Annotated in this window: 49 protein-coding genes and 2 pseudogenes (1 of these 51 running past the window's edge); 33 read left to right on the forward strand and 18 right to left on the reverse strand. The window is 64.9% G+C overall.

What is annotated here, in order from left to right; translation table 11 throughout:
* Window positions 1–747: 747 nt before the first annotated feature.
* The 4 genes from QX051_RS20340 to QX051_RS20355 are packed head-to-tail and all read right to left on the reverse strand — an operon-like array spanning window position 748 to window position 4,649.
* Window positions 748–1,698, reverse strand: coding sequence for an oligopeptide/dipeptide ABC transporter ATP-binding protein (locus QX051_RS20340; RefSeq protein ID WP_315777350.1), 951 nt, complete (start codon window positions 1,696–1,698; stop codon window positions 748–750).
* Window positions 1,676–2,677 (reverse strand): ABC transporter ATP-binding protein, encoded by a 1,002-nt coding sequence (locus QX051_RS20345; protein ID WP_315777351.1) that lies wholly within the window; start codon window positions 2,675–2,677, stop codon window positions 1,676–1,678. The genes QX051_RS20340 and QX051_RS20345 overlap by 23 nt, the downstream gene beginning before the upstream one ends.
* Before the next feature lie 2 nt (window positions 2,678–2,679).
* Window positions 2,680–3,663, reverse strand: a complete 984-nt coding sequence (locus QX051_RS20350; RefSeq protein WP_315777352.1) for an ABC transporter permease — start codon at window positions 3,661–3,663, stop codon at window positions 2,680–2,682.
* Entirely contained in the window at window positions 3,663–4,649 is a 987-nt protein-coding gene (locus tag QX051_RS20355) for an ABC transporter permease (protein ID WP_315777353.1), read from the reverse strand. Before QX051_RS20355 ends, QX051_RS20350 begins: the two co-directional genes overlap by 1 nt.
* Window positions 4,650–5,139: 490 nt before the next feature.
* Between QX051_RS20355 and QX051_RS20360 the strand changes: the two genes are divergently transcribed.
* Window positions 5,140–6,489: an LLM class flavin-dependent oxidoreductase gene (locus tag QX051_RS20360; RefSeq protein WP_315777354.1), complete on the forward strand. Its 1,350-nt coding sequence runs from the start codon at window positions 5,140–5,142 to the stop codon at window positions 6,487–6,489.
* Here the strand turns inward: QX051_RS20360 and QX051_RS20365 are convergent.
* Window positions 6,459–7,154 carry a glutathione S-transferase family protein gene (locus QX051_RS20365; protein ID WP_315777355.1) on the reverse strand — a complete coding sequence of 232 codons (696 nt, stop codon included), beginning with the start codon at window positions 7,152–7,154 and terminating at the stop codon, window positions 6,459–6,461. The genes QX051_RS20360 and QX051_RS20365 overlap by 31 nt on opposite strands.
* A gap of 335 nt (window positions 7,155–7,489) precedes the next feature.
* Between QX051_RS20365 and QX051_RS20370 the strand changes: the two genes are divergently transcribed.
* The 9 genes and pseudogenes from QX051_RS20370 to QX051_RS20405 all read left to right on the forward strand — a co-directional run.
* Entirely contained in the window at window positions 7,490–8,272 is a 783-nt protein-coding gene (locus tag QX051_RS20370; RefSeq protein WP_315777356.1) for a MetQ/NlpA family ABC transporter substrate-binding protein, read from the forward strand.
* Between the two features lie 55 nt (window positions 8,273–8,327).
* The gene (locus tag QX051_RS20375; protein WP_315777357.1) at window positions 8,328–9,686 is read left to right on the forward strand and encodes an LLM class flavin-dependent oxidoreductase; all 1,359 of its coding nucleotides are present in this window, start codon (window positions 8,328–8,330) and stop codon (window positions 9,684–9,686) included.
* 31 nt (window positions 9,687–9,717) lie between these two features.
* Window positions 9,718–11,346, forward strand: a complete 1,629-nt coding sequence (locus QX051_RS20380; RefSeq protein ID WP_315777358.1) for a rhodanese-like domain-containing protein — start codon at window positions 9,718–9,720, stop codon at window positions 11,344–11,346.
* A 17-nt stretch (window positions 11,347–11,363) separates the two neighbouring features.
* A complete protein-coding gene (locus QX051_RS20385) occupies window positions 11,364–12,233 on the forward strand; it encodes an ABC transporter permease (RefSeq protein ID WP_315777359.1) in 870 nt (289 codons plus the stop codon).
* Between the two features lie 82 nt (window positions 12,234–12,315).
* The gene (locus QX051_RS20390; protein WP_315777507.1) at window positions 12,316–13,017 is read left to right on the forward strand and encodes an ABC transporter ATP-binding protein; all 702 of its coding nucleotides are present in this window, start codon (window positions 12,316–12,318) and stop codon (window positions 13,015–13,017) included.
* A 20-nt stretch (window positions 13,018–13,037) separates the two neighbouring features.
* A complete protein-coding gene (locus QX051_RS20395) occupies window positions 13,038–14,054 on the forward strand; it encodes a hypothetical protein (protein WP_315777360.1) in 1,017 nt (338 codons plus the stop codon).
* A 21-nt stretch (window positions 14,055–14,075) separates the two neighbouring features.
* Window positions 14,076–15,419: an acyl-CoA dehydrogenase family protein gene (locus tag QX051_RS20400; RefSeq protein ID WP_315777361.1), complete on the forward strand. Its 1,344-nt coding sequence runs from the start codon at window positions 14,076–14,078 to the stop codon at window positions 15,417–15,419.
* 189 nt (window positions 15,420–15,608) lie between these two features.
* Window positions 15,609–15,707 (forward strand): annotated as a pseudogene (locus tag QX051_RS29495) (ABC transporter substrate-binding protein); the annotation flags it as partial.
* Window positions 15,688–15,894 (forward strand): annotated as a pseudogene (locus tag QX051_RS20405) (Lrp/AsnC ligand binding domain-containing protein); the annotation flags it as partial. The pseudogenes QX051_RS29495 and QX051_RS20405, both read left to right, overlap by 20 nt.
* Before the next feature lie 55 nt (window positions 15,895–15,949).
* Here QX051_RS20405 and QX051_RS20410 read toward each other — a convergent pair.
* Entirely contained in the window at window positions 15,950–17,365 is a 1,416-nt protein-coding gene (locus QX051_RS20410) for an LLM class flavin-dependent oxidoreductase (protein WP_315777362.1), read from the reverse strand.
* 426 nt (window positions 17,366–17,791) lie between these two features.
* Here QX051_RS20410 and QX051_RS20415 point away from each other — a divergent pair, with 426 nt between their 5' ends.
* The 6 genes from QX051_RS20415 to QX051_RS20440 all read left to right on the forward strand — a co-directional run bounded on the left by QX051_RS20415 (window position 17,792) and on the right by QX051_RS20440 (window position 23,456).
* Window positions 17,792–18,598: a MetQ/NlpA family ABC transporter substrate-binding protein gene (locus QX051_RS20415; RefSeq protein ID WP_315777363.1), complete on the forward strand. Its 807-nt coding sequence runs from the start codon at window positions 17,792–17,794 to the stop codon at window positions 18,596–18,598.
* Window positions 18,599–18,712: 114 nt separating this feature from the next.
* Window positions 18,713–19,795 carry an ABC transporter substrate-binding protein gene (locus QX051_RS20420; RefSeq protein ID WP_315777364.1) on the forward strand — a complete coding sequence of 361 codons (1,083 nt, stop codon included), beginning with the start codon at window positions 18,713–18,715 and terminating at the stop codon, window positions 19,793–19,795.
* Window positions 19,792–20,637: an ABC transporter ATP-binding protein gene (locus QX051_RS20425; RefSeq protein ID WP_315777365.1), complete on the forward strand. Its 846-nt coding sequence runs from the start codon at window positions 19,792–19,794 to the stop codon at window positions 20,635–20,637. Before QX051_RS20420 ends, QX051_RS20425 begins: the two co-directional genes overlap by 4 nt.
* Complete coding sequence (locus QX051_RS20430; protein ID WP_315777366.1) at window positions 20,634–21,506, forward strand: ABC transporter permease; 873 nt, start codon at window positions 20,634–20,636, stop codon at window positions 21,504–21,506. The genes QX051_RS20425 and QX051_RS20430 overlap by 4 nt, the downstream gene beginning before the upstream one ends.
* Complete coding sequence (locus tag QX051_RS20435; RefSeq protein ID WP_315777367.1) at window positions 21,496–22,278, forward strand: ABC transporter permease; 783 nt, start codon at window positions 21,496–21,498, stop codon at window positions 22,276–22,278. Before QX051_RS20430 ends, QX051_RS20435 begins: the two co-directional genes overlap by 11 nt.
* Window positions 22,279–22,505: 227 nt before the next feature.
* Window positions 22,506–23,456, forward strand: coding sequence for a TauD/TfdA family dioxygenase (locus QX051_RS20440; RefSeq protein WP_315777368.1), 951 nt, complete (start codon window positions 22,506–22,508; stop codon window positions 23,454–23,456).
* Window positions 23,457–23,720: 264 nt separating this feature from the next.
* On the opposite strand, the gene QX051_RS20445 is transcribed toward QX051_RS20440, so the two are convergent.
* The gene (locus QX051_RS20445) at window positions 23,721–24,536 is read right to left on the reverse strand and encodes a class I SAM-dependent methyltransferase (protein WP_315777369.1); all 816 of its coding nucleotides are present in this window, start codon (window positions 24,534–24,536) and stop codon (window positions 23,721–23,723) included.
* A gap of 384 nt (window positions 24,537–24,920) precedes the next feature.
* Here QX051_RS20445 and QX051_RS20450 point away from each other — a divergent pair, with 384 nt between their 5' ends.
* Window positions 24,921–25,265, forward strand: a complete 345-nt coding sequence (locus tag QX051_RS20450) for a DUF3088 domain-containing protein (protein WP_315777370.1) — start codon at window positions 24,921–24,923, stop codon at window positions 25,263–25,265.
* 22 nt (window positions 25,266–25,287) lie between these two features.
* Window positions 25,288–26,727: an NAD(P)/FAD-dependent oxidoreductase gene (locus QX051_RS20455; protein ID WP_315777371.1), complete on the forward strand. Its 1,440-nt coding sequence runs from the start codon at window positions 25,288–25,290 to the stop codon at window positions 26,725–26,727.
* Between the two features lie 61 nt (window positions 26,728–26,788).
* On the opposite strand, the gene QX051_RS20460 is transcribed toward QX051_RS20455, so the two are convergent.
* The 4 genes from QX051_RS20460 to QX051_RS20475 are packed head-to-tail and all read right to left on the reverse strand — an operon-like array spanning window position 26,789 to window position 32,017.
* On the reverse strand, window positions 26,789–28,504 hold the full coding sequence (locus tag QX051_RS20460) for an ABC transporter ATP-binding protein (RefSeq protein ID WP_315777372.1): 1,716 nt from the start codon (window positions 28,502–28,504) through the stop codon (window positions 26,789–26,791).
* On the reverse strand, window positions 28,483–29,325 hold the full coding sequence (locus tag QX051_RS20465; protein WP_315777373.1) for an ABC transporter permease: 843 nt from the start codon (window positions 29,323–29,325) through the stop codon (window positions 28,483–28,485). Before QX051_RS20465 ends, QX051_RS20460 begins: the two co-directional genes overlap by 22 nt.
* Window positions 29,322–30,332, reverse strand: a complete 1,011-nt coding sequence (locus QX051_RS20470; protein ID WP_315777374.1) for an ABC transporter permease — start codon at window positions 30,330–30,332, stop codon at window positions 29,322–29,324. The genes QX051_RS20465 and QX051_RS20470 overlap by 4 nt, the downstream gene beginning before the upstream one ends.
* 38 nt (window positions 30,333–30,370) lie before the next feature.
* The gene (locus QX051_RS20475; protein WP_315777375.1) at window positions 30,371–32,017 is read right to left on the reverse strand and encodes an ABC transporter substrate-binding protein; all 1,647 of its coding nucleotides are present in this window, start codon (window positions 32,015–32,017) and stop codon (window positions 30,371–30,373) included.
* Between the two features lie 387 nt (window positions 32,018–32,404).
* On the opposite strand from QX051_RS20475, the gene QX051_RS20480 reads away from it, so the two are divergent.
* The 3 genes from QX051_RS20480 (at window position 32,405) to QX051_RS20490 (ending at window position 35,740) form a co-directional block, all read left to right on the forward strand.
* Complete coding sequence (locus QX051_RS20480) at window positions 32,405–33,988, forward strand: ABC transporter substrate-binding protein (protein ID WP_315777376.1); 1,584 nt, start codon at window positions 32,405–32,407, stop codon at window positions 33,986–33,988.
* Window positions 33,989–34,054: 66 nt separating this feature from the next.
* A complete protein-coding gene (locus QX051_RS20485; RefSeq protein ID WP_315777377.1) occupies window positions 34,055–34,975 on the forward strand; it encodes an AEC family transporter in 921 nt (306 codons plus the stop codon).
* A gap of 255 nt (window positions 34,976–35,230) precedes the next feature.
* Entirely contained in the window at window positions 35,231–35,740 is a 510-nt protein-coding gene (locus QX051_RS20490; RefSeq protein ID WP_315777378.1) for a hypothetical protein, read from the forward strand.
* A 260-nt stretch (window positions 35,741–36,000) separates the two neighbouring features.
* Here QX051_RS20490 and QX051_RS20495 read toward each other — a convergent pair whose 3' ends face one another.
* Window positions 36,001–37,743 (reverse strand): hypothetical protein, encoded by a 1,743-nt coding sequence (locus tag QX051_RS20495; RefSeq protein WP_315777379.1) that lies wholly within the window; start codon window positions 37,741–37,743, stop codon window positions 36,001–36,003.
* A gap of 2 nt (window positions 37,744–37,745) precedes the next feature.
* Window positions 37,746–38,279 (reverse strand): hypothetical protein, encoded by a 534-nt coding sequence (locus QX051_RS20500; protein ID WP_315777380.1) that lies wholly within the window; start codon window positions 38,277–38,279, stop codon window positions 37,746–37,748.
* 417 nt (window positions 38,280–38,696) lie between these two features.
* On the opposite strand from QX051_RS20500, the gene QX051_RS20505 reads away from it, so the two are divergent.
* The 3 genes from QX051_RS20505 to QX051_RS20515 all read left to right on the forward strand — a co-directional run bounded on the left by QX051_RS20505 (window position 38,697) and on the right by QX051_RS20515 (window position 41,513).
* The gene (locus QX051_RS20505; protein ID WP_315777381.1) at window positions 38,697–39,098 is read left to right on the forward strand and encodes a transposase; all 402 of its coding nucleotides are present in this window, start codon (window positions 38,697–38,699) and stop codon (window positions 39,096–39,098) included.
* Window positions 39,099–40,336: 1,238 nt separating this feature from the next.
* Window positions 40,337–40,540, forward strand: coding sequence for a hypothetical protein (locus QX051_RS20510; protein WP_315777382.1), 204 nt, complete (start codon window positions 40,337–40,339; stop codon window positions 40,538–40,540).
* A gap of 34 nt (window positions 40,541–40,574) precedes the next feature.
* Entirely contained in the window at window positions 40,575–41,513 is a 939-nt protein-coding gene (locus QX051_RS20515) for a TauD/TfdA family dioxygenase (RefSeq protein ID WP_315777383.1), read from the forward strand.
* A gap of 53 nt (window positions 41,514–41,566) precedes the next feature.
* Here QX051_RS20515 and QX051_RS20520 read toward each other — a convergent pair whose 3' ends face one another.
* Window positions 41,567–41,848 carry a hypothetical protein gene (locus QX051_RS20520; protein ID WP_315777384.1) on the reverse strand — a complete coding sequence of 94 codons (282 nt, stop codon included), beginning with the start codon at window positions 41,846–41,848 and terminating at the stop codon, window positions 41,567–41,569.
* 388 nt (window positions 41,849–42,236) lie between these two features.
* On the opposite strand from QX051_RS20520, the gene QX051_RS20525 reads away from it, so the two are divergent.
* From QX051_RS20525 to QX051_RS20545, 5 genes are all read left to right on the forward strand, one after another.
* Window positions 42,237–43,082, forward strand: coding sequence for a CmcJ/NvfI family oxidoreductase (locus QX051_RS20525; protein ID WP_315777385.1), 846 nt, complete (start codon window positions 42,237–42,239; stop codon window positions 43,080–43,082).
* A 163-nt stretch (window positions 43,083–43,245) separates the two neighbouring features.
* On the forward strand, window positions 43,246–44,367 hold the full coding sequence (locus tag QX051_RS20530; protein WP_315777386.1) for a methionine ABC transporter ATP-binding protein: 1,122 nt from the start codon (window positions 43,246–43,248) through the stop codon (window positions 44,365–44,367).
* Window positions 44,357–45,022 (forward strand): methionine ABC transporter permease, encoded by a 666-nt coding sequence (locus QX051_RS20535; protein ID WP_315739241.1) that lies wholly within the window; start codon window positions 44,357–44,359, stop codon window positions 45,020–45,022. Before QX051_RS20530 ends, QX051_RS20535 begins: the two co-directional genes overlap by 11 nt.
* A gap of 184 nt (window positions 45,023–45,206) precedes the next feature.
* Complete coding sequence (locus QX051_RS20540) at window positions 45,207–45,989, forward strand: class II aldolase/adducin family protein (RefSeq protein WP_315739243.1); 783 nt, start codon at window positions 45,207–45,209, stop codon at window positions 45,987–45,989.
* Window positions 45,990–46,246: 257 nt separating this feature from the next.
* Entirely contained in the window at window positions 46,247–47,023 is a 777-nt protein-coding gene (locus QX051_RS20545) for a MetQ/NlpA family ABC transporter substrate-binding protein (RefSeq protein ID WP_315739244.1), read from the forward strand.
* Here the strand turns inward: QX051_RS20545 and QX051_RS20550 are convergent.
* Window positions 47,005–48,429 carry an FAD/NAD(P)-binding protein gene (locus QX051_RS20550; protein ID WP_315739245.1) on the reverse strand — a complete coding sequence of 475 codons (1,425 nt, stop codon included), beginning with the start codon at window positions 48,427–48,429 and terminating at the stop codon, window positions 47,005–47,007. The two genes, QX051_RS20545 and QX051_RS20550, sit on opposite strands and share 19 nt — an antisense overlap.
* 448 nt (window positions 48,430–48,877) lie before the next feature.
* Here QX051_RS20550 and QX051_RS20555 point away from each other — a divergent pair, with 448 nt between their 5' ends.
* The 4 genes from QX051_RS20555 to QX051_RS20570 all read left to right on the forward strand — a co-directional run bounded on the left by QX051_RS20555 (window position 48,878) and on the right by QX051_RS20570 (window position 53,060).
* Entirely contained in the window at window positions 48,878–50,473 is a 1,596-nt protein-coding gene (locus QX051_RS20555; RefSeq protein ID WP_315777387.1) for an FAD-binding protein, read from the forward strand.
* The gene (locus QX051_RS20560) at window positions 50,470–50,844 is read left to right on the forward strand and encodes a ferredoxin family protein (RefSeq protein WP_315777388.1); all 375 of its coding nucleotides are present in this window, start codon (window positions 50,470–50,472) and stop codon (window positions 50,842–50,844) included. Before QX051_RS20555 ends, QX051_RS20560 begins: the two co-directional genes overlap by 4 nt.
* Complete coding sequence (locus QX051_RS20565) at window positions 50,841–52,070, forward strand: LLM class flavin-dependent oxidoreductase (RefSeq protein ID WP_315777389.1); 1,230 nt, start codon at window positions 50,841–50,843, stop codon at window positions 52,068–52,070. The genes QX051_RS20560 and QX051_RS20565 overlap by 4 nt, the downstream gene beginning before the upstream one ends.
* Window positions 52,071–52,205: 135 nt before the next feature.
* On the forward strand, window positions 52,206–53,060 hold the full coding sequence (locus QX051_RS20570) for an NADPH-dependent oxidoreductase (RefSeq protein ID WP_315777390.1): 855 nt from the start codon (window positions 52,206–52,208) through the stop codon (window positions 53,058–53,060).
* Between the two features lie 58 nt (window positions 53,061–53,118).
* Here QX051_RS20570 and QX051_RS20575 read toward each other — a convergent pair whose 3' ends face one another.
* From QX051_RS20575 to epsC, 3 genes are all read right to left on the reverse strand, one after another.
* Complete coding sequence (locus tag QX051_RS20575; protein WP_315777391.1) at window positions 53,119–53,946, reverse strand: MetQ/NlpA family ABC transporter substrate-binding protein; 828 nt, start codon at window positions 53,944–53,946, stop codon at window positions 53,119–53,121.
* Window positions 53,947–54,022: 76 nt separating this feature from the next.
* The gene (locus QX051_RS20580) at window positions 54,023–55,366 is read right to left on the reverse strand and encodes an LLM class flavin-dependent oxidoreductase (RefSeq protein WP_315777392.1); all 1,344 of its coding nucleotides are present in this window, start codon (window positions 55,364–55,366) and stop codon (window positions 54,023–54,025) included.
* Between the two features lie 539 nt (window positions 55,367–55,905).
* Window positions 55,906–56,471: the 3' portion of a serine O-acetyltransferase EpsC gene (epsC, locus tag QX051_RS20585; protein ID WP_315739254.1), read on the reverse strand. The gene runs 394 nt beyond the window's last position; only the last 566 of its 960 coding nucleotides appear in the window; the start codon falls outside the window, past its right edge; its stop codon occupies window positions 55,906–55,908.

Here is a 56,471-nt window from a genome sequence, read left to right on the forward strand (position 1 = left end):
TGGCTCGAAATTGCACCGCGCCGAGCCCTCTCACCCCCCTAATTCGGATTCTTGCCCAGCCTCGTCGGGCAAATCACATCCACATTTCCGGCCATCCCGCCTCGATGAAGAGGGACGTTTCGCGATCGTCACGAGCGTCGAGTCGGGGAGGCGATGGGCGCGTTGCTCTGCAGCCGGGTGTAAAAGCCCGCGCCGACGAACAGAGTGATGCGACGGCGAAGTGGTGTGGTCCTGGCATCGCGGTGCTGATGCCAAGCCGGCGGTGATGATGATCCGCCGGCGACGGGGGCAAGACAGCCGATCCCCGGGGAGAGCGCCTATAACCCGTTCAAACCGTCGCGCAGGGAAGGCTGGATATTGGGCTGAACCTGTGGTTCTGCCGCGTGCTTTTTGTTGCACGCGGACCGCGGGTATCAGTCGATACCCGGTCTTCCCTGCGCCTCTTCTTCTCAAGGAGAGGTTCACTCAGACAAAACTTGGGCGGAGATCGCCGCGAGATCGCGAAGCCATGCCTGCTGTTTGAAGCGTGGAGAAAGGTTGCCGCACGATGTCGTTGCACAGGGCATCAGAACTTCGCCGATGTACTGGTCGATGTTCGCTTAGAAGGCCGTTCATTTCGCCCACTGTCATTCCGGGTTCAATCGCCAACGCGCCGCCGCTTCGCGGCTTTGCACTGGCGATTGCCCCGGAATGACGGCGAGGACCGCGGCGGATCTGCTCCTTGTGACGGAGTACGAGCAGAGTCAGTCAGGAGTGCAGTGCCGGCTCCGCATGATGGCAGGCGACGTGATGTCCGGCTGCGGCGGCGCGCAGCGCCGGGTCCTGCGTCCGGCAGATCTCGGTCGCGATCGGACAGCGCGGCTGGAAGCGGCAGCCGCCACCGACACTGCGCGGATCGGGCAGGTCGCCCGGCAGCGGCGCGGCGTAGCGGCGGCGCGTCGGGTCGGGCACCGCGTCGATCAGCGCCTTGGTGTAGGGATGCAGCGGCCGGTGCCAGATCTGCGCATGGCTGCCGCTCTCGACGATGCGGCCGAGATACATCACCAGCACGCGGTCGGAGAGATAGCGGACGACGGACAGGTCGTGCGAGATGAAGAGCAGCGACAGATTGAGGCTTTGCTTCAGCTCGGCGAGCAGATTGAGGATCTGCGCCTGCACCGAGAGATCGAGCGCCGACACCGGCTCGTCGCAGACGATGAGGTCCGGTCCCAGGATCAGCGCGCGGGCGATGCCGATGCGCTGGCGCTGGCCGCCGGAGAATTCGTGCGGATAGCGGCCGGCGCTGTCCGGCGGCAGGCCGACGCGCGCCAGGATGTCGTCGACGCGGCGCTGCCGCTCGGCGCGCGGTGTGATACCGTGGACTGCGAGCGGCGCACTCAGGATCTCGCCGATGGTCTGGCGCGGATTGAGCGAGGCGAACGGATCCTGGAACACCATCTGCAGCCGCTTGCGCCGGCTGCGCAGCGCCCGTTCCGGCAGCGATGTGAGGTCCTCGCCGTCGAACAGGATGCGGCCGCCCGACGGCTCGACCAGCCGCAGGATCGTCTTGCCCAAGGTGGACTTGCCGCAGCCGGATTCGCCGACCAGGCCGATGGTCTCGCCGCGCGCGATCTCGAGCGACACGCCGTCGACGGCATGCACGGCGCTGCGGCCGGACGTGTAGGTGGTGGTGAGGTCAGAGACGGACAGCAGCGTCATGAAGCGATGGTCCTGTTGCAATCGGCGGCGTCACGGCATGGCAGGCGACGCTGCGGCCGAAGCCGGCCAGTTGCTGATCCGGGAAGGCAGTGCGGCAGACGTCGCGGCGCGACGGGCAGCGCGGCACGAACGGGCAGCCTTTTTCCAGCACCGCGGAGCTGATGCTGCCGGGAATTTCCGACAGCCGGCTGTTGCGATAATGCAGGTCGTCGTGCAGGCGCGGCGAGGCTGCGAGCAGCCCTTGGGTGTAGGGATGCAAGGGATCGTTGAACAGCGGCTCGGGCCGTGCCTCCTCGACCTTGCGTCCCGCATACATCACGACGACGCGGTCTGCCCATTGGCCGACGACGCCGAGATCATGGGTGATCAGCAGCAGCGCCAGCGACAATTCGCGCCTGAGACGGTCGAGCAGCTCCAGCACCTGCGCCTGGATGGTGACGTCGAGCGCGGTGGTCGGCTCGTCCGCGATCAGGAGCTTTGGCCGGCAGGCCACTGCGATCGCGATCATCACGCGCTGGCGCATACCGCCGGAGAGCCGGTGCGGATAGTCGTCGAGGCAGCGGTCGGGAATGCGGACGAGATCGAGCAGGTCGCGCGCCTCGCGCCGCGCCTGGGCGCGCGTCAGCCCGCGATGCAGCCGCAGTACCTCGACGATCTGGCGCCCGATCGTGAGCACCGGATTGAGCGAGGTCATCGGTTCCTGGAAGATCATCGCGATGTCGCGGCCGCGGCGCTCGCGCATCGCGGGCTCCGGCACGGTGACGAGATCCTCGCCGGCGAAGCGGATCGATCCGTCAGTGATACGCGCCGTCTTCGGCAACAGCCGCATCAAGGCGAGCGCGGTCAGCGACTTGCCCGAGCCGGATTCGCCGACGATCGCGAGCGTCTCCGCCTCGGCGATCTGGAAGCTGAGGTCCTTGACCGGCGTCGCGTTGGGAAAGCGGATTGTCAGCCCTTCGGTGTCCAGCAGGGGCGCCATGGTCAGCGCTTCACGCTGGTGCGCGGATTGAGCACGTCGGTCAGGCCATCGCCGATCAGGTTCAGCGACAGCACGGTCAGGACGATCACCACGCCGGGCAGGGCGGTCAGATACCAGGCGGTGCGGATCAGCTCGCGCCCGGAGCCGATCATGCTGCCCCAGCTGACGACGTTGGGATCGCCGAGACCGAGGAACGACAGCGCGGCCTCCATCAGGATCGCGGTCGCGACCATGACGGACGCCGTGACGATGATCGCCGGCAGGGCGTTCGGCAGGATCTCGCGGATCACGATGCGGCCATGGCCGAAGCCGAGGCTGCGCGCGGCCATCACGAAATCCTTCTCGCGCAGCACGCGGAATTCGGCCCGCACGAGACGCGCGATGGTCGGCCAGGTGACGAGACCGATCGCCCAGGTCACGGTCAGGATCGACGGCTGCGCGATCGCGACCAGCACGACCAGCAGGATGAAGCTCGGCACGGTCTGGAACAGCTCGATCACGCGGACCAGCACATCGTCGGTCCAGCCGCCGCGATACCCTGCGGTGGCGCCGACCAGGATCCCGACGCTGACGCCGATCGAGGTGGCGACGACGCCGATCAGCAGTGACACCCGCGCGCCATGGAACAGGCCGGCGGCGACGTCGCGGCCGAGCGAGTCGGTGCCGAACGGAAACGCCGTGGTCTGGCCGGGCCACAGCAGCGGCCGCGCCACCATCGACAGGGGATCGCCGGGATACAGCCAGGGCGCCAGCGCTGCGGCAATGATGATCAGCGACAGCAGCGCGCCGCCCGCTGCCACCGACGGATTGCGCACCAGACGGAGCACGGTCAGGCGGCGAACATTGTGGCTGGTCGCACTGATCACATGGGTGTCGGCGGCGTGCAGGTTGGGCCAGGACAACGGACTGACTTCGGCCGAGATGGCAATCGGCGACGTGTCGGCTTCCGGCTGAAGAAGGGTCGTGCGCGTGTTGATCTGGAGCATCAGTGGGTCTCGATACGCGGGTCAAGCCAGGCCTGCACGAGATCGACCGTCACATTGGCGATGATCACGAGCAGGGACGAGAGCAGGAGAATGCCGAGCAACACGCTGAAATCGCGGCTCATGACCGCCTCGAAGGCGAGGCGGCCGAGCCCGGGCCAGCTGTAGACCGTCTCGACGACGACGGCGCCGCCGAGCAGACCGCCGAGATGCATGCCGGCCACCGTCGTCACCGGCAGCAGCGCGTTGCGCAGCACGTGGCCGAAGGTGATCGCGAACGGCGACAGGCCCTTGGCAGCGGCGGTGCGGACATAGTCCTGGGTCTGCGCATCGAGCATCGCCGCGCGCGTCAGCCGCGAATAGATCGCGATGTAGAACAGCGCGAGCGACAGCGCCGGCAGCACCATGTAGCGTGCCTTGTCGATCACGAGCGCGATGCCGCTGATATTGGTGCCGATGGTGCTGGAGCCGCCGCTCGGCAGCCAGCCGAGCTTGACCGAGAACAGGAGGATCAGCATCAAGCCGATCCAGAAGCCGGGGATCGAATAGAACAGCGTGATCCCGACCGAGATCAGCCGATCCGGCCAGCGCCCGGCGTAGGTCGCCATGACGGTGCCGAGCGCGATGCCGCCGGCGAGCGCGAGCGTGAGCGCGGTCAGCATCAGGATGACGGTGCCAGGCAGCCGCTGCGCGATGATGTCGGAGACCGGCAGATTGTAGCGCGGCGAGAAGCCGAGGCTGAAATGGGCGAGATTGTCGAGATAGGCGATCAGTTGGACCAGCACGGGCTGATCCAGCCCGAACCGGGCGCGCAGCGCTGCGACCGTCTCCATGGTCGCGGATCCCGACTCGCCGGCGAGCACGTCGGCGGCGTCGCCCGGCGCCAGCTGCAGCAGCAGGAAGTTGAGGATGACGATGCCGATGACGGTCGGCACCGCCTGCAACGTCGTCCGCCGCAGCACCTTGGTAAGACGGGTCACGTTCGACATGTCGTCCCCCGGACAATCTCGTGCATTCGCATTATTTCGTTCACCCCCACGCCAGCGCTTGAGTGTCGAGAGTGAATGACGCTCCATCTGATTTTTGAGCACGACGCGATCCGCTTGAGGCGCCGATAGGTGGTGATCGGTCCGAGAAGGGCTACGATATCGCGGTGCTCAACGATCATCACTTCATGTCATCTGACAGTCGGTTGCACGAGTAATCCATCGAACATCTGCCAAATCAATCCACTTTGGAGCTTAGATCGATAATGAAAAGATTACGGCTGTAAAAACTGGCTACAGCGAACGTGTTCACGCGTGCGCTTCACCAACAAAAAAAGCAAATTCTCTGAAGCCCGTGCGTATCATGGCGCATCTGACGTTCCAGTTGCCAGGCGATGCGCGGCGCAAAGAGCCTGAATGGCAGCTCCGCCGATCTCTGTGATCAATTCCTCAACCTGAACTGACCATTTCAACCTCGTCTCGGAGACTCCGGATGGCTCGCCGCAAAGACAAGCTTTCGCTCGGTGCATTTCTTCTGTTCACGGGCCATCACGTCGCGGCGTGGCGCTCCAAGGATGCCTCCGACAGCCAGACGCTGCAGGACTTCGTGCAATTCGCCAGGCTTGCCGAGGACGCCAAGTTCGACGCGGTGTTCTTGGCCGATCAGGTCGGCGTCAAGATCGACCGGCTCAATGCTGCGAGCCGCAAGGCGCATACTGGCGTGTATCCGTTCGAGCCGCTGACCCTGCTGTCGGCGCTGTCGTCGGTGACGTCGCGGATCGGTCTCGTGGCGACGGTGTCGACCAGCTACAACGAGCCGTTCAACGTGGCCCGGCAGTTCGCCTCGCTCGACCGGCTGAGCGGTGGGCGGGCTGGGTGGAATCTCGTGACCTCGACGGATGCCTCGGCCGCGCTGAACTTCAATCATGACGGCCTCATCCCGCATGCGGATCGCTATGCGCGCGCCGAGGAGTTCGCCGATGTCGTCGACGGGCTCTGGGACAGCTGGGACGACGACGCCTTCCTGCGCGACCGCGCCGACGGCGTCTATTTCGACGCAGCCAAGCTGCATGTTCTCGATCACCGCGGTCGGCATTTCAAGGTGAGGGGACCGCTCAACATTCCGCCGTCGCCGCAGGGCCGGCCGGTCGTCGTACAGGCCGGGTCGAGCGAGCCCGGCAAGGCGCTGGCGGCGCGGACGGCGGAAGCGATCTTCACCGCGCAGCAGACGCTCGCCGATGCCGTCGCGTTCTATGCCGACGTCAAGGGCCGGCTGGCCAAGTTCGGCCGCGAGCCCGACGACCTCAAGATTCTGCCGGGCGTGTTTCCGGTGGTCGGCGAGACCGAGAGCGAAGCCGAGGAAAAGTTCGACTATCTGCAATCGCTGATCTCGCCCGAGGTCGGCCTCGACCTGCTCGCGACCTTCCTCGGCACGACGGAGATCTTGAACGCCGATCCCAACGGGCCGGTGCCGGCCTTGAAGGAGACCGAGGGCGGCAAGAGCCGGCAGGCCCTGCTGGTCGACCTCGCGCGCCGCGAGGGCCTGTCGCTGCGCGACCTCTATCTGCGCATCGCTGGCGCCCGGGGGCATTGGCAGGTGGTGGGCACGCCGAGCCAGATCGCCGATCAGCTCGAGGAGCGCTTCGAGAATTACGGCGCCGACGGTTTCAACATCATGGCGCCGACCCTGCCGACGGGCCTCGAAGACTTCATTCGCTTGGTCGTGCCGGAGCTGCGCCGTCGTGGCCTGTTCCGCGAGGAGTATGAAGGCCGCACCCTGCGCGATCATCTCGGCCTGCGCCGGCCCCAGCGTCAGGTGCGTGCGGCTGTTGCGGCGGAGTAGCGGCTGGACAGATAGATCGGCCTCACGAAGGCTCGCAACTCATCATAGCATACCATGACGTGCTCGCGAAATGCGGGCCGCTGTGACAGTCGCTCGTAATAGGCATGGATGGAGGGATGAGGGCGGCGTTCGATGCCGATATCGAAATAGCAAAACAGGATGTGTCCGAACTGGATATCTGCCAGCGTGATCACATCGCCGCACAGGAAATCGCTCCGCGCCAGCCGGGCCTCTGCGATATCGAGCGCACGCGACAGATCTCCGATCGCGCGGCGCACCACAGGCCAGTCGATGTCTGATGGCGCGGTCCGTACTGTAGCGCCGAAGACCGGTCCGGTGAACGCGAGGGCGATGTTGAGTCTAGCCCACTCGGCCCACATGTCGATCTTGGCGCGATCTGCCGGGACGGCCGGCCAGAATGACGGGCTGCCGTACCGGGCGGCGAGATAGCGCAGGACCGCTCCCGTTTCCCAGATCGGCCGATCGTCCTCGTCGACCAGCACGGGGATCGTGCCATTGGGATTCATGGTCAGGAATTCCGGCGTGTCGGTTCCGCCGTAGCGATGGCCGACGTCATGTCGCCGATATGTGAGCCCGAGCTCGCCGATGCACCACATCAGCGCCTGGACACTCGAAGAGGTCTTCCGTCCCCAAACGGTGAGCATGAAAGGTGCCCCTGCAGCGCGCGGCGGTCCAGTCTCGCCCGAGTGCCCATCCTGCACCCAACCAGACGGCAGCTCAACGCATCAATCGTCACTGGATCGCTCTGCTTCTGAGAAGAGTCGAGAATGCGCTGGAATTTTTCACGTTGAGTATCCGCTTCGATCGCTCTCTTTAGGTGCGAACGGGCTGCAGAGAAAGAAGCACACCACGCTCTTCGTGCGCGAGAAACGATCCTTCCCTGGTCGCGGCCAACTTTGGTTGCGCGTTTCATTGTCAGCGCAGGCTTTCGTCTCCACTATCAGCGTCGTTCAATGCGATCTGTTGGAGACCAAGCGACATGAAACGTACGCTGCTTTCGATCCTCGCCGGACTTGTGCTGTTTGCTGTACCGGCGTTTGCCGATCAGAAGATCAAGGTTGGAATCTCCGGCGGCGATGCCGAGATTCTCTGGGCGAAGGTGAAGGAGATCGCAGCCAAGGACGGGCTCGACGTGTCCGTCGTCGTCTTCAACGACTATCTGCTGCCGAATGCGGCGCTCGACTCAGGCGATCTCGACGCCAATGCGTTCCAGCATCGGCCGTTCCTCGACAACCAGATCAAGACGCGCGGCTACAAGATCGTGCCGGTCGGCACTACGATCATCGCACCGATCGGGCTGTACTCGAAAAAGGTGAAATCGGTCGACGAGATTAAGCAGGGCGCTGCGATCGGGATTCCGAACGATCCCTCGAATGGCGGCCGGGCGCTGCTGCTGTTGCAGGCCGAGAGGCTGATCAAGGTCAAGGAGGGCGCCGGCCTGCTGCCGACTGTGCTCGACGTGGTCGACAATCCGCGCAAGCTGCAGTTCCGCGAGATCGATGCCGCGCAGCTGCCGCGCAGTCTCGGCGATCTCGATGCCGCGGTGGTCAACACCAACTACGCGGTGCCGGCCGGTCTCATTCCGGGCAAGGATTCGATCGCGATCGAATCGCCTGCCGAAAATCCCTACAGCAACTTCATTGCGGTGCGCGAGCGCGACAAGGATGCACCGTGGGTGCCGACGCTGGTCCGCGCCTTCCAGAACGACACCATCCGCCAGCTGATCAAGGACCGGCTGCCGGGACAGATTCCGGCGTTCTGATCGCGCGTCGAAAGAAACGGTTGGGTCGGCCGCAGTCGATGTCGGGGAGGTGCGCATGGCGAGACAGCTTCATCTGAATCTCAACTTTCTCAACGCCGGCACGTTCGGCGCCGCCTGGCGCTGGCCGGCGTCCGATCCCACAGGCTTCTTCGACATCGACTATTGGGTCCGCACTGCGAAGCTCGCCGAGCGCGCGACGTTCGATGCGGTGTTCCTGGCGGATTTTCCGTCGCTGTCGGACAGTCCTGAATTCCGATCGTTCCAGTCGCTCGAGCCGAGCATCGTGCTCACCGCCATCGCCGCGGCGACCACGCATGTCGGGCTGATCGGCACCGCATCCTCGTCCTATAACGAGCCATATAACATCGCCCGCCGCTGGGCGTCGCTCGATCATATCAGCCGCGGCCGCGCCGGCCTCAACGTCGTGACCACGGCTGATCCGGCCGCGGGACGCAATTTCGGTGCGGATGTGCGTCCGGCGCACGACGCGCGGTACGAAAGAGGTGCCGAGTTCACCGAGGTGGTCGGGGCACTCTGGGACAGCTGGGACGATGACGCCGTGCTGGGCGACAAGGCGGCCGGGCGGCTCACCGATCCATCGCGGGTCCACGCGATCAATCATCGCGGCAAGCACTTTTCCGTCGCGGGACCGCTCAACGTGCCGCGCTCACCGCAGGGGCGGCCAATCGTGGTGCAGGCCGGCGGCTCCGACGCCGGGCGCGACCTTGCGGCGCGCTATGCGGACGCCGTCTTCTCCGTGGCGCTCACCCTCGATGAGGCCGAGGAGTATAGCAACGATCTGCGCGCGCGGACGGTCGCGCATGGCCGGCGCGCCTCCGATATCCTGATCTTCCCGGGGCTCGTCACCGTGATCGGCGGCACCGAGGCCGAGGCGAGGCAGCGCGAGCAGGAGCTGTGGGAGCTGTTGCCATTCGAATATGGTCTGCGGCGGCTTGCCGGCACGCTCGGCGTTCCCCCTGAGAGTCTCGAACTCGACAAGCCGTTGCCACCCTTGCCGTTGGCGGCCGACGGCATCCAGACCTTCTTCAAGGGCGCTGTCGCGACGGCCCAGCGCGGCAATCTGACCGTGCGCCAGCTGATCCGCGCGCAGGGCGGCGGCACCAGCCATCGCATCGTGGTCGGCACGCCCGAGCAGATTGCCGACGGCATCGCGGACTGGTTCGCCACGGGCTTCGTCGACGGGTTCAACGTCATGCCGGACGTGATCGCCTCCGGCTTCGATGCGTTTGCGGAGCAGGTGGTGCCGCTGCTGCGGCGCAAGGGCATCTTCCGCGAGCACTATGAGGGCGCGACGCTGCGCGACCATCTCGGGCTTGCTCGCCCCGTGCGTCGTGCCGCACCGGGCGAGACGCGCTTCGGCTCGCCGACCAATGTCGCGGCGCTGCGGCCGTAATCTCAGTCGTGGAAGGTCTGGAGACATTGCGATGAACGCACCACTCGTATCGATCGCGCCGTCGCGCTTTCCGAGCATCGATGTCGATGCCCTTGCGGCCTGCCTGCATGAGAATGCCGAGCTGGCGCTCGTCGATGTCCGGGAGGAGGGGGGGATTGCCGGAGACGGCCATATCATCTTCTCGGTCCCGCTGCCGCTGAGCCGGCTCGAGCTCCGCGCCGGCAGCCTGCTCAAGCGACGAGCGGTGCCGATCGTCGTGACCGATAGCGGGCCGGGCGACCTCGCCGCGCGTGCGGCCGCGAAGCTCGCGGAGCTGGGCTTCGTGGACGTGTCGCTGCTGAGTGGCGGTGTAGCCGCCTGGGCCGCCTCGGGCCGCGAGGTCTATACCGGCTCCGGCGCCTATTCGAAGGCCTTCGGCGAATTCGTCGAGCACGCCTACGGTACGCCGCACATTTCGGCTGAGGAGTTCAAGGGGCGTGTCGATGCCGGCGAGCGCATCGTCGTGCTCGACGGCCGTACGCTGCAGGAGTTCGAGAATTTCTCGGTGCCCGGGGCCCATGCGGTGCCCAATGCCGAGCTGCCGCTGCGCGCCCACGATCTGATCACATCGCCTGATGATCTCGTGGTCGTCAATTGCGCCGGCCGGACGCGGTCGATCATCGGCGCGCAGGCGCTGATCAATGCCGGCCTGCCCAATAAGGTGGTGGCGCTCGAGAACGGCACGATGGCCTGGCTGGCCAACGGCTGGAGCCTCGAGCACGGCCGGCAGGCGGAGCTCCAGCCGCCCAGCAATGCCGCATTGGCGCAGGCGAAGGCCGCGGTCGCGCAGCTGTCACACCGCTTCGCGCTGTCGTGGATCGACGAGGCGGCGCTGGATCGCTTCCGCAGCGAAGCTGAGCAGCGTTCGCTCTACGTCTACGATGTCCGCAGCAAGGCCGAGTTCGAGGCCGGCCATCTGCCTGACGCGCATTGGGCCGAGGGCGGCCAACTGGTCCAGGGCGTCGACCGCTGGGTCGGTGCGCGCAACGCCCGCATCGTCGTCGTCGACGACGAGGTGGGCGTGCGCGCCGCGATCACCGCGAGCTGGCTGGTGCAGCTCGGCTGGGGCGAGGTGCACGCGCTGGCGGTGTGGCAGACCGGTGAGGGACGGTTGGCCGGGCCGGATCGTCCGCCCTTGCTGCGCGCGCCGCCTTCGGTGGAAACGATCGCGCCTGCCGCGCTGAAGCACGAGCTCGACGCGGGCGCGGTCACCGTGATCGATCTCGACACCAGCCTCGCCTATGCGTCCGGCCACATTCCCGGCGCAAGATTCGCCGTCCGCGCCAGGCTCGATGTTTCGCGCGACATCGAGGGTGGTTCTGCAATCGTGCTGACGTCCGCCGATGGCATCCTCGCAGCCTTTGCCGCCGCGGAGCTTGCGCCGCGGACCGGACGATCCGTTCGTGTGCTGGCTGGCGGCACGCAGGCGTGGCGCGCGGCAGGCCTTCCGCTGGAGACGGGCGAGACCGCACTCATCCATGACGCCGACGACGTCTGGCGTTCCCCTTATCAGAAGTCCGGCGACAGGCTTGCCGCCTTCAAGGCCTATCTCGATTGGGAGATCGGCCTGCTGGCGCAAATCGAGCGTGATCCCGATCTGTCGTTCAAGGTCTTTCCATGAGTCTGGCGGGATCGCCCATGGCCGCCGTCGACGTCGCTGGCCACGAGCCGCGTGACGCTGCGGCGCGTGTGCATCTCGTCGATCTCGGCGCCGGTGATCCCGCGGTCGGCCGGCACGCGTGGATTGCGAGCGGCCGCGGAGCGCTCCGGGCGCTGGTGCCGGTCACGCTGTTGGCGGTGTGGCAGGCGGTGTCCGGCTTCGGCCTGGTCGAACCCACCGTCCTGCCGTCGCCGCTGACCGTGCTCGAAGCATTCGCTGAGCTGATCACGACGGGTGAGCTGCAGGCGGCCATTCCGGCCTCGCTCCGCCGCGCGCTCGGCGGGCTGGCGCTGGGGGCTGGCACCGGTCTGGCGCTCGGCTTGTTCGCCGGACTCTGGCGGCTCGGCGAGGAGCTGTTCGATGCACCGCTGCAGATGCTGCGCACGATCCCGTTCATCGCGATGATTCCGCTCTTCATCATCTGGTTCGGCATCGGCGAGACCGCCAAGATCGCGCTGATCTATGGCGCGACGATCTTCCCCGTCTACCTCAACACCTATGCCGGCGTGCGCGGCGTCGATCCCAAGCTGATCGAGGCCGGCAAGGTGTTCGGCCTCGATCCGCGGCAGATCGCGCTGCGGGTAATCCTGCCGACCGCGTTGCCGTCGATCCTGGTCGGCATCCGTTTCTCCGCCGGTGTGTCGCTGCTGGCGCTGGTCGCCGCCGAGCAGATCAATGCCCGCTCCGGCATCGGCTACATCCTCAACAATGCCAACCAGAACCAGCGCACCGACGTGATCATCGCCGGCATCATCGTCTATGCGCTGCTCGGCATCGTGATCGATCTCGTGATGCGCTGGGTCGAACGCGTAGCGCTGCCATGGAGGGCCTCGCTTGTCTTTGCATGATCTGGCCAGCGTACGCTCGATCTCACCGGTCGCGTTCGAGACCGGGCAGGGCGCCGTCGACAACGACTTCGGTCCCGAGACCGTGCGGCTGCGCGGCGTTCGGCGCAGCTTCACCGGCCGCGCCGTGCTCGACGGTATCGATCTTTCGGTGCGCAAGGGCGAGTTCGTTGCCCTGCTGGGGCCGTCCGGCACCGGCAAGACGACACTGCTGCGCATCCTTGCCGCGCTGGACCGCGCCGATGCGGGCGAGGTCGCGGTGGCAGCCTCGCGCTCCGTGGTGTTTCAGGAGCCGCGGCTGGTGCCGGCGTTGAAGGTCTGGCGCAACGTCGTCCTCGGTCATCCGCGCAATGCCGCGACCCGCACGCTTGCGGCGACCGCGCTCGCCGAGGTCGGTCTGGCAAGCCATGCCGATGCCTGGCCGCGCACGCTTTCCGGCGGCGAGGCGCAGCGCGTCGCGCTCGCACGGGCGCTGGTGCAGGAGCCAGACCTGCTGCTGCTCGACGAGCCGTTCGCCGCGCTCGATGCGCTGACCCGGATTCGCATGCAGGGCCTGGTGCATGAGCTGGTGCGGCGGCATTCCCCGGGCGTGGTGCTGGTGACACACGATATCGACGAAGCGCTCGCTCTCGCCGATCGGGTCGTGGTCCTGAATGGCGGCCGGGTGCGCCTCGATGAACACATCGGCGCGCCGCGGCCGCGGGCGCGGACCGATCGCCATATCGAACTGCTGCGCCAGCGACTGCTGGCCGAACTTGGTGTCGCGACCGACGCGGCGCCGATCTGACAGGCTTCATGAGGATGATGATGAAAACAGCTCTCTCGACAGGTCTCCGCACATCGCTGGTTGCGGCGGCTGTGCTGGCGATCGGCTTCGCGACCGCAGCCTTTGCTGAAGGCGCCAAGCCGGTGCTACTGGTCGGCTTCCAGGATCAGACGTTGCCGGAGACGGTCGCCGCGTCGAAAGTGCTCGAAGGCGCGCCCTACGAGGTGCAATGGGTCACCCTGACCGGCCCGGCGGCGCAGCTCTCCGCGCTGTATTCGAAGGCGATCGATATCGGGCACATGGGCGACACGTCGCTGATCATCGAGCAGGGCAAGGCCAAGGAGGAATGGACCGCGGCCAACGTCCCGCTACAGATCGTGGCCGGCTGGCGCACCGCCGACAAGAAATACCCGCCGATCGTCACCGTGGCGCGGGCCGGCTCCGGCGTCGAGACGCTGGCCGATGCGAAGGGGCATTCCTGGTCGCATAATTTCGGCGGCTATAACTATCTGCAATATGTGCTGTCGCTGGTGAAGGCCAGACTGACCGAGAAGGACATCGAGGCGGTCCGCCTGCAGGACACCACCACGAGCGCTGCCGCCTTCAACTCGGGCAAGGTCGACATCTTCTCCGGCTCGACGCTGGGCGTGATCGATGCGATCGAGGCCGGCAAGGCGAAGATTCTCGTCAACAGCGACGAGCTCGACATTCCCGCCCTCAACGTCTTCACCGCCCGCGGCGACGTGCTGCGTGATCCGGCGAAGAAGGCGCAGATTGCGGACTTCCTGACCCGGCTCAAGGCCTACTGGGCCTGGTATCCGGATCACAAGGCAGAGATCGAAGCCATCTTCGTCGAGAAGCTGAAGCAGACGCCGCAGCGCGCGAAATTCGTCGCGGCTTTTCAGCAATCCTCGTTCGTGGCGTTCGACGATGCGCTTGTCGCGCGCGAGCAGCGTATCGCCGAGGTATTGCTGACGTCCGGCGTCATTCCGAAGGCCATCAATGTTGCCGTGGAGTTCAATCGCGACTTCAACGCGGCCGCGGTGGCGCAGCGCTGAGCCCGACAGAGGAGAACGAGCATGACGCAGATCGAACTCGGCTGGGGCAGTGTCCCCAGCGCGCGCTACGAGCAACTGGCCGAGCCGTTCCGGCCGCTGTTCCAGAAGATCCGGGCGAGCGCCGTGGAGCGGGATCTCGAGCGGAAGCTTCCCTATGACGAGATCAAGGCGTTAAGGGCGGCGGGCTTCACCGCGGTCCGTGTGCCCACGGAGTTCGGCGGCGGCGGTGCGACCTTGCCGGAGCTGTTCAACCTGCTGATCGAGCTGTCCGAGGGCGACTCCAACGTCACCAACGCGGTGCGCGCGCATTTCGGTTTCACCGAGGATGTCCTGAACTCGCGCAATTCGCAGCGCCGCGCGCTGTGGCTCGGCCGCCTCGCCGAAAAGACGTACTTCGGCAACGGTCATACCGAGATCGGCGATGCCAGCCTGAGCGCCTTCTCGACCGTGATCTCGAAGAAGAATAGACGCGATGTCCTCAACGGCCGCAAATACTACACGACGGGCACGCTGTTCGCCGACTGGATCAATGTCGCCGCGCAGCTCGAGAACGGCGATCCGGTTGGCGTCGTCGTGTCGCGCCACGGTGGCGGCGTCGAGGTGCTGGACGACTGGAACGGGTTCGGCCAGGCAACCACCGCGAGCGGCACTGCGATCTTCACCGATGCGCCGATCGAGCCGGACCAGATCGTTCCGGTCAGCGAGCGCTTCAAATACTCCAATCCGTTCTACCAGCTGGTGCATCTCGCGACCTTGGCCGGCATCGGCCGCGCCGCGGCCGGCGACGTCGCCCGCCTGGTCCGCGAGCGTAAGCGCGTCTTCAGCCACGGCAATGCGCCGACTGTCTCGGCAGATCCGCAGATCCTGCAGATCGTCGGGCGCGTTCGCGGCAATGCCTATGCCGCAGGTCTGATCGTGCTCAAGGTCGCCGAGGCCTTGCAGCGCGCCTATGAGGCGCATCTGACCGGGGACGACGAGCGTGCCGCCAGCGCCATCGCAATTGCGGAGATCGAGCTCGACCAGTCGGTCACCGTCGTCTCCGACCTGGTGCTGCAGGCGACCACCATCCTGTTCGACGCGCTCGGCGCCTCCTCGGCCGCGAAGCCGCTCGCGCTCGACCGCTACTGGCGCAACGCGCGGACCATCATCTCGCACAATCCGCGGGTCTATCGCGACCGCATCGTCGGCGACTTCGCCGTCAACGGCACGCCGCCGCCCGGCCAGTACCGGATCGGCACAGCGGGGGTAGGGACCGCCTGCAATGGTCTCATCTCCCCGGTGCGAGCCTCATCGCCTATGCGCCGACGAGATGGAGTTCACATGCCCGGACAATCTCGGCGTCCGTCCCGGAGAAGGTCGAAGTGAGGAACATTCTCCTTCGATCCTTATCGGCGACTGCTTCATTCCATTTCAGCTTGCCAAATTGCCAGCAAACTTCGCGTTTCCTCGCATAAGTTGCGGGAAAATTCTTCGTTAGCAGCCGTCCGGCATAGCTCGGAACGATGCGGCTCACCAGTTCAGGAGATTGATCATGTCGGATGGTCTGCGAACCCCGGCTGGACCTTCAACGCGGAGCGGACGGAATACGTCTTCAAGCTGCGCAAAGGCGTGACGTTCTCCGACGGCGCGCCGCTCGATGCCGCAGCCGTGGCCGTTCTATCGCATGGCGGGCGACGTCGATTACATGCTGCGCGTGGTCGTTGCTGACATGCAGAGCTATGATCTGTTCTACAAGAAGCTCATCGGCTCCGTCGCATTGAAGAATGTGACGTCGCGGTTTGCGATGGAAAAGATCAAGTCCGTGACGGCGTTGCCCGTTCCGCCCGTCGAAACGACGTAGCGACCGATCGTGACAGCGATCGGAGGTGAGAGCGGCTCGTCGAGCTGATCCCCGGTCACTCCGCCGCGTCGGTCCTTTCCGGCGTGAGCTGCTGCAGGAGAGCAGGATCGCGATGGCGCGCGCCAGGATGCGTTGCATGCAGGAGAGGCCCGCGGCCGGGAAACAGCTTCTCCCGCAATGTCCCGTCGCGATAGGCGGTCTTGTAGACACCGCGCGACTGCAGCTCCGGCACCACCAGGTCGACGAAGGCTTCGAGGGATTCCGGCGCCACCAGGCGGAACAGGTTGAAGCCGTCGACGTCGGTCTCGTCGGCCCAGGCGATCAGCTCGTCGGCGACGTCCTGCGGCGAGCCGACGACGAAGGGTGAGCGGGCACCGGCGCGGCTCAAGGCGGCGAGATCGCCGGTGCGGACCGGCCGTTCGCTGCGCACGGTAAAATTCTCGACCATCGACTGGATGGCGTTGCTTTCGACATATCGGATCGGGTCGTCCGGATTGTAGGTCGAGAAATCGATGCCCGCCCAGCCTGAGAGCAGCGCAAGCTGTCCGGCCTGGTCGACATGCGCGGCGTAGTCCGCGAGCAGGTCGTTGGCCTCGGCCTGCGTCGGCGCCACGATGACGGTCGCGCCGGCGAACAGGCGGATGTCGTAGGGATCGCGGCCTGCGTCTTTCGCCGCCTCCCGGATCTCGCGCACCGCGCGCGCCAGCACCGGCCGGGTCTGACCGTTCAGGAAAATGGCCTCGGCATGGCGGGCGGCGAAGACGCGGCCGCGCTTCGACGTGCCCGCTTGGTAGAGCAGGGGCGTGCGCTGCGGCGAGGGCTCGGCGAGATGAATGCCGTCGACCTTGAAATGGGCGGCTTGATGCTGGACCCGATGCACCTTGGACGGATCGGTGAACAGGCCTGTGGCGCGATCACGATGAACCGCGCCGGGCTGCCAGCTGCCCTCCCAGAGCTTGTAGACCGCGGCAAGGAAATCCTCGGCCGCATCGTAGCGGTCGTCATGGGCGTGATTTTTCGGCAAGCCCATGCCGCGCGCGCCGCTGTCGAGATAGCCGGTGACGATGTTCCAGCCGATCCGGCCGCTGCTCAGATGATCGAGCGTCGAGAAGCGCCGTGCGAACTGATAGGGGTGCTCATAGGTGAGGTTGGCGGTGATGCCGAAGCCGAGATGCCGGGTGACGAGCGCCATCGCCGAGACCAGCAAGGTCGGCTCGGCATTGGGCAACTGGATCGCTTGCGCCAAGGCGGTGTCAGCGCTGTTGCCGTACACGTCGTAGACGCCGAACACATCGGCGAGGAAAATGCCGTCCAACAGGCCGCGTTCGGCCGTCCTGGCATAGTCGACCCAGTAGTCGAGCGTGTTGTAGTTGATGGACTGATCGCGCGGGTGTGACCACAGCCCGCCCCAATTGTGGCTCGGGGCCATCATGTTGAAGGCGTTGATCCTGAGCTCGCGCGGTCTGGTCATCGTTCGACTTTCGAGAATCGTGATCGGAACTGAATCGTCCAGCGGATAGCGCTGGCGATCGGATTCGACGATAGCAGCTCGGCCGGAGCACGTTGTTTTCATTTGAGTAGCACGGCGGATCAATCGTTCTGTCGCGACATGTCGGAGCGATATCGTTTCACTGCCGTCTGTGACGATTCTAACGAGTCTTCCGGGCAGTTGCGCTGCCTCGCGCGCAACACGGCGCACCGGTCATCCTCCGGAGCAACTCTGAGCTGGACAACAAACGCGTGCTTCGGCGGCGTGAACGGGAAAGAAACGAACCCCACGAGGCACGGCCACAGGACGTGCATCGTTTTTTCTCGCGGGCGCTCGACAGCGGCGGCGCCGCTGCACATCATTCTCAGCTCGATAGTGATGGACTATGAAAACAAGGATTGGATGTTGATGAAGATGCTGTTGCGCGTGATGCTCGTCATGGGCTTGGTGTCGGGCCTCTCCGTCGGTAGTCGCGCCGACGAGCCGTTGAAGATCTCGACCAGCGCCGGTCCGATCGGCCAGCTGGTCGGGTTTGCCGCCAAGCTTGCCAAGGAGAAGGGGCAGGACGTCAAGGTAGTCGAGCTGTCGGACTGGGTCGCGATCAACGAGGTCGTGAATTCGGGCGACGTCGACGCCAATCTGTTTCAGCACGCCACCTATCTCGGACTGCAGAACAAGCAGCGCGGATACAATCTGGTCCAGGTCGACAAGGTCGGCGTGATCGCGCCGGTCGGGCTGTTTTCCAGGAAGATCAAGAAGCTCGATGAGGTGAAGGACGGCGATTCCGTCGCCATTCCCAATGAGCCGCTCAATGGCGCGCGCGGGCTGATCCTGCTGGAGCGCGCCGGTCTGATCAAGCTGACGCCCGGCAAGGGCTTCTCGGTCTCCAAGTTCGACATCATCGAGAACCCAAAGAACCTGAAGATCGTCGAGCTCGATCCGGCGCAGACCTACCGCTCGCTCGATGACGTCACGCTGGGGCTGGTGAACATCACCTATCTGATCCCGGCTGGCGGCGATCCGAAATCGGCGCTGATCATCGACCGGACCATCGACGACGGCCTGGTGCTGCGCTTCACCGCGCGGGCCGACAAGAAGGACAATCCGAAGCTGAAGGCCTTCATCGAGGTCTTCAAGTCGCCCGAGGTCAAGCAGTTCATCGAGGAGAAGCTGCCGGCCTTCATCCCGGCCGGCTTCGACACCAAGGCGTCGTGATCCCAGCGGCTCGGCATCGAGTGGGAACTTGTCGGTTCTCTCCGTGGGAGACGAAGCCATCCCTCTCGATGCCTTGCCGAGGCACGCCAGATCAGCAGAAGGACAGGAGACATGATGTCGACGCGCAGGCAATTCTCGATCGGGCTTTTGGCGGCGCTGAGTCTCGGACTGCTCGGCCAGGCCGCGGCCGCCGCCGAGCCGCTGACGGTGCGGATCGGCTTCGCCTCGGTCGGCGCCGACAACCGGCAGTTCTCCGGCGGCTCGTCCGCTGCGATTGCTCATTCCGAGCGCTATCTCGAGCGGGAGCTGCGTGATCTGCCGGACGTCAAGGTCGAATGGTCGTTCTTCAAGGGCGCGGGTCCCGCGGTCAACGAGGCCTTCGCCAACGATCAGCTCGATTTCGCTCTGCAGGGCGATCTGCCCCAGGTCATCGGCCGCGCCAACGGGCTGAAGACGAAGATCCTGCTGGCCGCCGGCGCGCATGCTCCGATCTACCTCGCTGTCCCCAAGGACTCGCCGATCCGCAAGGTCGCCGATCTCAAGGGCCGAAAGGTGTCGATCTTCCGCGGCACCAACAACCATCTCGCCGCGGTGAAGGTGCTGGCGGGCTACGGCCTGCAGGAGAAGGACGTCCAGGTCATCAACATGGACACGGCGACGACGAACGCCGCCCTGACGTCGCGCGACATCGATGCGGCCTTCGGCAACTTCCCGCTCGCGAGCCTCGCCGAGAAGAACATCGCCGAGATCATCTACACGACCAAGGGCGACAACCCGGCCTATGAGCGGCACTCGAGCTTGATCGGGCAGGAGGCGTTTATTGCGGCCCATCCCGACGTGACGCAGAAGATCGTCTCGGCGATCGTGCGCGCGGCGCGCTGGTCGTCGGACGAGGCCAATCGCGAGGCGTTCTTCGAGATCTCGGCGCGCTCTGGTTTCCCGGCGTCGGGCTATCGGTTCGACTTCAAGGATCAGGAGCTGAAATACCGCAACACGCCGATCATCGACGCCTCGATCATCGAGAGCTATCGTGTTCAGGCGAAGCAGGCCAAGGAGTTCGGCCTGCTCCGCCGCAGCGTCGAGATCGACGGCTGGTTCGACCGCAGCTTCCTCGACAAGGCGCTGAAGGAGCAGGGACTGGCCGGCTACTGGCAGGAATTCGGGGCCGACGGCAAGCCGGTGGCGGCGGGTCAATGAGCCTCGCGGTTGAGCGGGCAGATCGCGCTGAGACGCCGGCCGCAACCGCCCGCGGCCGGCTGGAGGTGCGCGGCGTCTCGAAGAGCTTCACCGTCAATGGCGCGCCGATCGCGGCCCTCGACGACGTCTCACTGACCGTCACGCCAGGCGAGTTCGTGGCGCTCCTTGGCCCCAGCGGCTGCGGCAAGTCCACCTTGCTGCGCCTGGTCGCCGGGCTCGATCGCGACTACAAGGGCAGCATCGTGCAGGGTGGCGAACCCGTCACCGGCACGAGCCTGGAACGCGGCATCGTGTTCCAGGAACCGCGGCTGTTTCCCTGGGCCACGGTCCGCCAGAACATCGCGCTCGGTCTGAAGAATGCGCCAATCAGCGAGGCTGACAAGCGCGAGGCGGTCGCAGCGCATATCGCGCTGGTCGGCCTCGACGGCTTTGCCGACGCCTATCCGCATCAGCTGTCGGGCGGGATGGCGCAGCGCGCAGCGATCGCGCGCGGTCTGGTCAACCGGCCGCGGCTGCTGCTGCTCGACGAGCCGTTCGGCGCGCTCGACGCGCTGACGCGGGCCCGGCTGCAGACCGAGCTGCAGCGCATCTGGGCGCATGAGAAGATCACCATGATCCTGGTGACCCACGACGTCGACGAAGCCGTGTTTCTCGGCGACCGCGTCGTCGTCCTCGCCCCGCGCCCCGGCCGCATCTCGCGCATCTTCGATGTCGCGGCGGCCCGGCCACGCGCGCGCAGCGACGACGACCTGGTCCGGCTCCGCAACGAGGTGCTGCGCACGCTCGAGCATGACGGCGCAACTGATCCCAGGGCGAGCCAAGGCAGCCGGAGCGATGCATGAGCGATGCGGTTCTCGAGACTGATCTGAGCCCAAGTTTGAGCTCAAGGCGCGCGCTCGGCGCGCGTGTGTGGCGCGAATGGCCGGCCCATGCGCTGGTCTCGGTTCTGGTCGTGCGCGCAAAGGCCGCGGCGTGGCTGCTGATTTTCCCGGCCGTCGCGCTCCCGGTCTGGATCATCGGCAGCGAGCGCGGCTGGCTGGCCGAGCAGATCCTGCCGCGGCCGGCCGACGTGCTGCATGCCTTCAACGAGATGCTCGCGAGCGGCGAGCTGGCGCAGCATGCCGGCATCAGCCTGCTGCGTGTGCTCCTGAGCTTTGCGGTCGGTGCCGGGGCGGGGCTGGTGCTCGGCGCGGCGATGGGACTGTCGCGGCGGGTCGACGATCACGTCCGCCCGCTGTTCACCGCGATCGCGCAGGTGCCTGCACTCGCATGGATCCCGCTGGCGATGCTGCTGCTCGGCATCGGCGAGACGTTGAAGATCGTGGTCATCGCCAAGGCGGCGTTCGTGCCGGTCGCGATGAACACCAGCGCCGGGATCGCCAATGCGCCGCGCGCGCTGGTCGAGGTCGGCGAGACCTTCGGGTTCTCGCCGCTGCAGATGCTGCGCCATGTCGTGCTGCCCGGCGCGGTGCCGCCGATCTTCACCGGCCTGCGCTACGGGCTGACGCATGCCTGGATCGCGCTGGTCAGCGTCGAACTGCTCGCCTCGTCGGAAGGGCTCGGCTATCTCCTGGTCTGGGGCCGGCAGATGTTCTGGCTCGACACGGTGCTGGTGGCGATGATCGTGATCGGCGTGATCGGCTTCGCTAGCGACAAGCTGCTGGCGAGCGTCGAGGCGCGGCTGCAGCGGTGGCGCACCGATGGCGTCTGAGAACATCGCGGCGTCATCGGCCACGACCGTCTTGCGGCGCGGGCTCGTGCTGCCGCTGCTGCTGCTCGTCGCCTGGGAGGTCGGCAGCCATTCCGGCTTCGTCAATCCGCAATTCCTGCCGCCGCTTGAAAAGGTGGCTCGGGTCGCCTGGCAGGAAGTCGCGAGCGGCGAGCTGCCGTACGCGCTGGCGGCGAGCCTCAGGCGTGATCTGCTCGGCTTAGCGCTCGGCGCCGGCCTCGGCATCCTGGTCGGCCTGCTGCTCGGCCTCTCCAGCATCGCCGACCGCATCTTCACGACCTGGTTCAACGGCCTCAAGCAGATCGCGCTGTTGGCCTGGATTCCGCTGATCTCGCTCTGGTTCGGCTTCGACGAGGCCGCCAAGATCGTATTCATCGCGCTGGCCGCCTCCATTCCCGTCATCCTCAACACCGTCGAGGGTGTCCGCTCCACCTCGGTCAAGCTCAGGGAGGTCGGCGAGGTCTTCCGGTTCAGCCGGCTACAGCTGGTGTGGTCGCTGTATCTGCCGGCGGCGACGCCATCGGTGCTGACGGGACTGCATCTCGGCCTGATCTATGCGTGGCTGGCGACCATCGGCGCCGAGTATTTCATGGCCGCCGGGCCCGGCATCGGCGGCCTGATCATTTCAGGGCGCGAGCGCTTCGAAATGGCGCTGGTGATGCTCGGTATCGTCGTCGTCGGCCTGGTCGGCTTCATCGTGGATCGCAGCGCCAGCGCGATCGAGCATTGGCTGGTGCGGTGGCGGAATGTCTGAGCAAGGGTGGAAGATCCAGCTCAGGATCGCGACAACCTGAGTGAAGGCGTGTGTTGTTCTAACTCAGGCACCGCGCGGCAATTGTCTCTTTCTTTGCAACTGACAAGTTTGAAAGCCAATTCTGCGGGCTTGCGTATAGCTTTCGTCTGACGTCGCTGACCGGCCTCCGCAATTGGCGGCGCAACAACCAGCGACGTAACACACCAGAAACGCATCGGGAGCCTGCCATGGCCAGCGTCCACTCAGTTCCGCAATCAAGTCCGACCGCAGGGCGGTCGATCCAGGCATCCGACGTTTCCAGGCTGTCGGCCCGGATCGGCGCCGAGATCCGCAATGTGAAATTGTCGGGCGATCTGCCTGATGCGCTCGTCAAGGAGATCAACGATCTCCTGCTGCAGCATCGCGTCGTCTTTTTCCGCGGCCAGGACCATCTCGACGATGCCGAGCAGGAGCGCTTTGCCAAGCGGCTCGGCGATCTCGTCCCGCATCCGACCGTCGGCGCCATCAAGGGCACGGCGTCGATCCTGGAGCTGGATTCGGGCCGCGGCGGCGGCCGCGCCGATTCCTGGCACACCGATGTGACCTTCGTCGATGCCTATCCCAAGGCGGCCGTGCTGCGCGGGGTCGTGATCCCCGAATTCGGCGGCGACACGATCTGGTCGAACACGGCTGCCGCCTATCAGGACCTCCCCGCGCCGCTGCAGCGTCTGGCCGATGAGCTGTGGGCCGTGCACAGCAACGCCTACGACTATGCCGCGACCCGGAGCCGGGCGACCGAGGCCGACCGCAAGCATTTCGAGGAGGTGTTCACCGGTACGGTCTACGAGACCGAGCACCCGGTGGTGCGTGTGCATCCGGAGACCGGTGAGCGCACGCTGCTGCTCGGCAATTTCGTCCAACGCTTTGTCGGCATCCGCAAGACCGACGGTCAGAAGCTGTTCGACCTGTTCCAATCCTACATCACCGCGCCGGAGAACACCGTGCGCTGGCGCTGGAAGGCCGGCGACATTGCGATCTGGGACAACCGTGCGACCCAGCACATCGCCGTCAACGACTATGGCGATCAGCACCGTATCGTGCGGCGCGCGACCATCGATGGCGACATTCCGGTCGGTGTCGACGGCCGCAAGAGCGTGACCCGGGTCAAGGCGCCGAAGCCGGTCAATCGGGCTGCATAACGTCTGTTATCAGAATGCGAGAGGTGGCCCGTGACGAGCGCGGGCCGCAGTTCCGCTGAGTCAACTGCTATTCTCATCGGCTATTTCTGGAGCGTCAGTTCCACCGTCATTCCGGGGCAAGGCCGCAGGCCTTGAACCCGGAATCTCGACCTTGTCTTGCATCAAACCATCTCGAGAGTCCGGGTTCATTCGCCAACGGTCAGCCGCTGCGCGTCTGCCCATTGCCGAATGCCCCGGAATGACGGTGTTCGTGACGTGGTTCGACTATTCGGGCTTGCGTGCGAAGGCGTAGCGCAGGTAGCGGGCCAGCTTCAGGCCTTCGGGAGTCCGATGCGCCTCCACCAGCTTGGCAAAAGCGGCGCGGATCTGCTTGCCTTCGGCATAGGAGAAGCCGTCCAGGAAATTGCCGAACGCGCTGCTCTCGGACCAGCCGAGCAGCTCATCGGCACTGCCATGTGTCTCGACCAGGGTCCGCAGCTCGCTGCGATAGTCGACGAATCCCGTCCGGTCGAACAGCGCGCGCAGCTCGTCGTCGGTCGCGGCATGAACGCCATGAGCGGTCAGTCGTCCGGCGTCGAGGCCGACCTCTGCCACCGCGCGCCGCAGCAGCCGGCGGGATTCATGCGGAGCCGTCGTATCCTGAATCGTGAGGCCGATGCGGCCGCCCGGCCGCAGCACCCGTTCGGCCTCGGCCAGAACCGTCCGCTTGTCGGCGATCCAGTGCAGCACGCTGTTGAAGTAGATGATGTCGAACTCGCCGGCGGAGAAGCGGGAGAGATCCTCGGCGCGGCCGGTGTCGAAGACCAAGTTGGTCGATTGGCGCAGGCGCGCGATGGCGATGCGGCTCTCCAGCGGATCGACGCCGACGACGTGACCCTTGGGGCCGACCAGATGGGCCGCGAACTCGGCAAGACGGCCGGTTCCGGTGCCGACGTCGAGCACCCGCTCGCCCGCTATCAGCGCCAGCGGTTCGAGCAGCAGCTTGCCATGGTTGAACTGGATGACGCCAAGCTGCTCATAGGCGCGGGCGAGCTCTGGGGTATCCTGTTGAAGACTGATGACGGCGAGGGGATCTGACATGGTGATATCCGTTCGAGCGCTGCAGCTCTCTGAAGTGAGGTGAACAGGCTGAGCAATATAGAAACTCTAGCGGTGCCGTCCTGATGCTGTCGATGAAATGGATTTGCATAGTTGCAGGCGAGGTGAGAAGGAACGCGTCGCTCGCAGCGTTTCCAAACGAGACAGCTTAAACGCCTATTCGGGTCCGAAAGCAGATGATGACCGGTGACGTCAGACGGGCGAGCTTAGTGCCTGAGGGCGGCGCATAGATTGTTTCTCGATCGCCGTTCTCATCAGTCGATCATTGCAACAACACGGAAACAAAGCGCGTTCTGTTTCATTGACCACTTTGCGATCGCTTCTAGGATGAGACGAATACGTCGGTCCTTTTGGTGATAGAACGGCATGAGCGGCGATCGGCTTTTCCTCCTCGCACCCGGATTTCGTGACGTCGCGCATCCCGGACGCTTCTTCGTATGTCCGCACTGCAATGCGATCGAGGGATTGCTGGGATCATTCCCTGGCCTCGCGACGCAGATCGAAGTTCATCGGTTGCCGTTCGAGAGGCCGCGCGAAGCGGTCGTGACGCTCATCGGCGAGCAGCATCAGTCCCTGCCTGTCCTGATCTTCGCCGACGACAAGCCGGTCCCCGCCGACGCGCAGATCGCGAACGGCCGGCGCTTCATCGATGATCCCGGCCGCATCCTCCTCTATCTCGCGGAACGCTACGGCTTTCCGCACATCCACTGACAGCCAATTCCGGAGACGACAGATGTCCCAACCCAATCTCGACGCGACCGCACGCGAGACGCTGCGGCTGATCGGGCCGGATCCGCAGAACTGGGTGCCTGATCGCGACGGTGTCGACCACAACGTGGTCGTGGTCGGCGGCGGTCATTCCGGCAGCACGTTTGCGTTCGCGCTGCGCCGTGCTGGAATTGGCAAGGTGACGGTGATCGATGCGGCAAAGGATGCTGCCGGCAGCGGCATCTGGCTTACGACCGCACGTATGAACAAGCTGCGCACGCCGAAGACTCTGCCGGGGCCCGAGCTCGGGCTCCCTGGTCTGAGCTTTCAGGCCTGGTACGAGTCTCGCCATGGCGAGGCGGCCTATTCGGAGATCGACCGCATCGCGCGGGTCGATTGGGCGGCCTATCTCGATTGGTACCGCTCGGTCCTGAACATCGAGGTCCAGTACGGCACGCGGTTGCTGCGGATCGAGCCGGCCGACGGCCATCTCAAGCTGCATCTGGAACGTGACGGTGCGGCGCGGGTCGAAACGACGCGCAAGGTCATCCTGGCGAACGGCTTCCTCGGCGCGGGCGGACCTTACGTGCCCGAGGTGATCGCGCACAAGCTGCCGCCCTCGCTCTATGCCCACACCTCGCAGGCGATCGATTTTGCGGCGTTGCGCGGCAAGTCGGTCGCGGTGGTCGGAAGCGCGGCCTCTGCGTTCGATGCGGCGGCGGTTGCACTCGAGAGCGGGGCGAGCGAGGTGCACCTGTTCGCGCGCCGCCACGAGCTGGCCTCGCTGCCGGTGATCCGCATCCGCGGCTATCCCGGCGCCTATGACAATTACGGGACGATGCCGGATGCGATCCGCTGGCACCAGGCAATCCGCTTCCGCCAGGCCGGTTCGACGCCGCCGCCGGACGCGATCACGCGTGCGGTGAAGCACCGCAACTTCCACCTGCATCTGTCGTCGCCCTGGACGGATGTGCGAACTGACGGAGCGCAGGGGATCGCCGTGACGCCGCGCGGTGAGTTCAAGTTCGACTTTGTTATCGTCGGCACCGGCTTCACCGTCGACGCGCATCGCAGGCCGGAGCTGGCCGACTTCGCCGACGACATCCTGCTGTGGCGCGATCGCTTCACGCCGCCGGCCGACGAGCAGGACGACAGTCTCGGTGGCTATCCCTATCTGGGCGCAGGTCATGAGTATCTGGAAAAAAAGCCGGGACGGGCGCTATTCCTGAAGAACATTCACGTGTTCAATCCGGCTGCCTTCGTCAGCTACGGCCTGCCGGTCGGCGACGTCCCGAGTTTTCGGCGTGACATTCCAGGCGTGGTGTCGCGGATCAGCCGCGACCTGTTCCTGGACGATCTGCCGGCGCATGAGGCGCGCATCAACGGCACGGTCGATCCCGATTTCGGCGGCGAGCTCTACGCGTCGGCGATCTGGCGCGGGCCGCTCAACGTCGCGGCGGAATAGACGTGAGGGCCGGCGCGCTTCGGCGCGCCGGCGTCTTCAACGGCGATATGCGTGCAGCCGATCAGGCGGCCGTGATCATCGCCCGCGCACGGGACTGCGGCACGCGCGCGGCACCGGCCGCTCCCGAGGGGATCGAAGCGAGCAGCGCGCGCGTATAGGGCTCGCGGGGCGTGTCGAAGATCTCGCTCACGGTGCCATGCTCGACGATCCGTCCGCGATGCATCACCGAGACGGTGTGGGCGAGCTGGCGCACCAGCGCCAGATCATGCGAGACGAACATATAGGTCAGTCCGAGATTGGCCTGCAGCGACAGCAGCGCCTCGACGATGTCGGCCTGAACGGTGACGTCGAGCGCAGAGGTCGGCTCGTCGAGCACGATCACATCCGGCCTCAGCACGAGCGCGCGGGCGATCGCCACGCGCTGGCGCTGGCCGCCTGACAGCGCGCCTGGCTTGCGCGCGAGCAGATGCTCGCCGAGCCCGACATCGGCCAGGGACTGCCGGACCTGCGCGATCCGCGCCTCTGGTGTGCCGATCTTGAAGCGATCCAGCGGCTCGCGCACGAGCTGCTCGACGGTCCAGGTCGGGTCGAGCGAGGTGAACGGATTCTGGTAGATGAGCTGAAGGTGGCGCCAGGCTGCGCGCAGTTCGTCCGGCGACCGGCCACTGAGCGTGTCGCCGGCAACAGTGATCGTGCCGCTGTTGGGCTGCTCGAGCCCGAGCAGCAGCCGGATCGTCGTCGTCTTGCCCGAGCCGGACTCGCCGACCAGGGCGTGGGTAGTGCCGGCCGGTACGGTGAACGACACGCCGTCGACGGCCGTCAGCGTCTTGCCGTCGACGGTGAAGGTCTTGGTGACGGAGCTGACTTCGATCTTCGCGGTCGCGCCCTGCTTGAGGCTGCGGAAGCCCGGGTCGCGCAACTCAGCGTAACGATCGGGGTTGAGCGCCGGGACATCGGCGTGCAGCTTCCGCGCATAGGTCGAGGCCGGCGCGGAGAACACTGATGATGTCCGGCCGGCCTCCTGGATGGTGCCGTCCTTCAGCACGACCAGCGCATCGGCGCGCTCGGCGGCGATCGCGAGGTCATGGGTGATCAGCAGCAGGCTGATGTCGAGCTCGGATTGCAGCCGCGACAGCAGGTCGAGGATGCGCTTCTGGATGGTGACGTCGAGCGCCGAGGTCGGTTCGTCCGCCACCAGCAGCGATGGTCGTGGCAGCACCGCGAGCCCGATCAGCACCCGCTGCAGCATGCCGCCGGACAGCTGATGCGGATAGGAGTCATAGACGCGCTGGGGATTGTCGAGCCCGACCTGGGCGAACGTCTCCAGGATGCGCTGCCTGCGGACTCTGTTGTCCGGCTCGTCGAGCAGCACAGCTGCCTCCATCGCCTGGGCGCCGATCGTGCGCACCGGGTTCAGCGCATCGCCGGGATCCTGCGGCACGAAGCCGATGGCGCGGCCGCGCAGCGGCCGAAAGCGGCGCTCGGAGAGCGCGAGCACATCCTGGCCGTCGAATGCGACACGGCCGGTCGCATGTCCGCCGCTCGGCAGCAGCCGCAACACCGCGCGGGCGATCGTCGACTTGCCCGAGCCGGACTCGCCGATCAGCGCGAGACTCCGGCCGCGGCCGAGCTCGAAGTTGACGTCGGAGACGACCTGCTGTTTGCCGTAGAACACCGACAGGCCGTCGACGTGGAGCAGGGGAGCTTGCGGCTGCAAGCCCGGCGCATCGATGGTGTCGCGGCTGAATGTGGCGCTCAGTCTGTCCGGCGAAGCCATCGGCTGATCCTGTTCAACGAGAGCACGGTCCCGATCGTGACGAAGGCGGGCGCGTAAACCAGCCATGGCCATTTGAGGTAGTCCTTGCCGATCGAGATCAGGAGACCCCAGTCGGAGGCGGGCGGGGGGTCGCCATAGCCGAGGAAGGCGAGGCTGGCGATCACCAGGATCGACAGGCCGAACTGCAGCACCGCGAGCGGCAGCACCGAGCGCGACGCGTTCGGCAGCACATGCCGCAACAGGATGTGCCAGCGCGAGCCGCCGAGCAGGAACGAGGCCTCGACGAACGCGGCCTGCCGGGTCTTGATCACCTCCGAGCGCATGACGCGGGCGAACACCGCCACCGCCGAGATGCCGGTGGCAATCGCCGCGTTGGTCGTGTCGAAGCCGAGCGCGGTGACGACGATCACGGCGAGCAGGAAATGCGGGATCGCCAGCAGCACGTCGACGAGGCGGGCCAGCACGATGTCCACCCAGCCGGCGAAGAAGCCGGCGAGCAGGCCAATGAGGCCGCCGGCGACGGCGGCGATGACCACAGCGATCAAGGCGGAGCTCACCGACGAGGCCGTGCCGTGGACGACGCGCGCGTAGAGGTCGCGGCCGAGATGGTCGGTGCCGAACCAATGCGCGGCGCTGGGGCCGAGCAGCTTGTCGGCGGGCACGCCGTTGATCGGGCTATAGCTGGTGAACAGGCCCGGCGCGACCGACCAGGCGATGACGAGCGTAATGACCGCGAAGGAGAGAAGGACGGTCGGCGGGACCTTGAGGGCCACCAGCCGGCTGGTCGTCGGGACGAACGCGGAGGAGGACAGGAGGCTCATGGCGTCACCGCCTGGGAAGCGCCGACGGCGTCGTCGTCAGCCGTGGTCGGGCGCCGGCTGGCGGCGCCGACCAGCTTCACACGCGGGTCGAGGAGGGGATAGACGAGATCGGCGATCAGGTTCACGAGCACGAACACGACGGCGGCGAGCGAGACCACCGCCTGCAGGACGGGAAGATCCTGCGTGCTGACCGAGCGCTGCACCAGACTGCCGATGCCGGTGCGGCCGAACACCGTCTCGGTGATCAGCGAGCCACCGAGCAGCTCGCCGAGCGTGAGCGCGATGATGGTGACGACCGGCAGCGAGGACGGCTTGAGCAGATGCTTGGCGAACAAGCGAACCGGTCCGAGCCCGCGACTTCGGGCGACGGCGGCGTAGTCCTGCGCCCGCTCGTGGTCGAGATTGGCGATCAGCACCTCCGCGATCTGTGCCGACACGGGAATGCCGAGTGCGATCGCGGCGAAGAACGTCGCCCAGAAGCTGTTGGGCGCGATCACCTTGAACAGCCCGAGCTGAAAACCGAACAGGTGGATCAGCACCAGGCCGATCACGAAATTGGGCACCGACAGAAACAGCGACGGAAAGCCTCGTAGCAGGCCCTGGCCGGACCGCTTGGGCACGAACTGCGTGCCGTAGGCAACGGTCGTCGCGAGCAGCAGCGCGACGGCGAAGCCGGATGACGCTAGGATCAGCGTCGAGGGCAGAACTTCGCCAATCAGCGTCGTCACCGGCCGGTTGGAGCGCATCGACAGTCCGAGGTCGCCGGTCAGGAAATGGGTCAGCGACGTCCAGAGCTGGACCAGGACCGGCTGGTCCAGGCCTTGGGCCGCGATGATCTGCCGGATCTCATCCTCGGTGAACCCGTTCTGCGGATCGCGCAGCACGTTGGTGATGGGATCGCCCGGCAGGATGCTGACGACGACGAAGGTGAGAACGTAGGCCAGCAGAATGACGATGATGGCCTGGGCGAGGCGCCTTGCGGCAAAGCCGATATAGGCATTGCTCATGCCGGTGGCCTCCTCACGTGACCTGTCCGCAACGCCGGCTACTCACCTTTCGTCGCCGTGTAGTAGCTGGCATAGGCGATGCCGTTATAGACTTCGCCCTTGAGCCGCGGTGATTGCACGTAGATGCGCTGGACGATCTGCGTGCGCGGGATGAAATAGCCCTGCTCGAGGACGTATCTCTGCAGCTCGTTGAGCAGCGGGGCACGGACCTCGGTGGTGCCGGCGCCGGCGATCTTGTCACGCAGCTCGTTGAGCTTGGTGTCGCTCTCGCCGAGCGCGAACCAGTTTTCGCCATTGTTGGCATCGGTGAGGATGCTGGCAACCGTGCCGGCGTCGATGAAGCTGCGTGTCACCTCATAGGCGGGCACGGCCGGGCCACCGAATCTGACCTTCTCGCCGAAGGTTACGACGTCGTAGGCGCGGATGAAGACCTTCCAGCCGATCTTGCCGAGCTGCTGGGCGATTAGCTCATCGACCGGTTTCGCCGTCGCGAGATAGGGATTGGAGTAGAGCGTCAAGGTCAGCGGCTTGCTGTCCTTGGTGCGGACGCCGTTGGCGCCCTTGATCCAGCCGGCCTCGTCGAGCAGCTTGCCGGCCTTGTCGGGATCGTAGGCCAGCAGCGCGCTCTGGTCGGTGGCGCCGGGCACGTTGCTCTGGATGAACGAGGTCGCGAGCTTCCACTCCGGCGTATAGACGGTGTCGATGATCTCCTGGCGATTGATCGCGGCCTGCAGCGCCTGGCGCACCTTCACGTCGTTGTAGGGTTCCAGCTTGGTATTGATCGCCCAGCCATTGACGAAGCCGAGATAGCGCGGCGTCGCGACGGTGAAGCCGGCCTCCTTGAGCGATTTCAGCTCCTGCGGGGACGCGTTGTAGGCGACGTCGGCCTGGCCGGACTGCACCGCGGCGACGCGCAGCGACTGTTCCGCCACGAGCTTGTAGGTGATCGAATCGAGGAGGGCAGGTCCAGTGTGGCCGACCGCCGCCGGCCCCCAATTGTAGTCCTTGCGCTTGACCAGCTTGACGAAGTCGCCTTCCTTCCAGGATTCGACCACGTAGGGGCCGCTGCCCGAGGTCTTGCCGAGATCGGCCTGCTGGCTGGCGGGCTGAGCGAGCGTCTTCGGCGAGATCAGGATCGAGCCGTGATAGCCCAGCGTCGGGATGAAGCCGAGCGTCGGCGCCTTGAATGAGACCTTCACGGTCGCAGCGTCGATCGCCTCGGCTCTCTTGTAGGTCTTCGGAAACAGGCCGATCGGGTTGATGCCCTCGCTCTTGCGCCCGGCGTACCAGATATCGAGATTGGCGACCACGGCGGCGGCGTCGAGCGGCGTGCCGTCGGAGAAGGTCACGCCCTTCTTCAAATGCAGGATGAACGAGGTCGCGTCCTCGTTCTGCTCCCAGCTCTCGGCGATCCAGGGGCTGACCTTGCCGTCGGCGTCGACATAGACGAGCTTGTCGGTGACGTGGCCCCAGATATGGCCCTGGAAGCTCGAGATCGCGCTGTTGTTGGGGATCCAGGTGCTGCCCAGCGAGTCGATCAGGAACACGATGTCGCCGCCATTCTTCGGCGCGGCGTGGGCCACGGGCAACGCCGTCATCGCGGCCAGTGCCATCGTGGCCGCCGCAAAGCCGCGCACCAGCACGCGTCGCCGGGACAGTGAGAGCGAAGGAAAGCGCGGGATCATTGTGTGGACCGTATCGTTGAAGTGAATTGCTGAGCTGTCTAGCAAACGGAAAAAACGCAGATCTGGCTATTCCAAATTTCAAATGAGACGGGCAACAAACGTCTCCGGAGTCCCGGCACGTCAGCGCTGCCATCATTCAGTTCATGACGTCGGTGTTGCATCTTGTCGCGGCGTGGTCGCCAGGAGTTGACGCGCGGTGCAGGTCCTGCGGGAGCGACGAAGGAGGGCGTCATGAGAGGCCCATGCTCCAACTGACAAACAAGTCGCTACGATCATTCCTCGCTCCCGGCATTCATCAGCAAGCATTTGACGCGACTTCTGGTGTAGAGCTGGCCAGTCAGGCGACGACGTCCCGCGTCGAATATGTTTGTCAAAAGAGGGCTGCCTATGAGCTTTCGTACGCTCGGTCGACATGCGATGGGTCTTGCGCTGGCGCTCCTGCTGGGACTGCCAGCCGGTGCCAACGCCGAGGCTCCGCGTGGCGGCACGTTGCGCTTCCTGGTCGAGCAGGAGCCGACCACGCTGGTGACGATCGCCCATACGGCCGGTCCTTCCACGCGCATTTCGCCCAAGGTGACCGAGGGCCTCTTGACCTACGGTTTCGGCTTCAAGCCGCAACCGGCGCTGGCGACCGAGTGGCAGGTTACGCCGGACGGGCTGCGCTACAGCTTCAAGCTCCGTCCCAATGTGAAATGGCACGACGGCAAGGAGTTCACCTCGGCGGACGTCGCCTATTCGATCAAGCTGCTGAAGGAGAACCACCCGCGCGGGCGCGGCACCTTCGCTTTCGTCCAGGAGGTGCAGACGCCCGATCCGCTGACCGCGATCATCGTGCTGTCCAAGCCGGCGCCCTATCTGCTCAAGGCGCTCGATGCGTCGGAGTCGCCGATCGTGCCGAAGCACGTCTATGAAGGCACCGATCCGCTTGGCAACAAGAACGCCAGCGCGCCGATCGGCACCGGCCCGTTCGTGTTCAAGGAGTGGGTCAAGGGCAGCCACATCATCCTCGACCGCAATCCCAATTATTGGGATGCCGGCAAGCCCTATCTCGATCGCATCATCGTCCGCTTCATCGCCGATCAGGCGGCGCGCTCGGTGGCGTTCGAGACCGGCGAGCTCGATCTCGGCGGCGGGCCGCCGGTACCGCGCTCCGACCTCGCGCGGCTGCAGGCGCTGCCGCATCTCGGCTCGGAGACGCGCGGCTACGAATACAATGCCGGCATGACCCAGCTGTATTTCAACTATGACAATCCGATCCTCAGGGATAAGCGGGTGCGGCTCGCGATCGGGCACGCGATCGACTATGGCCGGCTGCTCGACTTCGTCTATTTCGGCTACGGCAAGGTGGCGCCGTCGGCGGTCAGTCCGGACCTGGCCGACTTCGTGGATCCCTCGATCAAGCCGTATCCTCTCGATCTGGCGAAGGCGAACAAGCTGCTCGACGAGGCCGATTATCCCAAGAAGGCGGACGGCACCCGCTTTCCGATCCGGCTCTATGCCAACCCGTTCAATCTGCAGGCGGCCGGCGACTTCGTCAAGCAGGCCCTGACCAAGCTCGGCATCGCCGTCGATTTCCAGTTCTTCGACTTCTCGACCTACATCAACAAGGCCTACACCGGACGCGAGTTCGACATCACGCTCGAATCGCTCTCCAATACGTTTGATCCGACGCCCGGCATTCAGCGCGCCTTCTGGTCGAAGAACTTCAAGATCGGCCTGCCGTTCTCGAATGCCTCGCACTACAGCAATCCGGCCGTTGACCAGCTGCTCGAGGATGCCGCCGTCGAGCCCGATCCCGAGAAGCGCCGAGCGCTGTGGATCAAGTTCCAGAACCTGATCTATGACGACGTGGCAGCGATCCATCTGGTCGCACCCGATGGCGTGACGCTCTTCAACAAGAAGGTCAGGAATCACACGCTCGGTGTGACCGGGATCAACGCCAGCTTCGCGGACGTCTATTTCGAGAAATAGGTCTTCGAGGCACAATTCGGCGTTGGCAAATCTCGATGAAAGCTGGGAGTTGTGGGTGATCTGCTCGTGATCGAGATCGTGACGGCGCTTGCTCCGATCTTCGCGATCATCGTGCTGGGAGCTGTGCTTCGGCACAGCCAGCTGGTTGCTGAGCCGTTCTGGATACCTTGCGAGCGGCTCAACTACTTCTGTCTGTTTCCTTCCTTGATGTACATGCAGGTCGCGACAGCCGAGCTGGCCGGGATTTCGTTGCATTCGACCGCCGTCGTCCTGCTGGGTGCGGTCGCACTCGGTGGATTGTTCCTCACCGCTTGGAGCGCCGTTCGCCCGCATCCTGGGCCGGTGTTCTCGTCCGTCCTTCAGGGAGCGCTCCGGCCGAATACGTATGTCGGAGTTGCAGCAGCGACGGCGCTCTATGGTCAGGCGGGTCTGTCCGTCACTGCGCTGGCCATCGCGATCACCATTCCGGTGTTGAACGTCGGGTCGATCCTGGTCCTGGCATTGCACGGCAGCCATGGCGCGCGCGCCCGGGCGAACATCGCCCGGACTGTGCTGACAAACCCCGTCATCCTCGCCGTCGTTGCCGGCGCGATCACCAATCTCGGCGGCCTCGGCATCCCCAAGCCCATCGCATCGACATTGGGCGTGCTGGGCGCCGCATCGCTGCCGCTCGGTCTGCTCGCAGTTGGCGCCAGCCTGGATGTCGCTGCAGCGCGGATCGCGGGCGGCCCGGTCCTGCAATCCAGCCTGGTCAAGCTGGCACTGGTCCCGCTTGCCACCTATGGCATCGGGCGCATGGTCGGCCTCAACGGCGTTCCACTCAACACGCTGGTCCTGTTCAACGCGTTGCCATGCACGCCCTCCGCCTACATCATGGCGCGGCTGCTGGGAGGCGACCACCGCGTTGCTGCCGGGATCATCAGCTTTCAAACGGCAGTTGCCGTCCTGACCATGCCTCTGGTCCTCGCACTCACGACCGGGCAATAGACGAGTCGGCACAGACCCGCTGCTCAAGTCGCGAGGGTTCACGGTTAGCAATTTTTCATTGTCGTCCTGGCGATAGCAGGCGATAGGTGACGAAGGGTGCTCGGCCCCAGGTGAAAAAATATTCCTGTGGAGTCATGATGCTAGAAATCTGCCGGTTCTGCCAACGGCGTCCTGACGTGATCCCGGAGTATAATCCAAGGAGATCAAAGCCTTATTCATGTGCGAGATAATCGAGTGGGAGTGAGGTAAGCCGTCATGAGCGGGATATCGCGACGCCATCTGTTGGCCATTCTTGGTGGCGCCGTCATCCCGGCCCCGGCCTTCGCTGGCCACGCGTTCGCTCCGGCCGAGCATTTCTTCTCGGTCGAGTTTCCGACGCGACCGGAGGAAAAGTCGAGTGGACTGCTGGGACTTTCGTCGACGACGTATCTGGCCAAGGACGGAAACAAGGCCTTCGCCGTTTTCCATGCTGCCTGGCCGATCCAAGGCAAGCCCGCCCTGATGATGCAATCCATGCTCGATGGACTGGTGGAGCGCATGTCGGGCGAATTCCTGTCGATCGACAAGACCGAGTTCAAGTCGGCGAACGGCGCCACGCTCCCGGCCAAGCGGTTCACCTATGGTAGTGAGAAGGTATGGGGAGGCGGCCTGACGACGGTCTCCGGACCGCATAGCTTCCTTGTGCAGGTCATGAAGCGCAAACCGCTGGAGGGCTGGGATGCGGCAGACCGGAAGTTCATGGCCTCGTTCAAGGTATTGATCTGACGACGTTGCGCGGCCTTTGTTGTTTTGTGCACTATCACCGTAATGCCGGAAGCTCAAAGCTACAGCAAGCTATGACGACAAGCGGTCTGCGCTGACGCGCGCAAATGCTCGCATCGCCGAGTTTGAATAGCCTGACGCTCCAGGCGGCTTGTTGCCGATCGCGCCGGAGGGACGTTCTTCATCGGTGGCATCTGGCGTGAATTCAATGTCCTTTGGACGTTGGCCTCCGTTCCGAGCGCACGAATCAGGCCTGCTCCGCTTCAAGACGATCGGCCGCCAAACCACGCCAAAATCGCCAATATTGTCAGCAGTAGCGCCGCAGCCCATCTTCCTCCATCCCACCATTTGTACTGCCGGGCTGCTCCGATGAAGAATAGCTCCCAGTAGCCGGACAGCCATGGCCACGCCAGCAACAGCGCCGCCATGCTGCCGAATTTCCAATAATTGCGTTCAAGGGAGTCCAACGATAGGCCTAAGAGCCATTTCACCCTCTCGGCACGTAGTCCATGGTCCGGTAGCGTCGCGAAGAAGCCCATGAGAAAGAGCATCAGGATCGCGATCGGGTACGAGGCTGGAAAGAGAATCTGTCGCAGTAGTCTCCTCATCCAGTCGTCGCGCCTAATCAACCATGCTCTCAGCCAGACCGGCGGATGGCTCAGAGTTCCCAGCATTCGGGATATCCGTCCAGCGGCTCCCATCGCCTTGGTGCCGCATTCGACGTGCAGGACCTGCGCGCGGCTCCCGCCGTAGTCTGCGTTCAGCTCCAGGGCCCAGATAGCCACGAGCGGCTTTGTGATCGAAGCCATGATCAGGAAGAAGAGAGATGCGGTTGAGCATAACGCCATCAGTGCAGTCCGCCCAAAGAGCTGCGCCTGGTGCTCGATATGCAAACCGACCGATCTCACGGAAAGCGCCATGGAGGAGATCAGGGTCATCGCCATCACTAGGATGAAGATGACAAGCAGCCACTTGAGATACCCCGAGAAGAAGCTTCCATACCCCACGACAAGATGGTCCCCTTGGCGGACATGCTCCATTTCATGCAGCAATATGCCCCTCGCGGTCACGGGATCACGTTTCCAAAGCACATACATTCCGCCGAGCACTGCCAGGCGCGGGCGCCGATAGCTCCGTGGATAGACAAATGCATAGCCCGAATGCAGCAGGTTGACCCGCAGTTCGATGCGCGGAGCGCTCGTCGCTACAAATGCCTGTAGTTCGTCGATCTCCGGAAACCCTCCGAGATACTCCCGGAGCCCGAATGTCCTTTCCACGTGCCAAGCTCGCCAACGGGGAAACGCTACCGTCAACAAGCAGAAAATCGGGATCAAGGTGATTCCTAGATCTACAAGGAAGGCGGGTTTGCTCAAGATCAGGGAGATGCGTGACCGCCATACGTCATCCATGGATATATGGCCCTGATCTCCCGTGTCCAAGGTCGGGCGCGCCTGCGGGGCGAGCGTTCGCCAATTCGTGCTCATAGTTTGGCGCTGGTCTTCTTTCGGTTCCAGCAGATAATGGATTATCTCGGCTTTGCTTGCCGTCGGCGGCGGTCGTTTGCCCTCGATCTGCACAAGTTCGGAGCGTTCGTCGTCGTCAAGCATCTCCAAGATGAGAGCCATCGCATCTTTCTTGAGTTTAACTTGCTGACGGTAAAGGCCCCGCAGGTCGTCTTCGAGAAAGTTCGCTTGTTCAATGGCGGCAAGGGCCCGGTCTAGTTCCGCTCGGAACCGGATGCATGCGCCATTTTTTAGCCAATTCAGCAAATGCGCATGATGCTGCATCACTTGCTGAGCGTCACTTTTGGCGACGATCGAGCTGGCATCATCGACATTTGCTACAGCGAGCTCCAGCCGGTTCATTTCGTCGATCTTCTGAAAATCGCCAAGATCTTCGCGTGCCGTCTGATAACTCTGCGGAAGTCCGAAGACTAACAACGTCAGGAATAGCAAAAGCCACGGTGGCAGACCCGCGTCGGAGTTCTGTCGTTGTGGCTCGGCCATCCCTATGCGCTTTCACTCTGGAATGTCCTGACCAGTTGTGCTCCCTCGATAGGCTCGTCGAGCAGCACCATCATCACTCGGTAACAGATCAGCTCGCACTGATCTGTCGACAAGCCCTGTTCCCTAAGAGCGCGCTGCACCTCGTCCAGGGTATGGCGCAGACTGCGTCGTGCCTCCGTTTCCGTGACTGCATGTGCTTCTTCACGTGCTTTCCGGGTCTTGATGAGATCGAAGGCGTTTTTCCAGATGCTCAGCAGGTTGGATATTCCGCTGAGCCCGCCTGATTGATACAGCTTGAGCAGCCCCTTTGCGATGTAGCTGAGCGCCATATAAGCAAAAGGCAAAAGCAAGGCTCCGCCATCTGGCAGAAAACCGCCGAGTTCCGCTTTATTCTCAAAGAGCTGCCGTCGGTCTCGACCGCCACGCAGATAGGCCTCCATCATCATTGGCGCGAGAGCTTCGCTCTCGGGTTCGATCTCTGCTGCAATCCGCTTCGCCCATTTGCTGATGGAGTCCGACGAGAAATCTTCGGTCATCGCAGTGAATCCCTTCATAAAAGTGGTTCCCCCAAGTCGTGTGCGAACTGAAGAAAATTGGTCGATCATTTTCAGGATCTAATCGTCACAGGCGCGTCGGCCATGCTGCGGACTAAGTGGCCTTGTGTCGTGCACGTCGGTGTGCGGCTGGCTCGGATCGTCCGGCCGCTAATAAGTGAATTCTTCGGAGATATGTGCGTTGCAGTATGAGGTGAATGATAGAAAAAAGCAATCAAAAGTAGAAAGAATGAAAATGAGGTTGTCCTGTCGACCATGGGCTGGCGGATTTGCGACCGGCATCCACTGAGAGATGGCGGATTGGGTTCGATATTACGGTGACAGTGTTGGACTGCACTGGACTGCACCCCTCAAGTGAGACACAGATAATTTCTGTGACAGGCATTTCGGGGATGAGCTGTGGCAGTACGAGGAAAGACCCGTCAGTTCCCGACGGCTTACAAATTGAAGGCGATCAAGCGGGTCGAGCGAGGCGAAGGCGTTCTGCCCGTCGCTCGTGACCTCGGCATAGCGCGCAAGCTTCTGCACGACTGGATCAAGGCGTGGAAGGCGCACGGGCCAGAGGGATTGAACCGCAAGGGCGGTCCCAAGCCCGGCCCGCGCAAGCTCAAGCCCGTGGCGACGTATGACGACAAGCGTTCGGCGCTCGCCCCGGCGAATGCGCGCATCGCCGAGCTGGAACGGCTGGTCGGCCGACAGCAGATGGACATCGATTTTTTTCGGCAAGCCTTGCGCGCTCTGGAGCGGCCGGTCGTGCAAGGCAAACCCGCATCCGCATCATCGAAGTTATCCAGGCCATGACATCGGAGGCCGCCGACTCCCACGTTCACGTGCAGCACCTCTGCGCGCTGGCGGGTCTGCCGCGCGCGACCTATTACCGCGGGATTACGCGCGGGATTACGGTGACAGTGCATAAAACTCGTGAGCTTCGCTCGCTATCTCGACCGCCCTCGCTGCCCCGTTCAGCGCGGGGCCGGCGACGAAGGCCCGGGCATCCACGTCCTTCTTCGTGATGACCACGACGTGGATGGCTGTGACCGAGCATGGCCATGACGATGGGGGCGGGGGCGAGGCGACTCACGGACGCCCGGTCGTCGTGCGATGGATCATCTGCCCGACGAGCAATCCACGCATGCCCTACATGCGCCAACTGCCCGTCGTGCCAGTTTGTCGCGGACTCCTCACTTGCGTTGTCGGGCAAATCACCTCCACATTCTCGCGCATCCCGGCTCGCTGAAGAGGGACGTTTCGCGATCGTCACGAGCGTCGAGCCTGGGGAGGCGATGGGCGCGTTGCTCCGCAGCCGGGTGTCAAAGCCCGCGCCGACGAACGGAGCGAGGCGACGGCGAAGTGGTGTGGTCCTGGCATCGCGGTGCTGATGCCAAGCCGGCGGTGATGATGATCCGCCGGCGACGGGGGCAAGACAGCCGATCCCCGGGGAGAGCGCCTATAACCCGTCAAACCGTCGCGCAGGGAAGGCCGGATATTGGGCTGAACCTGTGGTTCTGCCGCGTGCTTTTCTGCTGCACGCGGACCGCGGGTATCAGCCGATACCCGGTCTTCCCTGCGCCTCTTCTTCAAAGGAGAGGTCGAACGAATGCAAAGCTCGGGCGCATGCGGCCGCGAGATCCCCGAGCCATGCCTGCTGTTTGAAACGTGGAGAAAGCTTTTGTCGTACGATGTCCCACGCCGCGTCATCTGCAAGTCCGTCTCAATCCCAGCTTCCGGATAAGCGAGCGACTATTTGCGTCGAGATGTGTCGTTCTGAAATAAACGATGCGCTCGTTTGCAATCTTTGAAGTTCCATTTCATTGACCGCATAGCGCCTCGCGCCGATATTCCCCGTCATCATCGCTCAACCACGGATCGCCAGATGAGAACCCGAACCGCAGCCGATCGCCTGGTGCGCAAGCGCCTTGCCGGCCGCTGTTTCTCTGCGGCGACCGGGGCCTGTTGCTGATCGTTGCAGCCGAATTCAACGCCTTCAACCATCTGCAGATCAGACAGGAGCGCCGCACGCAGGCGGCGAACGATCAGCCATGTCCAAAGCCTACATCATCGAGGTCCTCAACCGCACCGCCGGCATCGTCACGGCCGACGAGCGCGGCTTCAGCTTCTTCTCATCCGAACGCGTATTCGACAGCCTGGAGGGACAGCACTTTGCCTCCGCGCGCGAGGCCGAACGCGCGGCCCGTGCGCTCGTCGCGGCCGGCGGAGGACGCCTGCGCCGCGCGGTCATCTGATCTCCCACATCGCAACTTTCGAGAAAGATAAGTCATGAGCTTCTACAGGGACTTCAACGACAAGCTCGCCATCCAGGCCTGGAATGGCGCCCGGCGCGAACCGTATCGCACGATCGAGGTGCGGCAGCTCAGTCCGACGGTCGGCGCCGAGATCGGCGGCGCCGATCTCACCAAGGATCTGCCGGACGAGCAGTTCGCGGAAATCCACCGCGCGCTCGATGAGAATCTTGCGATCGTGTTCCGCGATCAGGAGATCTCGAAAGACGACCACAAGCGCTTTGCGCGCCGCTTCGGCAAGTCGCTGCACCGGCACGAGCTGGCCGCGACCCGCTTCCGGCACGACGGGCCGTTCGATCCGGAATTCCTGTCGTGGAAGACCGATGCGAATTCGCGCTTCACCGCCGGTGACGGCTGGCATCCGGACGTGTCCTGCGATCCCAGCCCGATTGCGGTCTCGCTGCTTCGTGTGACCAAGACGCCGCCGCTCGGCGGCGACACGGCCTTCGCCAACATGTATCTGGCCCATGAATTCCTGTCGGATCCGATCAAGCAGCTGCTGGATGGCCTCACGGCCATCCATGATGGATCATTGGCCTGGACCGCCGGTTATGGCGCCAAGCCCGATCCCGGCAAGACCTATCCGGTATCCGAGCATCCGGTGGTCGTGACTCATCCGCGTACCGGCCGCAAGTTCCTGTACGTCAATGCGTCCTTTACCTCGCACATCGTGCAGCTAACCCGGCGCGAGAGCGATGCGCTGCTGCAGCTCCTGTTCCGTCACATCGAAGGCCAGCTTGCACTGCAGACGCGGGTGCAGTGGCGGCCGAACTCGCTGCTGGTTTGGGACAATTGGGCGAGCCAACATCATGCGGTGTGGGACTACTATCCCGAAGAGCGCTGGGGCGAGCGTGTGTCGGTGGTGACCGGCGAGGTGCCGCGGGCGCGGCTTGGGCTCAGCGAGGCCGCGGAGTAGGGCGGTCGCGCTGCACAGGCGCGGGCCCGAACGGGCCTGCGCTCCCTGCGATGTCAGTCCGGGCTGATATGAACCAGGAGAAGGCGGGAGATCGCCCCGTCGGCAAGCTCGTCGGCGCGGTCGCGATAGACGGCGGCCTCGTCGTCGGTTGCTCCGCGGAGCGCAAGCCGTTCGGCCTGGGCAGGACGCCTCAGCCGGCAGAAAGCGTCGATCGCGTGGAGCAATCGCGGTGACCGCACCAGGTTCTGCGCCATGTCGTGATCATTCGCGGCGAACACGAAGGCCGGGCGCCGGCCAAGATCGATGGCGAAGACCTGCGGAGGTGCGGCTGACATGCGGTGGCGTCGGATCGTGTCTGTTCGGCGCGGGGCGCGTTGGTGCTCTGATGCTGAGTGTAGAAGGACGCCGCATGGCGTCAATAAAATGGGTCGCGCGATTTTCAGGCTGATCGAGCAAGAATTGTTCTGCGCGGGCGGCGTGACCCGAATGCAAGGGACCCGATGGCGCCGAGTCTGGCTGCGGTGATGTCATGCCAGCCATGTCCTGGCGCAGGACGCGATACACAGAAGAAAACTTCGGTCTAGCACTGTGTTCGACGAGCAATTCCTTGCTACGCCGGGCCGCAGCGAAAGCAGGAGCGTTGCTATTTCGGGCGCCGGCTTGTTCTGATCGCCGGCGCCGATCAAGCTACATGCAATCGCATGAAACTGCCCGGAGACATCCATGAGCCTGGTCGAGAGAAAGATCGAAGCGTTGCCCTTCGTTCTCGCCGAGCTGAACTATCTGGCGCCCACCGCGGGCAAGCCGCGCACCTATGCGTTCGACCCGCCGCCGGGCGAGCCGAAATCGACTGCGCTGCCGGAGCCCCGTCAGGTGCCGGTGTTCAACGGCCGCCCGATCGCGCAATCATTCTCGCTCGACGGCGAGGGCTTTGCGCTGGTGCGACACCCCACAGTCGTGCGTGACTTCACCAACGAGAAGGAAATCCGTAGCATCTATTATCCGGCGGCGGAGGCCTTCATTCGTGCGACCTTGCGCGCCGATCGCGTCGTGATCTTCGACCACACTCTGCGCAAGCGTGTGGCCGGTGCTCCCGACGTCCGTGACGGCGGGCCGCGCCAGCCGGCGACGCGCGTGCATGTGGACCAGACCGCGACGTCGGGTGCCAACCGGGTGCGTGAGCATCTCGGCGCCGAGGCGGAGGACCTGCTGCGCGGGCGGGTTCAGGTGATCAACCTGTGGCGGCCAATCATCGGGCCGTTGCGCGACACGCCGCTGGCGATGTGCGACGGGACCACGGTCGCGCCGGATGATCTGGTCGCGTCCGACCTGATCTATCCCAACCGCAACGGCGAGATCTACTCCGTCACGTACAATCCCGTTCATCGCTGGTTCTATTTCCCGGACATGACACCCGACGAGGCGCTGCTGCTGAAGTGCTACGATTCGGCGACCGACGGGCGCACGCGGTTCGGACCGCATACCGCCTTCGTCGACCCGACGACGCCGACCGATGCGCCACCGCGCGAGAGCATCGAATTGCGGATGCTGGTGTTCCACTTCGATTGAACGTGAGCAGGAGGATGACGTTTCACGGACGGTGACGCCGTGAGAAGCTTCGTCCAACTTGGGGGCATTTTCTGAAATTGCCTCTGGACTGATCGCAGGCGATGGTGAGCGCAATTCGAGTGCGCTGCAGCATCTGAAGCCAAGGTCAGTCCAAGGTCAGTCCATGAATGCCCACCCAACCCTGGGGATCGCCGAGCCGGTCGTGCCGGCCGGTCTCATCCCTTCGTCTCTCGTCGCCGAGCCGATGGTTCGCTTCGAGGGACTGTCGAAGATCTATCCCGCCTATCGCGACAAGCCGGATGTCGAGGCGCTCAAGGATATTGACTTCGCGATCGCGCGGGGCTCCATCACCGGCGTGATCGGACGGTCCGGCGCCGGCAAGTCGAGCCTCGTCAGGCTGATCAATGGGCTGGAGAAGCCGACGGCGGGACGGGTGGTCGTCGATGGACGCGACATCTCGGCTCTGCGCGGCCAGGCGCTCCGGCTGGCGCAGCGTTCGATCGGCATGATCTTCCAGCACTTCAACCTGCTGTCGTCGCGCACGGCCTCCGACAACATCGCACTCCCGCTCGAGATCGCCGGCTGGTCGAAGGCCGACATCAGGACGCGGGTCGCCGAGCTGCTGGAGCTGGTCGACATCGCCGACAAGCATGATCGCTACCCGGCGGAGTTGTCCGGCGGTCAGAAGCAGCGCATCGGCATTGCGCGCGCGCTGGCGACGCGGCCGAACGTGCTGCTGTCCGATGAGGCGACGTCGGCGCTCGATCCGCAGACGACGCGGGCGATTCTCGACCTGCTCGCCAACATCAATCGCGAGCTCGGCGTCACCATCATCCTGATCACCCACGAGATGTCCGTGGTCCGCCAGCTCGCCAAGGAAGTCGTCGTGATCGATGATGGGCGTGTCGTCGAGCGCGGCCATGTCGCCGACATCTTCACCCATCCGAAGCATCCGACCACGCAGACCTTCCTGGCCGAGGTGCTCGGCGATGCCGTGCCGGTGTCGCTGGCGAGCCGGCTCGTGCAGGAGCTTGTGCCGATCGGACAGACGGTGCTCCGCGTCCAGGTGCGCGGCTCGGATGCCGGCGACACGCTGGTGGCGCGGCTGGCACGCGAGCTGTCGATCGACGTCGCGCTGCTGTCGGCGCGGATCGACGAGATCGGCGGCCAGCATGTCGGCTCGCTGATCCTCGGCATTCCCGGCGGGGAAGCGGCGGCACGGCAGACGCTGGCCTATCTCTCACAGCATCGCTTCGCAGCGGAGCGTCTCGGCTATGTCTCCTGAGCTCATCAACCTGATCATCCAGGCCACCGGCGAGAGCCTGTTCATGGTCTCGACCGCGGCGTTGGTCGCGACCTCGCTCGGGTTGCCGCTCGGCGTCTTCCTTGCGACGAGCCGCGCGGGGGAGTTGTTCGCAGCGCCCGCGGCCAACGCGATCCTTGGCGTCGTCGTCAACGCCACGCGCTCGACGCCCTTCATCATCCTGGTCGTCGCCATCATCCCGTTCACGCGCCTCGTCGCCGGCACGTCGATCGGCTCGGGGGCTGCGATCGTGCCGCTGACGGTGGCGGCGACGCCGTTCATCGCGCGGCTGGTCGAGGCGGCGATCCGCGAGGTCGATGGCGGCCTGATCGAGACCGCGTCCTCGTTCGGCGCGACGCCGCTGCAGATCGTGTTCAAGGTGCTGATCCCGGAAGCCCTGCCGGGCCTCGTGCTGGCGCTGACGCTCGCTGTGGTCAGCCTGCTCGGCTATTCCGCGATGGTCGGCGCGGTCGGCGGCGGCGGTCTCGGCGACCTCGGCATTCGCTACGGCTATCAGCGCTTCATGCCGGAGATGATGCTGGCCGTGGTCGTCGTCCTGATCGCGCTGGTGCAGACGGTGCAGACCGTCGGTGATCATCTCGCGCGCCGGCTCAATCGGAGGCTGCGGCAGCGCTGAGCAGAGATTGCGCTGCGACGGCGCGGCGGAGATGTTTTCGGTTGACGTGGGAAACGAGGGCTCGCCGGCATTTCCGGTGAACCGCGATCTTTGAAAAGATCGTCTCGCGCGGTTCGTTCTACCATCAGCCTAACGAGTTGACCGCGCGATGGACGCGCGCGCTCGAGGCAAGAGGTCAACGGACATGAATACGCTCGTCGAAAAACCCAGGAAGTTTGCGCTCGTCGAGCGCCAGCCCGCCGCCACGTTCGCGGAGGAGCGGCTTCATCGCAAGCAGCGCCTTGCGGCGACCTTCCGCCTGTTTGCCCGCTACGGTTTCGACCAGGGCCTGGCCGGCCACGTGACCGTGCGCGATCCGGAATTCCCCGACCGGTTCTGGATCAATCCGCTGTCGGCGCATTTCAGCCAGATCAAGGTGTCCGACCTGCAACTCGTCGATCACGATGGCAACATCCTGATCGGCGACAGGCCGATCAACCAGGCCGGCTTCGTCATTCACTCCGCGATCCATGCGGCGCATCCGCATGTGATCGCCGCCGCGCATACGCATTCGACCTATGGCAAGGCGTGGTCCACGCTCGGCCGACTGCTCGATCCCCTGACGCAGGATTCCTGCGCCTTCTACGGGGATCACGTGCTGTTCGACCCGTTCACCGGCGTCGTGCTCGATGCCGATGAGGGCAGAAAAATCGCCCAGGCGTTGGGGACGAAGAAGGCCGCGATCCTGCAAAATCACGGGTTGCTGACTGTCGGCCCGACCATCGAGGCTGTAGCGTGGTGGTACATCGCGATGGACAATGCCGCGCGCACGCAATTGTTGGCCGAGGCCGCCGGTCCCACCAAGCCGATCCCGCACGAGATCGCCAAGCTGACGGCGGGGCAGGTCGGCACCCACAAGGGTGGCTATTTCAGCTTCCAGCCGCTGTGGGACTGGATCACGGCGCAGGAGCCGGATCTGTTCAACTGAAGAACATCAGTAGCCCGCATGAGCGCCAGCGACATGCGGGTTCTTCTCCACGCCTCGTGTGAGCCCGGATGTCGCTTCGCTCATCCGGGCTACAGGTTGAGAGAATGAATCGATCAGAATGGCTGAGAAGAAAGAACATTTGCACGCAATGATCAGCCGCGAGAGCGCGTCCATTGCTTTGTTCGCACCTGCGATTGCGGCCCGGCTGTTGCGGCGCTAGTGAGCAACGAAACTAGGTTGTTTCGTTGGAGACTTGAATGCGCCTTCCCATTGTTGCCATTGCCGCCCTTGTGTCGTTGATCCTTCCCGCACAAGCGGAAGCCATCCGCGTCGGCGTGACCGCCGGGCCGCATGCCGAAATCATCGACGTCGTGAAGAAGGTCGCTGCCGAGCGCGGGCTCGACATCAAGGTCGTCGAGTTCACCGACTACGTGATTCCAAACCAGGCGCTGGCGTTGAAGGATCTCGAGGCGAACTCGTTCCAGCACGAGCCCTATCTGAAGAACCAGATCTCCAAGACCGGATGGAAGATCGTCAAGGTCGCGACCACCATCGCCTCGCCGCAGGGCGTGTATTCGCAGAAATACAAGACGCTGGCCGAGCTTCCGGAAGGCGCCAAGGTCGCGATCGCCAATGATCCGTCGAACGGCGCGCGCGGGTTGATGATCCTTGCGCTGCACGGTGTCATCAAGCTGAAGGATCCGAGCAATGTCGCCTCGACAGTGGTCGACATCACCGACAATCCGAAGAAGCTGAAATTCGTCGAGCTCGACGCGGCGCAGCTGCCGCGCGCGCTGGCCGATGTCGATCTCGTCTCGATCAACAACAACTACGCCGTCCAGGCCGGGCTCAATCCCGCCAAAGATGCGATCGCGCGCGAGAATGCCGAGGGGCCCTGGGTCAACATCCTCGCGGTGCGCGAGGAGGACAAGGACAAGCCCTGGGTCAAGCAGCTGATCGAGGCCTACCACTCCGAGCCGGTCAAGGCGTTCCTGGAGACGCGCTTCAAGGGCACCTACATCGCGACCTGGTGATCGGCAACCGCCGCCAACGCCGGCGCATCGCGCGGCGACCCGACGATCGGGCGGGCCTGCAATAGCCGGTCCGCCAGATCGGCGCACTGGCTTCGGATGTCCGGGATCGCGATGATCTCCCAGAAGGCGGCGCGAGTCAGCGGGCCGATCGCGAACAGGCGCTGTGACGGCGTGCCATCGGCACCGACGATGGCGCAATCCGCCGTGACCTCGATGCCGATCCGCAGCGGATCGCAACGCGCCAGCCCCTGATCGAACAGGCTGCGGACCGCAGGATTGGCGGTGGCGCGGGGGTCCCTGACGATCCCCGTGCAGTCGATCACGGCACCGACCTCGAGCGTCTCGATCTCGCTGCGGCCACGCCGGCGATAATGCGCGCGGGCGCCTTGCGTCCCACCGTCGATCTTGACGAGCTTGGCGGCGGCGACCCGAAGCTGGCCGTCCGCGATCGCCTGCGCGATGCGCTTCTCCACCTCGGGCGCCATGCGGTGCCGATGCACATCCCACCATGCCCGCGCATGCTCCAGGAAGCTGCGCTTGGACGCCAGCGGCAAGTCCTGCCACAGCCGATGGCTGAACGGCCTGACGGCGTCGATGACGCCGCGCCAGTCGCCACCCTCGGCGATGTGGGCGGCGATCCGCTGCCGGAACCAGCGCAGCAGAACGCTGCCGCGCGCACCGAACGGAACCTCATCCTCGCTGATCTTGCAGGGAGTGATACGCCGATGTCCCTTGGCCATCAGGCCGCGGCGCGAGATCGCGAGGATCGGGCCGCGATGGCCCTCACGCAGCAGCGACAGCACGTAGTCCGTCATGGTCAGGCCAGCGCCGAGGATGAGCACCGGCGAATCCTGGCTGAAGCCGGGAACGGACGGCGAGATCCAGGGATCGGCATGCCAGGCCGAGCGCGGGATGGCGGCGTCATGGCCGGTGGCGAACACCGCGACGTCGCCGACTTGTCGCGTTCCGTCGGCGAGGCTCACGGTGACGGTGTGGGCGCCCTCGCTCACCGCGGTGCATTCGCCACGGATAATGCTGAGACGCCGGGCGCCGTCCTCGGTCTCCAGGAACGGCGCGATCAGGCTGGCGATGTAGTCGCCATAAAGGCGGCGAGGCACGAAGCAGAACGGATCGGGACAAAGCCGCAGGCCATGCTCGTGCGCCGACAGCCAGCGCCAGAAATGGTCGGGATCATCGGGCAGCGCACTCATGTTGGCAGCGCGCACGTTGAGCAGGTGATCAGCATTGCCGGTGTGATAGGCCAGCCCGCGACCGACCTCCGAACGCTTCTCGATCAAGGTGACCCGGATATCGGACTTCGGGCGTTGCAGCAGCTGATAGGCCAGAAGGACGCCGGATGCGCCGCCGCCGACGATGATCACGTGTCGTTCTGGAAAACGGCCCATGCAAAGATGCCTTTTCTCTCGCGCGCGGACGATGTGCTACGTTTGTAGTCTAGCACGTAAAACATCGGCCGGATTCGGAAAGACGAATATTCTACTTGTTGGCGCGTTCCGACCGATGGTGTTCCAAGAACATACAGATTGCTGTCGCAAGTGTGTCGTCATGAGCGACGCTGCGATAGAAATATTATTTGCATCCGGCTGGCGCGCCGGGCGGCGATGGAAGCCTGGAACACTCGACCGAAATCTTCTCCGATCAAGGATCGCGGCGAGAACAGAGCGTTTGAAAATCGCGCAACTCTGAAATTGCCAGCGGCGCCGCACTGGTTGACCATGATCGCGCGCGTGCGTCGTTTGCGCACGGCAGCGGAGTTCGGAACATGGTTGCGCAGGCCACGCCGGCAGAACGAACGGGAGCGCGCGCTTTGCGGATGACACATCCGGTGTCGCCGTGACTGCTTCAGGGCCGGATCCACCATCGCTCACCGCCGACGTGCTCGTCATCGGCGGCGGCATGGCCGGTGCCTGGGCTGCGGTCTCGGCCGCGCGCGCCGGTGCGCGGGTGATCCTCGTCGACAAGGGCTATTGCGGCACCAGCGGCGTCACGGCCGCGGCCGGCCCCGGTCACTGGTGGGTGCCGCCGCAGGCGCGCGAGCAAGCCGTCAGCCAGCGTGTCATCGCGGGTCTCGGTCTCGGCGAAGCCGCGTGGATGCATGGGATCATCGCGGAGACTTGGCGGACATTGCCAACGCTCGCGAGCCACTACGCGTTCGGCATCGACGATGACGGGCAGACCAACTATCGCGCGGTTCGCGGTCCCGAATACATGCGGGCGCTGCGTGCCTTTGCGCGTGATCATGGCGTCACGATCCTTGACCATTCGCCAGTGCTGGAACTGCTGGCGCGCAGTGACGGCACGATCGGCGGTGCAAGAGGCTTTCGCCGTCAGGATGGGGCGCGGCCTTACCAGATCGCCGCAGGTGCGACTGTGCTCGCTGCCGGCGGCACCAGCTTCCTGTCGCATCTCTTGGGGTCGCGCACCAATACCGGCGATGGCTATCTGCTGGCGGCGGAAGCCGGCGCCGATCTCTCTGGGATGGAATTCACCGCGGCCTACACGATCGCGCCGGCGCATTCGACGATGACGCGCAGCATGGCCTATGCGTTCGCGACTTATTACGACGCCGACGGGCGCGAGCTCGATCTGCCGTTCGGGCCGCAGCAGACGATCGGGTTGGCCAAGGCTATGCTTGCTGGACCGGTGTTCTGCTCGCTCCATCTTCTGCCCGACGACATCAAGGCCCGCCTGCACACGATCTCGCCGAACGTGCCGCTGGTGTTCGAGCGCTGGGGCGTCGATCCCTGGCGCGATCGCTTCGAGGTCATGCTGCACAATGACGGCACGATCCGCGGTCTCGGCGGCGTCAGGGTCGACGATCTCGATGGGCGTACTGCCGTGCCGGGGCTGTTCGTCGCCGGCGACAACGCCTCGCGCGAGAAGGTTGCCGGTGCGATCTCCGGCGGCTGCAGCATCAATTCGGCCTGGGCGCTGTCGTCGGGCGTCCGTGCCGGGCAGGCCGCCGCGCGACTGGCGCGCAGCATCGGGTCGAAAGCCTCGTCCTTGATTCCGCTCGGACAGGCCGGCCTGCGGCCGAGGGTGCAGAGCAGAGCGGGCGATCTCGACGCGATCAGGGCCGGCGTCCGCGCCGAGATGCATCCATTCGACAAGAACCTGTTCCGCAAGGAATCGACGCTGGCTGCGTCGCTCCGGTCGCTCGACGGGCTCTGGCGCGAGATCGCCGACCATGCGGGCGGCGATCCGCTGCGGTCGCGCGAGACGGCGGCGCTGGTCGCAACGGCGCGCTGGTCGGTCGCGACCGCGCGACAGCGGACCGAAAGCAGGGGGATGCATCGCAGGCTCGATCATCCCGGCGTCGATCCGGACCTCGCGGTGCGGCTTGTGAGCCGCGGCCTCGATCGCGTCGACATCGCAGCCGACACGCGCCGTGTGCCGGCAGCTCCAATCGCCCTGGAAGCCGCGTCATGATCGAGCTCATCGTTGCCGATCGCTGTACGGACTGTGGCGCCTGCGTCGAGGTGTGCCCGACCAACGTGCTCGACCGCGCGTCGTCGGGGCCGCCGCTTCTGGCGCGGGTCGAGGATTGTCAGACCTGCTTCATGTGCGAACTCTATTGCCGCGCGGATGCGATCTACGTCGCGCCCGATTGCGACCGCCGCGTCACGGTCACGCCGGACGAGGCGGTGGCCTCGGGACGCCTTGGTCAATATCGCAAGCATTCCGGCTGGGACGAATGGGCCCGGCAGTTTCCTAACGAGCAATGGCTGATGGAAACGGTGTTTCGCCGCGCCGGCGAAACCGTGCGTGCAGCCGCCGCAGACGACAGGAGGACGGCATGACCATCATCACCCACCGGCCAGGAGCCCTTGTCGGCCTCGACGGCTTTCCGGGACCGGCCGACCGGCCGGACAGCCCGTTGTCGCAAGCGCTGCAGCAGCCGCTGCTGCTCGGCCTGTTCCTGCCGATCCAGGCCGGCGGCTGGAGCGCGTCGACCTTGCCGCGGACGACGTCCTGGCATTTCGACTACAACCGCGACCTGGTGCTGGCTGCGGAGAATCTCGGCTTCGATCTGGTGTTCGCGCTGTCGCAATGGCTGCCCAAGGGCGGCTATGGCGGCGTCTTCACCGGCGAGGCGCTCGACTCGTTTATGACCACGGCGGCGCTGACCAGCGTGACCCGGCGCATCATCCTGGTCTCGACCATCCACGTGCTCTACGGTCCCTTGCATCCGCTGCATCTCGCCAAATATGGCGCCACGCTCGATCACATCTCCAACGGGCGCTGGGGCATCAATGTCGTGACCGGCTATCGCGCCGCCGAGCACGAGGCGTTCGGCTGGAGCCGGATCGATCACGACCGCCGCTACGAACTCGCCGCCGAGTTTCTTGAAGTGCTGCAGCGGCTGTGGGGCGACACTGAGAACTACTCATTCTCCGGCCAGTCGTCCTGGAAGCTCAACGGCGCCTTCGTGACGCCGAAGCCGCGCTACGGCCGGCCGGTGCTGGTCAACGCCACCGGCTCGGACGCCGGCATCGCCTTTGCCGCGCGCTATTCCGACATCGTCTTCATCACCAGCCCGACAGGCTCGAGCTTCGAGAGCGCCATTCCTGCGCTGCCGGCGCATACGGCGAGGGTCAAGCAGGCGGCGCGCGATCTCGGCCGCGAGGTGCGGACGCTGCTCAATCCGATGGTGATCTGCCGCGAGACCGAGCGCGAGACCTGGACCTATCACGATGCCATCGTCGCCCATGCCGATCCGGTCGGCGACTTCAACCGGCTCGACAGCGACGCTCATGCCTGGCGCGGCCGTGTCGGCGTCGATGCGCCCAAGCGCCGGGCGATCGGCGGCAACATCGAGGTGATCGGCACCCCCGAGCAGGTGGTCGAGCAGTTCGTCCAGCTCAAGAAGGCCGGCGTCGATGGCCTGCAGCTGTCGTTCTACGATTTCAAGCCCGACCTCGACTTCTTCGGCCGCCGCGTGCTGCCGCTGATGGAGCAGGCGGGCTTGCGTAAACCCGTGATTGAGACAGTGGCTCATCCTGCTGCTGCGGAGGCCGCCGAGTAGCCGTGAGCGCCGACCGACGCGGGCGATATGGGGATTGCCGTCGTCCGCGAGGTCGGCTTTGCTGCGGATCGAAGTGCGAGCTGGACGAGATGGCTGCCGGCGCGAAAAGCGCACGGCATGACGTGAGGGACTGGAATGACGATTGTTGAAACGAGGACATCGCGCGCGGCGGAAGACGATGTCACGGCGGCGCTGCGCAAGCGTTATGGCGCGCATATCCCTGCGGTCGCCGCCGGCGCCGAGGACATCCTCGGCCAGTTGCTGGCGCATCGCTCGATCCGCAGCTATCGGCCTGATCCGGTGCCGCCGCACACCGTGGAGACGTTGGTAGCCGCCGCGCAGTCGGCCGCGTCGTCCTCTAACCTGCAGACCTGGAGCGTCGTCGCGGTCGAGGATCCCGCGCGCAAGCAGCGGCTGTCGGAGTTCGCCGGCAACCAGAAGCATATCCGCGAGGCGCCGCTGTTCCTGGTCTGGCTCGCCGACCTGTCGCGGGCCGAGCGGCTGGCGCGGCGGGAAGGGCGCCCCGATGACGGCATTCATTTCCTGGAGACGCTGTTCGTCGCGATCATCGATGCCGCGCTCGCAGCCCAGAACGCCGTGGTGGCGCTGGAGGCGCTCGGGCTCGGCGCGGTCTATATCGGCGCGATCCGCAACCGCCCGCAGGCAGTGGCCGAGGAACTCGGCCTGCCGCCGAACGTGCTCGCCGTGTTCGGCCTGCGCGTCGGCTATGCCGATCGGGCCGCCGACGAGGACGTCAAGCCGCGGCTGCGCCAGAGCGTGATCCTGCATCGCGAGCGCTATGCGCCGACGGACGAGATCCACGGCATCGCCGCCTATGACGAGACGCTGCGCGACTTCCAGACCAGCCAGGGCATCGCTGCAGTCGGCTGGCGAGAAGCCGTGCTGAACCGACTGGGCTCGGCGAAGGCGCTCAACGGCCGCGACAAGCTGACCGAGGCGCTGCGCGCGCTCGGCTTCGGATTGAAGTAGAGCTGGCGTCGACCGAGATCAGCGGCGGCCCGTGACGAGCGCGGGCCGCCGCCGTTGGTCACTTCATGTAATCGGGCAGCGTGAAGCCGTCATAGAAGCGATCGGCGAGGATCGCGGCCTTGAAGCCTGGCGACTTGTAGCCCGCTACGATGTCCTTCGCCCAGGCGGTGTCGGCGTTGTCGCGCTTGACCGCGACCACGTTGATGTAGGGCGTCGTCATCTTTTCCAGCGCGAAGGCGTTGGTCAGCTTCAGGCCGCTGAAGATCGCGAAATTGCCCTGGACGGCGGCGAAGTCGACGTCGTCGAGCGCGCGCGGCGCCTGCGCGGCCTCCAGCGGGACGATCTTGATGCCGCCGGGATTCTTGATGACGTCGAGCTCGGTGACGTCGACCGGCTTGGAGTCGCGGATCTCGATCAGGCCGAGATCGCGCAGGATCCACAGCGCGCGCTGCAGGTTGACCGGATCGTTCGGCACCGCGATCTTGGCGCCGGCGCCGATCTTGGTGCCGAGCGGGTGCTTCTTGGAATAGATCCCCATCGGCGGCGTCGGCACGTGCACGATGCCGGTGAGATCGGTCTTCTGCCGCTCATTGTAGGAGTTCAGGAACACCGTGTGCTGCATGACATTGGCGTCGATCTCGCTCTTGAACACGGCATTGTTGGCCTCAAGCCCGGTCGAGAACTCGACATAGCGGATCTGATAGCCCTTCTTTGCAAGCTCGGGCGCCACGCCGATCTTGAATTCGTCGATATAGGGGCCGGGCACGAAGCCGACCTTGAGCTCCTTCTTCTCGGCCGACTGCGCCGACGCGCTGGTGACGGTGAACAGGGAGAGCGTCGAGGCGGCGAGCAGGCGGAGGACTTGCGATCGTGTCAATGCAGGCATGGGACTTCCAAAGCTTCGACAAACGAAGAGCGGCGCGGATGCCTTGCAAGGCGTCCGCGCCGCTCGGGAACGGATCTCAGGCAATCGCCTGGACCTGGTGACTGAAGGCGCTGTCTGGACGGTCGAGCCCGTAGTGCTCGCGCAGGGTCTTGCCGGTGTAGTCCTCGCGGAACAGGCCGCGCTTGCGCAGGATCGGCACGACGTGCTCGGCGAACAGGTCGAAGCCGCCGGGCAGCCAGGGCGGCATCACGTTGAAGCCGTCGGCGGCGCCGTTCTCGAACCAGGTCTGGATGTTGTCGGCGATCTTTTCCGGCGTGCCGGCGATCACCCAATGGCCGCGTGCGCCGGCGAGGCGCTGGATCAGCTGCCGGATCGTCGGCTTCTCGCGATCGACGATGTCGACCACGAGCTTGAAGCGGCTGGCGACGCCGCGCGCGCCGTCGGTCTCGATCAGGTGTCGCGGGAACGGGCCGTCGAGATCGAAGCCCTGGAGGTCGAGGCCCAGCATCTGGCGCAGCTGCACCAGCGAATACTCCGGCTGGATCAGGTCGTTGAATTCCTCCTGCAGGCGGTCGGCCTCGGCCTGCGTCGAGCCGATGAAGGGGCTGATGCCGGGCAGGATCTTGACGTGATCGGGATTGCGATCAAGCGCGCGCGCCTGGCGCTTGATGTCGGCATAGAACTCCTGCGCGCTCTGAAGCGTCTGGTGCGCGGTGAAGATGGCTTCCGCGAAGCGCGCGGCGAAGGCGCGGCCGTACTCCGACGAGCCGGCCTGGACGTAGACCGGCCGTCCCTGCGGCGAACGCGGCACGTTCAGCGGACCGCGCACGCGAAAATACTTGCCGACATGGTTCAGCGCATGGACCTTGTCGGTGTCGGCGAAGATGCCGGAGGCGGGATCGTTGACGACCGCGTCGTCCTCCCAGCTGTCCCACAGCGCGGTCACGACATCGAGGAATTCCTTGGCGCGCTCGTATCGCTCATGATGCGGCGGATGCTCCGGCAGGCCGAAATTCTGCGCCGCCTGCGGCGCGCTCGTCGTGACGATGTTCCAGCCGGCGCGACCGCCGCTGAGATGGTCGAGCGAGGCGAACAGGCGCGCCAGATTATATGGCTCGTGATAGGTGGTCGAGGCGGTGCCGATCAGGCCGATGCGGCTGGTCGCCGCGGCGATCGCCGACAGCCAGGTGATCGGCTCGAAGCGGAAGCGCTGCGCGTAGCGGACGTTGTCGGCGAGTGCCGGACCATCGGCGAAGAAGATCGCATCGAACTTGTAATGCTCCGCCGTCCTTGCCAGCTGCTGATAGTAGGTGATGTCGAGCGCGCGGCTGGCCGACGAGCCCTTGTAGCGCCAGGCGGCCTCGTGATGACCGCCGGGATAGATGAAGAGGTTGAGGTTCAGTTGGCGACGCTGGCTCATGGGGCGCTCGTGTTGTGGCTTGCTGGTGTGCGGTGTGGCGCGGCGATCGGCTGATGCCGGCTAGTGTGGGTCGCGGGCGGACGTGTAGCTCAAGTGAGCCCATCGCAGGCGCCGGGCGATGTGGCCGGCCAGCTGTCTGAGACCGGTGCGGAGGTCGAGACCTCGTTCGTCGCCCTCGGGGCGGCGCTTGCCCGCAAGGTCCTGGGTGCCTCCGAGCCGGTTATCGGGACGGGAGATGCCAGGCGTGTCCTGCTGAAGGCTGATCACGGCGAGAGGGTCAAACATCGCAGTTTCCGTTGAAACGCTGCAGCCATCGGAGCGACTGGCGCCGGCTGCGGGAGGTCAAAATCTAGTGGCCCTGTCCCGATGCTGTCGATGAAATGGATTTGCATTGTTGACCGGGGCACGAGCATGAATGCGTCGTCCTCATCAGGAACGGGGGAGCGACATTTCGAGCGGCTGCCTTCCTGCACAGCGGATCGTCGATCGACCGTGTGCTCGGTCGCGGCGACTGTCGCCGTCACCGCAAAATGAGTCGATCATGACTTCTGCAGCGCAGGTCCACCGACCTTGTTGCGCAGGGAGGCCTGGGTCACGACGCTGTTCGCGGGCACGTCGTGGGTCAGCCAGACGTTGCCGCCGATCGTCGAGCCCCGTCCGATCGTGATGCGGCCGAGGATCGTGGCGCCGGCATAGATGACGACGTCGTCCTCGACGATCGGATGGCGGGCGTCACCCTTGATCAGCGTGCCGTCCTCCTCGGTCGGGAAGTGGCGCGCGCCGAGCGTCACGGCCTGGTAGATCCGGACGTGGTCGCCGATCACGGCGGTCTCGCCGATCACCACTCCGGTGCCGTGATCGATGAAGAAACCGGAGCCGATCTGGGCGCCCGGATGAATGTCGATGCCGGTGCTGTTATGGGCGATCTCGGCGATCAGCCGCGACACGAGGCGAGCGTCGAGGCCATAGAGCAGATGGGCGAGCCGGTGATGGATGATCGCCGTCATCCCGGGATAGCCGATCAGGATCTCCGGGAAGCTCTTGGCGGCGGGGTCACCGACGAAGGCGGCGCGCAGATCGCTGATCAGGACACCGCGCAGGGTTG

The sequence above is a fragment of the Bradyrhizobium sp. SZCCHNR1053 genome, from assembly GCF_032381235.1.
GTDB lineage: Bacteria > Pseudomonadota > Alphaproteobacteria > Rhizobiales > Xanthobacteraceae > Bradyrhizobium.

Bases quoted from the DNA above. Each gene is read 5' to 3' on its own strand.
- QX051_RS20360 (WP_315777354.1), top strand. From the start codon at position 5,140: ATGGCTCGCCGCAAAGACAAGCTTTCGCTCGGTGCATTTCTTCTGTTC.
- QX051_RS20570 (WP_315777390.1), top strand. From the start codon at position 52,206: ATGACGATTGTTGAAACGAGGACATCGCGCGCGGCGGAAGACGATGTC.
- QX051_RS20380 (WP_315777358.1), top strand. From the start codon at position 9,718: ATGAACGCACCACTCGTATCGATCGCGCCGTCGCGCTTTCCGAGCATC.
- QX051_RS20515 (WP_315777383.1), top strand. From the start codon at position 40,575: ATGAGCTTCTACAGGGACTTCAACGACAAGCTCGCCATCCAGGCCTGG.
- QX051_RS20385 (WP_315777359.1), top strand. From the start codon at position 11,364: ATGGCCGCCGTCGACGTCGCTGGCCACGAGCCGCGTGACGCTGCGGCG.
- QX051_RS20455 (WP_315777371.1), top strand. From the start codon at position 25,288: ATGTCCCAACCCAATCTCGACGCGACCGCACGCGAGACGCTGCGGCTG.
- QX051_RS20350 (WP_315777352.1), bottom strand. From the start codon at position 3,663: ATGCTCCAGATCAACACGCGCACGACCCTTCTTCAGCCGGAAGCCGAC.
- QX051_RS20440 (WP_315777368.1), top strand. From the start codon at position 22,506: ATGGCCAGCGTCCACTCAGTTCCGCAATCAAGTCCGACCGCAGGGCGG.
- QX051_RS20460 (WP_315777372.1), bottom strand. From the start codon at position 28,504: ATGGCTTCGCCGGACAGACTGAGCGCCACATTCAGCCGCGACACCATC.
- QX051_RS20470 (WP_315777374.1), bottom strand. From the start codon at position 30,332: ATGAGCAATGCCTATATCGGCTTTGCCGCAAGGCGCCTCGCCCAGGCC.
- QX051_RS20400 (WP_315777361.1), top strand. From the start codon at position 14,076: ATGACGCAGATCGAACTCGGCTGGGGCAGTGTCCCCAGCGCGCGCTAC.
- QX051_RS20445 (WP_315777369.1), bottom strand. From the start codon at position 24,536: ATGTCAGATCCCCTCGCCGTCATCAGTCTTCAACAGGATACCCCAGAG.
- QX051_RS20450 (WP_315777370.1), top strand. From the start codon at position 24,921: ATGAGCGGCGATCGGCTTTTCCTCCTCGCACCCGGATTTCGTGACGTC.
- QX051_RS20480 (WP_315777376.1), top strand. From the start codon at position 32,405: ATGAGCTTTCGTACGCTCGGTCGACATGCGATGGGTCTTGCGCTGGCG.
- QX051_RS20545 (WP_315739244.1), top strand. From the start codon at position 46,247: ATGCGCCTTCCCATTGTTGCCATTGCCGCCCTTGTGTCGTTGATCCTT.
- QX051_RS20420 (WP_315777364.1), top strand. From the start codon at position 18,713: ATGTCGACGCGCAGGCAATTCTCGATCGGGCTTTTGGCGGCGCTGAGT.
- QX051_RS20510 (WP_315777382.1), top strand. From the start codon at position 40,337: ATGTCCAAAGCCTACATCATCGAGGTCCTCAACCGCACCGCCGGCATC.
- QX051_RS20355 (WP_315777353.1), bottom strand. From the start codon at position 4,649: ATGTCGAACGTGACCCGTCTTACCAAGGTGCTGCGGCGGACGACGTTG.
- QX051_RS20410 (WP_315777362.1), bottom strand. From the start codon at position 17,365: ATGACCAGACCGCGCGAGCTCAGGATCAACGCCTTCAACATGATGGCC.
- QX051_RS20345 (WP_315777351.1), bottom strand. From the start codon at position 2,677: ATGGCGCCCCTGCTGGACACCGAAGGGCTGACAATCCGCTTTCCCAAC.
- QX051_RS20370 (WP_315777356.1), top strand. From the start codon at position 7,490: ATGAAACGTACGCTGCTTTCGATCCTCGCCGGACTTGTGCTGTTTGCT.
- QX051_RS20435 (WP_315777367.1), top strand. From the start codon at position 21,496: ATGGCGTCTGAGAACATCGCGGCGTCATCGGCCACGACCGTCTTGCGG.
- QX051_RS20425 (WP_315777365.1), top strand. From the start codon at position 19,792: ATGAGCCTCGCGGTTGAGCGGGCAGATCGCGCTGAGACGCCGGCCGCA.
- QX051_RS20465 (WP_315777373.1), bottom strand. From the start codon at position 29,325: ATGAGCCTCCTGTCCTCCTCCGCGTTCGTCCCGACGACCAGCCGGCTG.
- QX051_RS20475 (WP_315777375.1), bottom strand. From the start codon at position 32,017: ATGATCCCGCGCTTTCCTTCGCTCTCACTGTCCCGGCGACGCGTGCTG.
- QX051_RS20490 (WP_315777378.1), top strand. From the start codon at position 35,231: ATGAGCGGGATATCGCGACGCCATCTGTTGGCCATTCTTGGTGGCGCC.
- QX051_RS20525 (WP_315777385.1), top strand. From the start codon at position 42,237: ATGAGCCTGGTCGAGAGAAAGATCGAAGCGTTGCCCTTCGTTCTCGCC.
- QX051_RS20500 (WP_315777380.1), bottom strand. From the start codon at position 38,279: ATGACCGAAGATTTCTCGTCGGACTCCATCAGCAAATGGGCGAAGCGG.
- QX051_RS20575 (WP_315777391.1), bottom strand. From the start codon at position 53,946: ATGCCTGCATTGACACGATCGCAAGTCCTCCGCCTGCTCGCCGCCTCG.
- QX051_RS20430 (WP_315777366.1), top strand. From the start codon at position 20,634: ATGAGCGATGCGGTTCTCGAGACTGATCTGAGCCCAAGTTTGAGCTCA.
- QX051_RS20395 (WP_315777360.1), top strand. From the start codon at position 13,038: ATGAAAACAGCTCTCTCGACAGGTCTCCGCACATCGCTGGTTGCGGCG.
- QX051_RS20415 (WP_315777363.1), top strand. From the start codon at position 17,792: ATGAAGATGCTGTTGCGCGTGATGCTCGTCATGGGCTTGGTGTCGGGC.
- QX051_RS20495 (WP_315777379.1), bottom strand. From the start codon at position 37,743: ATGGCCGAGCCACAACGACAGAACTCCGACGCGGGTCTGCCACCGTGG.
- QX051_RS20550 (WP_315739245.1), bottom strand. From the start codon at position 48,429: ATGGGCCGTTTTCCAGAACGACACGTGATCATCGTCGGCGGCGGCGCA.
- QX051_RS20535 (WP_315739241.1), top strand. From the start codon at position 44,357: ATGTCTCCTGAGCTCATCAACCTGATCATCCAGGCCACCGGCGAGAGC.
- QX051_RS20540 (WP_315739243.1), top strand. From the start codon at position 45,207: ATGAATACGCTCGTCGAAAAACCCAGGAAGTTTGCGCTCGTCGAGCGC.
- QX051_RS20340 (WP_315777350.1), bottom strand. From the start codon at position 1,698: ATGACGCTGCTGTCCGTCTCTGACCTCACCACCACCTACACGTCCGGC.
- QX051_RS20530 (WP_315777386.1), top strand. From the start codon at position 43,246: ATGAATGCCCACCCAACCCTGGGGATCGCCGAGCCGGTCGTGCCGGCC.
- QX051_RS20365 (WP_315777355.1), bottom strand. From the start codon at position 7,154: ATGCTCACCGTTTGGGGACGGAAGACCTCTTCGAGTGTCCAGGCGCTG.
- QX051_RS20375 (WP_315777357.1), top strand. From the start codon at position 8,328: ATGGCGAGACAGCTTCATCTGAATCTCAACTTTCTCAACGCCGGCACG.
- QX051_RS20560 (WP_315777388.1), top strand. From the start codon at position 50,470: ATGATCGAGCTCATCGTTGCCGATCGCTGTACGGACTGTGGCGCCTGC.
- QX051_RS20520 (WP_315777384.1), bottom strand. From the start codon at position 41,848: ATGTCAGCCGCACCTCCGCAGGTCTTCGCCATCGATCTTGGCCGGCGC.
- QX051_RS20580 (WP_315777392.1), bottom strand. From the start codon at position 55,366: ATGAGCCAGCGTCGCCAACTGAACCTCAACCTCTTCATCTATCCCGGC.
- QX051_RS20565 (WP_315777389.1), top strand. From the start codon at position 50,841: ATGACCATCATCACCCACCGGCCAGGAGCCCTTGTCGGCCTCGACGGC.